This window comes from Aliivibrio fischeri, assembly GCF_009727955.1.
In the GTDB taxonomy this organism is placed as follows: domain Bacteria; phylum Pseudomonadota; class Gammaproteobacteria; order Enterobacterales; family Vibrionaceae; genus Aliivibrio; species Aliivibrio fischeri_A.
Genome location: NZ_WOBR01000002.1, coordinates 1 through 57,671, shown reverse-complemented (window position 1 = coordinate 57,671; position 57,671 = coordinate 1). Strand labels below are relative to the sequence as shown.

General features: G+C 39.4%; 48 protein-coding genes, 3 tRNA genes and 1 other RNA gene (1 of these 52 running past the window's edge). 33 read left to right on the top strand and 19 right to left on the bottom strand.

Annotated elements, in window-relative coordinates; translation table 11 throughout:
* From rsmI to lpxC, 16 genes are all read left to right on the top strand, one after another.
* Positions 1-257: the 3' portion of a 16S rRNA (cytidine(1402)-2'-O)-methyltransferase gene (rsmI, locus tag GNP81_RS00770; RefSeq protein ID WP_047863564.1), read on the top strand. 607 nt of this gene lie to the left of the window's left edge; the window shows 257 of its 864 coding nt (coding positions 608-864); its start codon lies beyond the left edge, outside the window; the stop codon is at positions 255-257.
* Positions 258-313: 56 nt separating this feature from the next.
* An RNA gene (gene rnpB / locus GNP81_RS00765) (RNase P RNA component class A) lies at positions 314-722 on the top strand.
* A gap of 165 nt (positions 723-887) precedes the next feature.
* On the top strand, positions 888-1,838 hold the full coding sequence (gene rsmH, locus GNP81_RS00760; RefSeq protein ID WP_005420935.1) for a 16S rRNA (cytosine(1402)-N(4))-methyltransferase RsmH: 951 nt from the start codon (positions 888-890) through the stop codon (positions 1,836-1,838).
* The gene (gene ftsL, locus GNP81_RS00755; protein ID WP_005420933.1) at positions 1,835-2,161 is read left to right on the top strand and encodes a cell division protein FtsL; all 327 of its coding nucleotides are present in this window, start codon (positions 1,835-1,837) and stop codon (positions 2,159-2,161) included. Before rsmH ends, ftsL begins: the two co-directional genes overlap by 4 nt.
* The gene (locus tag GNP81_RS00750) at positions 2,158-3,897 is read left to right on the top strand and encodes a peptidoglycan glycosyltransferase FtsI (RefSeq protein ID WP_012533967.1); all 1,740 of its coding nucleotides are present in this window, start codon (positions 2,158-2,160) and stop codon (positions 3,895-3,897) included. The genes ftsL and GNP81_RS00750 overlap by 4 nt, the downstream gene beginning before the upstream one ends.
* A gap of 7 nt (positions 3,898-3,904) precedes the next feature.
* On the top strand, positions 3,905-5,386 hold the full coding sequence (gene murE, locus GNP81_RS00745; RefSeq protein ID WP_155674283.1) for a UDP-N-acetylmuramoyl-L-alanyl-D-glutamate--2,6-diaminopimelate ligase: 1,482 nt from the start codon (positions 3,905-3,907) through the stop codon (positions 5,384-5,386).
* The gene (locus GNP81_RS00740; RefSeq protein WP_155674284.1) at positions 5,383-6,741 is read left to right on the top strand and encodes a UDP-N-acetylmuramoyl-tripeptide--D-alanyl-D-alanine ligase; all 1,359 of its coding nucleotides are present in this window, start codon (positions 5,383-5,385) and stop codon (positions 6,739-6,741) included. Before murE ends, GNP81_RS00740 begins: the two co-directional genes overlap by 4 nt.
* Complete coding sequence (gene mraY, locus GNP81_RS00735) at positions 6,741-7,823, top strand: phospho-N-acetylmuramoyl-pentapeptide-transferase (protein ID WP_005420923.1); 1,083 nt, start codon at positions 6,741-6,743, stop codon at positions 7,821-7,823. Before GNP81_RS00740 ends, mraY begins: the two co-directional genes overlap by 1 nt.
* Before the next feature lies 1 nt (position 7,824).
* Complete coding sequence (murD, locus tag GNP81_RS00730) at positions 7,825-9,147, top strand: UDP-N-acetylmuramoyl-L-alanine--D-glutamate ligase (RefSeq protein WP_155674285.1); 1,323 nt, start codon at positions 7,825-7,827, stop codon at positions 9,145-9,147.
* Between the two features lie 2 nt (positions 9,148-9,149).
* The gene (gene ftsW, locus GNP81_RS00725; RefSeq protein WP_005420920.1) at positions 9,150-10,352 is read left to right on the top strand and encodes a cell division protein FtsW; all 1,203 of its coding nucleotides are present in this window, start codon (positions 9,150-9,152) and stop codon (positions 10,350-10,352) included.
* Complete coding sequence (murG, locus tag GNP81_RS00720) at positions 10,336-11,400, top strand: undecaprenyldiphospho-muramoylpentapeptide beta-N-acetylglucosaminyltransferase (protein ID WP_155674286.1); 1,065 nt, start codon at positions 10,336-10,338, stop codon at positions 11,398-11,400. The genes ftsW and murG overlap by 17 nt, the downstream gene beginning before the upstream one ends.
* A 15-nt stretch (positions 11,401-11,415) precedes the next feature.
* Positions 11,416-12,879, top strand: a complete 1,464-nt coding sequence (gene murC, locus GNP81_RS00715) for a UDP-N-acetylmuramate--L-alanine ligase (RefSeq protein ID WP_063648933.1) — start codon at positions 11,416-11,418, stop codon at positions 12,877-12,879.
* Positions 12,880-13,085: 206 nt separating this feature from the next.
* Entirely contained in the window at positions 13,086-13,856 is a 771-nt protein-coding gene (locus GNP81_RS00710; RefSeq protein WP_005420915.1) for a cell division protein FtsQ/DivIB, read from the top strand.
* A 1-nt stretch (position 13,857) separates the two neighbouring features.
* Positions 13,858-15,120, top strand: coding sequence for a cell division protein FtsA (gene ftsA / locus GNP81_RS00705; protein ID WP_005420913.1), 1,263 nt, complete (start codon positions 13,858-13,860; stop codon positions 15,118-15,120).
* A 32-nt stretch (positions 15,121-15,152) separates the two neighbouring features.
* On the top strand, positions 15,153-16,403 hold the full coding sequence (ftsZ, locus tag GNP81_RS00700; RefSeq protein ID WP_005420911.1) for a cell division protein FtsZ: 1,251 nt from the start codon (positions 15,153-15,155) through the stop codon (positions 16,401-16,403).
* A 105-nt stretch (positions 16,404-16,508) separates the two neighbouring features.
* Positions 16,509-17,426, top strand: coding sequence for a UDP-3-O-acyl-N-acetylglucosamine deacetylase (gene lpxC, locus GNP81_RS00695; RefSeq protein WP_011262630.1), 918 nt, complete (start codon positions 16,509-16,511; stop codon positions 17,424-17,426).
* Positions 17,427-17,583: 157 nt separating this feature from the next.
* Here lpxC and GNP81_RS00690 read toward each other — a convergent pair whose 3' ends face one another.
* Positions 17,584-18,051, bottom strand: coding sequence for a DUF721 domain-containing protein (locus GNP81_RS00690; protein ID WP_146863068.1), 468 nt, complete (start codon positions 18,049-18,051; stop codon positions 17,584-17,586).
* 335 nt (positions 18,052-18,386) lie between these two features.
* Between GNP81_RS00690 and secA the strand changes: the two genes are divergently transcribed.
* Both secA and mutT read left to right on the top strand, forming a co-directional pair.
* Entirely contained in the window at positions 18,387-21,110 is a 2,724-nt protein-coding gene (gene secA, locus GNP81_RS00685) for a preprotein translocase subunit SecA (protein ID WP_155671074.1), read from the top strand.
* A gap of 89 nt (positions 21,111-21,199) precedes the next feature.
* Positions 21,200-21,601, top strand: coding sequence for an 8-oxo-dGTP diphosphatase MutT (gene mutT, locus GNP81_RS00680; RefSeq protein WP_155674287.1), 402 nt, complete (start codon positions 21,200-21,202; stop codon positions 21,599-21,601).
* Positions 21,602-21,670: 69 nt separating this feature from the next.
* Here the strand turns inward: mutT and yacG are convergent, their stop codons facing one another.
* The 8 genes from yacG to nadC form a co-directional block, all read right to left on the bottom strand.
* Positions 21,671-21,880 (bottom strand): DNA gyrase inhibitor YacG, encoded by a 210-nt coding sequence (yacG, locus tag GNP81_RS00675; RefSeq protein WP_155671078.1) that lies wholly within the window; start codon positions 21,878-21,880, stop codon positions 21,671-21,673.
* A 7-nt stretch (positions 21,881-21,887) separates the two neighbouring features.
* On the bottom strand, positions 21,888-22,634 hold the full coding sequence (gene zapD / locus GNP81_RS00670) for a cell division protein ZapD (protein ID WP_005420900.1): 747 nt from the start codon (positions 22,632-22,634) through the stop codon (positions 21,888-21,890).
* A gap of 5 nt (positions 22,635-22,639) precedes the next feature.
* Complete coding sequence (gene coaE, locus GNP81_RS00665; RefSeq protein WP_155671080.1) at positions 22,640-23,263, bottom strand: dephospho-CoA kinase; 624 nt, start codon at positions 23,261-23,263, stop codon at positions 22,640-22,642.
* On the bottom strand, positions 23,260-24,147 hold the full coding sequence (locus GNP81_RS00660; protein WP_155674288.1) for a prepilin peptidase: 888 nt from the start codon (positions 24,145-24,147) through the stop codon (positions 23,260-23,262). The genes coaE and GNP81_RS00660 overlap by 4 nt, the downstream gene beginning before the upstream one ends.
* A gap of 104 nt (positions 24,148-24,251) precedes the next feature.
* On the bottom strand, positions 24,252-25,490 hold the full coding sequence (locus tag GNP81_RS00655; RefSeq protein WP_155674289.1) for a type II secretion system F family protein: 1,239 nt from the start codon (positions 25,488-25,490) through the stop codon (positions 24,252-24,254).
* Positions 25,491-25,509: 19 nt separating this feature from the next.
* Positions 25,510-27,198, bottom strand: a complete 1,689-nt coding sequence (pilB, locus tag GNP81_RS00650) for a type IV-A pilus assembly ATPase PilB (RefSeq protein ID WP_155674290.1) — start codon at positions 27,196-27,198, stop codon at positions 25,510-25,512.
* A gap of 3 nt (positions 27,199-27,201) precedes the next feature.
* Positions 27,202-27,609 carry a pilin gene (locus GNP81_RS00645; RefSeq protein ID WP_155674291.1) on the bottom strand — a complete coding sequence of 136 codons (408 nt, stop codon included), beginning with the start codon at positions 27,607-27,609 and terminating at the stop codon, positions 27,202-27,204.
* 342 nt (positions 27,610-27,951) lie between these two features.
* A complete protein-coding gene (gene nadC, locus GNP81_RS00640) occupies positions 27,952-28,839 on the bottom strand; it encodes a carboxylating nicotinate-nucleotide diphosphorylase (RefSeq protein ID WP_155674292.1) in 888 nt (295 codons plus the stop codon).
* Between the two features lie 113 nt (positions 28,840-28,952).
* Between nadC and ampD the strand changes: the two genes are divergently transcribed.
* From ampD to lpdA, 5 genes are all read left to right on the top strand, one after another.
* On the top strand, positions 28,953-29,504 hold the full coding sequence (gene ampD / locus GNP81_RS00635; protein ID WP_155674293.1) for a 1,6-anhydro-N-acetylmuramyl-L-alanine amidase AmpD: 552 nt from the start codon (positions 28,953-28,955) through the stop codon (positions 29,502-29,504).
* 286 nt (positions 29,505-29,790) lie between these two features.
* On the top strand, positions 29,791-30,561 hold the full coding sequence (gene pdhR / locus GNP81_RS00630) for a pyruvate dehydrogenase complex transcriptional repressor PdhR (RefSeq protein ID WP_005420885.1): 771 nt from the start codon (positions 29,791-29,793) through the stop codon (positions 30,559-30,561).
* 55 nt (positions 30,562-30,616) lie between these two features.
* Positions 30,617-33,280, top strand: a complete 2,664-nt coding sequence (aceE, locus tag GNP81_RS00625; protein ID WP_065622774.1) for a pyruvate dehydrogenase (acetyl-transferring), homodimeric type — start codon at positions 30,617-30,619, stop codon at positions 33,278-33,280.
* Between the two features lie 27 nt (positions 33,281-33,307).
* Positions 33,308-35,191: a pyruvate dehydrogenase complex dihydrolipoyllysine-residue acetyltransferase gene (gene aceF, locus GNP81_RS00620; RefSeq protein WP_155674294.1), complete on the top strand. Its 1,884-nt coding sequence runs from the start codon at positions 33,308-33,310 to the stop codon at positions 35,189-35,191.
* Between the two features lie 275 nt (positions 35,192-35,466).
* Complete coding sequence (lpdA, locus tag GNP81_RS00615) at positions 35,467-36,894, top strand: dihydrolipoyl dehydrogenase (RefSeq protein WP_005420880.1); 1,428 nt, start codon at positions 35,467-35,469, stop codon at positions 36,892-36,894.
* 117 nt (positions 36,895-37,011) lie between these two features.
* On the opposite strand, the gene GNP81_RS00610 is transcribed toward lpdA, so the two are convergent.
* Complete coding sequence (locus GNP81_RS00610) at positions 37,012-37,617, bottom strand: TetR/AcrR family transcriptional regulator (protein ID WP_155675062.1); 606 nt, start codon at positions 37,615-37,617, stop codon at positions 37,012-37,014.
* 373 nt (positions 37,618-37,990) lie between these two features.
* Here GNP81_RS00610 and hpt point away from each other — a divergent pair, with 373 nt between their 5' ends.
* Entirely contained in the window at positions 37,991-38,521 is a 531-nt protein-coding gene (gene hpt, locus GNP81_RS00605) for a hypoxanthine phosphoribosyltransferase (protein WP_155671096.1), read from the top strand.
* A gap of 527 nt (positions 38,522-39,048) precedes the next feature.
* Positions 39,049-39,300, top strand: a complete 252-nt coding sequence (locus GNP81_RS00600; RefSeq protein ID WP_005420873.1) for a hypothetical protein — start codon at positions 39,049-39,051, stop codon at positions 39,298-39,300.
* Positions 39,301-39,419: 119 nt separating this feature from the next.
* Here GNP81_RS00600 and can read toward each other — a convergent pair whose 3' ends face one another.
* The gene (gene can, locus GNP81_RS00595) at positions 39,420-40,076 is read right to left on the bottom strand and encodes a carbonate dehydratase (protein WP_005420870.1); all 657 of its coding nucleotides are present in this window, start codon (positions 40,074-40,076) and stop codon (positions 39,420-39,422) included.
* 292 nt (positions 40,077-40,368) lie between these two features.
* Between can and GNP81_RS00590 the strand changes: the two genes are divergently transcribed.
* From GNP81_RS00590 to GNP81_RS00580, 3 genes are all read left to right on the top strand, one after another.
* Positions 40,369-42,024 (top strand): SulP family inorganic anion transporter, encoded by a 1,656-nt coding sequence (locus GNP81_RS00590; protein WP_336495407.1) that lies wholly within the window; start codon positions 40,369-40,371, stop codon positions 42,022-42,024.
* A 151-nt stretch (positions 42,025-42,175) separates the two neighbouring features.
* Positions 42,176-43,093, top strand: a complete 918-nt coding sequence (locus GNP81_RS00585; protein WP_155674295.1) for an ABC transporter ATP-binding protein — start codon at positions 42,176-42,178, stop codon at positions 43,091-43,093.
* Positions 43,093-43,863: an ABC transporter permease gene (locus GNP81_RS00580; protein ID WP_155671102.1), complete on the top strand. Its 771-nt coding sequence runs from the start codon at positions 43,093-43,095 to the stop codon at positions 43,861-43,863. The genes GNP81_RS00585 and GNP81_RS00580 overlap by 1 nt, the downstream gene beginning before the upstream one ends.
* 100 nt (positions 43,864-43,963) lie before the next feature.
* Here GNP81_RS00580 and panC read toward each other — a convergent pair whose 3' ends face one another.
* From panC to sfsA, 7 genes are all read right to left on the bottom strand, one after another.
* On the bottom strand, positions 43,964-44,839 hold the full coding sequence (gene panC / locus GNP81_RS00575) for a pantoate--beta-alanine ligase (protein ID WP_155671104.1): 876 nt from the start codon (positions 44,837-44,839) through the stop codon (positions 43,964-43,966).
* 9 nt (positions 44,840-44,848) lie between these two features.
* A complete protein-coding gene (panB, locus tag GNP81_RS00570) occupies positions 44,849-45,643 on the bottom strand; it encodes a 3-methyl-2-oxobutanoate hydroxymethyltransferase (protein ID WP_012533595.1) in 795 nt (264 codons plus the stop codon).
* A gap of 22 nt (positions 45,644-45,665) precedes the next feature.
* Positions 45,666-46,151 carry a 2-amino-4-hydroxy-6-hydroxymethyldihydropteridine diphosphokinase gene (folK, locus tag GNP81_RS00565; RefSeq protein WP_155671108.1) on the bottom strand — a complete coding sequence of 162 codons (486 nt, stop codon included), beginning with the start codon at positions 46,149-46,151 and terminating at the stop codon, positions 45,666-45,668.
* Positions 46,148-47,575 (bottom strand): polynucleotide adenylyltransferase PcnB, encoded by a 1,428-nt coding sequence (pcnB, locus tag GNP81_RS00560; RefSeq protein ID WP_011262610.1) that lies wholly within the window; start codon positions 47,573-47,575, stop codon positions 46,148-46,150. The genes folK and pcnB overlap by 4 nt, the downstream gene beginning before the upstream one ends.
* A 20-nt stretch (positions 47,576-47,595) precedes the next feature.
* Positions 47,596-48,489 (bottom strand): tRNA glutamyl-Q(34) synthetase GluQRS, encoded by an 894-nt coding sequence (gene gluQRS, locus GNP81_RS00555; protein ID WP_155674296.1) that lies wholly within the window; start codon positions 48,487-48,489, stop codon positions 47,596-47,598.
* Positions 48,490-48,553: 64 nt separating this feature from the next.
* Positions 48,554-49,003 (bottom strand): RNA polymerase-binding protein DksA, encoded by a 450-nt coding sequence (gene dksA / locus GNP81_RS00550; RefSeq protein ID WP_005420851.1) that lies wholly within the window; start codon positions 49,001-49,003, stop codon positions 48,554-48,556.
* A 165-nt stretch (positions 49,004-49,168) separates the two neighbouring features.
* On the bottom strand, positions 49,169-49,876 hold the full coding sequence (gene sfsA / locus GNP81_RS00545; protein ID WP_155674297.1) for a DNA/RNA nuclease SfsA: 708 nt from the start codon (positions 49,874-49,876) through the stop codon (positions 49,169-49,171).
* Positions 49,877-49,935: 59 nt separating this feature from the next.
* On the opposite strand from sfsA, the gene hrpB reads away from it, so the two are divergent.
* From hrpB to GNP81_RS00520, 5 genes are all read left to right on the top strand, one after another.
* Positions 49,936-52,401 (top strand): ATP-dependent helicase HrpB, encoded by a 2,466-nt coding sequence (hrpB, locus tag GNP81_RS00540; protein ID WP_155674298.1) that lies wholly within the window; start codon positions 49,936-49,938, stop codon positions 52,399-52,401.
* Between the two features lie 24 nt (positions 52,402-52,425).
* Positions 52,426-54,798 carry a penicillin-binding protein 1B gene (gene mrcB / locus GNP81_RS00535; protein WP_155674299.1) on the top strand — a complete coding sequence of 791 codons (2,373 nt, stop codon included), beginning with the start codon at positions 52,426-52,428 and terminating at the stop codon, positions 54,796-54,798.
* A gap of 235 nt (positions 54,799-55,033) precedes the next feature.
* A tRNA-Phe gene (locus tag GNP81_RS00530) sits at positions 55,034-55,109 on the top strand.
* 52 nt (positions 55,110-55,161) lie between these two features.
* Positions 55,162-55,237: transfer RNA gene (locus GNP81_RS00525), tRNA-Thr, on the top strand.
* Between the two features lie 28 nt (positions 55,238-55,265).
* Positions 55,266-55,341 (top strand) — tRNA-Asn (locus GNP81_RS00520).
* A gap of 139 nt (positions 55,342-55,480) precedes the next feature.
* Here GNP81_RS00520 and GNP81_RS00515 read toward each other — a convergent pair.
* A complete protein-coding gene (locus GNP81_RS00515) occupies positions 55,481-57,106 on the bottom strand; it encodes a methyl-accepting chemotaxis protein (protein ID WP_196584293.1) in 1,626 nt (541 codons plus the stop codon).
* Positions 57,107-57,671: the final 565 nt, after the last annotated feature.

Genomic DNA, 57,671 nt, shown 5'->3' with positions numbered 1-57,671 from the left:
AAACGATTCATGGTGCACCATTAGGTGAATTAATTGAATGGATAAAAGAAGACGATAATCGTAAACGTGGAGAGATGGTTTTACTTATCCATGGTTTTAGAAGCGAAGCAAAAGATGAACTGCCATTTGAAGCGACGCGTTCACTTTCTATTCTTGTAAAAGAACTTCCGCTTAAAAAAGCAGCGGCAATGGCGGCTGAAATACATGGTGTGAAGAAAAATGCGCTATATAAATGGGGTTTAGAGCATTTAGATTAAGAGAATTGAGAAAAAGGGGTGGTAAGTTATAACTGACTCTTATATCATTCACCCCATGAGCTGACTCGGTAATCGCTGCTTCATTGATGTCCTTAGGGAGACTGATGGAGGGGAGGAAAGTCCGGGCTCCATAGAGCAGGGTGCCAGGTAACGCCTGGGGGGCGCAAGCCTACGACAAGTGCAGCAGAGAGGAAACCGCCGATGGCTTAATCTTCTTTTATTCTTCGGAGTAGAGAAGTAAGCACAGGTAAGGGTGAAAGGGTGCGGTAAGAGCGCACCGGACGTCTAGTAATAGGTCGTTGCAAGGTAAACTCCACCCGGAGCAAGATCAAATAGGCCCTCGCATAGCACTGCTCGTGTTTGGGGGCGGGTAGATTGCTTGAGCCTGTGAGCGATTGCAGGCCTAGACGAATGGTTACCACCGCGCAAGCGGGACAGAACCCGGCTTATATGTCGGCTCTAACTTAGCCCACCATAGTACTATTTCGGTAGTGTTATGGTGGGCTTTGTGCTTTCTGCTACATTGGTTTAGAATTATCACTAATTTGACACACATTCCTGCATTTTTAGGTTAAGCTTTGGCTTAATTTTAACTGCTTATTCATATAATTACGGTAGTAAATACTCACTATGTCTGAACAATTCCAACACGTATCCGTTCTTCTTCATGAATCTATTGATGGTTTAGCTATTAAGCCTGATGGCATCTACATCGATGGTACGTTTGGTCGTGGTGGCCACAGCCGTCAGATCTTATCTCAGTTAGGTGAGAATGGTCGCTTGTATAGTATTGACCGTGATCCTCAAGCCATTGCAGAAGCAAAAACGATTACTGATCCTAAATTTACCATCATTCATGGCCCATTTTCAGGTCTGAAACAATATGTTGAAGAGCTTGATCTTGTTGGGAAAATTGATGGGGTTCTACTGGATTTAGGCGTGTCATCTCCACAACTTGATGATGCAGAACGTGGTTTTAGCTTTATGAAAGATGGCCCACTGGATATGCGTATGGATCCAACATCAGGCATTCCGGTATCTCAATGGTTACAAGAAGCTGATGTTGAAGATATCACTTGGGTGATCCGTGAGTTTGGTGAAGATAAACATGCGTGGCGTATTGCTAAAGGTATCGTTGCTTACCGTGAAAATGAAGAAAATGAACCTCTAACTCGTACTAGCCAGTTAGCTAAATTGATTTCTGAGGTTGCACCTAAGAGCTTTAAAGAGAAAAAACACCCAGCGACGCGTGCATTCCAAGCATTTCGAATCTACATCAACAGTGAGTTAGATGAGATTGATACCGCTTTAAAAGGAGCGTTGGATGTATTAGCTCCAGAAGGGCGTTTATCAGTGATCAGCTTCCATTCATTGGAAGATCGTATGGTTAAGCACTTTATTCGTAAAGAAAGTAAGGGACCACAAGTACCTCATGGTCTGCCGCTAACTGAAGAACAAATTAAAGCATTAGGCAGTGCAAAAATGAAACCTGTTGGTAAAGCGATTAAACCAACTAAGAATGAAGTGGATGTTAATGTGCGTTCACGCAGTTCTGTTTTACGTATTGCTGAGCGTTTATGAGTAAAAATACCGCTTCACAACCAAGTCTTACAAAACTTATCGGCCTAGACATTTTTGGTGTAGGCCGCCTTCATGCAATTCTATTAATTTGTATCTTTTTAAGTGCAATCGGTGTGGTATTAGCTACTCACAATACTCGTCAAATGACGGTTCAACGTGAAAACTTATTACTTGAAAAAGATATCTTAGATGGTGAATGGCGTAATTTAATTTTAGAAGAAAGTGCGCTTGCTGAGCATAGCCGAGTTCAATCTCGTTCTGTTCGTGAATTAGATATGGAACGTCCAGCGCCAGATAAAGAAGTAATCATAAAACTACGATGAAATTACCAAATAGAAAAAAAAACAATAAGCGTATAACTAAAGCGCCGCCAACTTTTATCCAGTGGCGCTTTGGCGTTATTGTTTTCTTTGTCTTTCTTGCCTTAGCTATTCTTATTGCGCGAGCCGCTTATATCCAAGTTATTGAACCAGATAACCTTGTTAAGCAAGGTGATATGCGTTCTATCCGTGTTAAATCTCTCCCTTCTGCCAGAGGTATTATCTCTGATCGTAATGATGAACAGCTTGCTGTAAGTGTGCCTGTTGATGCGGTTTGGGCTGATCCAGTGACGATCTATAAAGAAGGTGGCCTTGTTGAGATTGAACGTTGGTATGCACTTGCGGATGTATTAGGACTTAAGCGTAAAGAGTTAATTTCTAAAATTGAAAAAAACAAGAAACGTCGTTTTATTTATCTTCAGCGTCAAATATCCCCAGCGGTTGCTGCTTATATTAAAAAATTGAAATTAGCTGGTATTGGTTTAAAAGCTGAATCACGTCGTTATTATCCAACTGGTGAAATCAGTGCGCATGTTATTGGTGTAACAGGTATTGATAGTCATGGCCTCGAAGGAGTAGAGCGCAGCTATGATGGTTGGTTAACTGGTGAGCCGGGGCGTCGAACTGTACGTAAAGACCGTTATGGCCGAGTGGTTGAAAATATTTCTCTAAAAGAGAAACAAGAAGGGAAACCATTAACTCTAAGTATCGATCAGCGTTTACAGGCGATTGCTTACCGTGCAATTAAACAAGCCGTATCTGACTTTAGAGCGATGTCTGGCTCCGTTGTGATGATCGATATTAAGACGGGCGAAGTACTAGCAATGGTTAATGCGCCTTCTTATAACCCGAACAATCGTGAGCAGTTACAAAGCTTTAGAATGCGTAACCGTGTGATTACCGATACGTTAGAACCGGGCTCTACAGTAAAACCTTTTGTTGTATTAGCTGCTTTAGATGGTGGAACTGCGAACTTAGATACGATTATTGATACCGGTAATGGCATCATGCGTATTGGCGGTAGTCGTGTCCGTGATAGCTCGAAAGTTGGTAAAGCCGATCTCACTACTATCTTGAAGAAATCAAGTAACATCGGTGTTGCGCACTTAGCGTTGGGAATGCCTTTGCAAGAGTTGTTAGCCGAGTATGCTGCCGTTGGTCTTGCTGATCCATCAGGTTTAAATCTAATTGGTGAAGCAACAGGTATTTTCCCTGATCGTCGTCGTTGGTCTGATTTCGAGATCGCCACATTAGCCTTTGGATATGGTTTGTCGGTTACGCCAATCCAGTTAGCGCACGCTTATGCCACATTAGGGGCTTATGGTGAATATAGACCACTTTCAATTTTGAAAACTACTGGACCAACACCGGGTAAGCAAGTGGTTAATCGACAGCATGCAAAAGCGGTATTAGAAATGATGGAAACCGTAACTCAACCAGGCGGTACAGCAACAAGAGCAGCTGTACCTGGCTACCGAGTTGCGGCTAAAACCGGTACGTCACGGAAAGCGGTTCGTGGTGGTTACAGTGATGAATACATGACAGTGACAGCAGGTGTTGCACCAGTCAGTAACCCTCGAATTGCGTTAGTTACTATCGTGAACCAACCACAAGGTGATGAGTATTACGCAGGTCAAGTTGCGGCACCGATTTTTGGTCAGGTAATGAAAGATGCGTTGCAAATTCTAAATGTAGCGCCAGATGAAAGTACCGTAAAACATATCGATGTATTGAATTAGGAAAGTGATGATGCAGTTATCTGAATTACTGTTGCCTTGGTGCGATTTAAATCAATCTGTGGCAATTTCATCTATGACATTGGACAGTCGCCAAGTTTCTCCTGGCTGTTTATTTGTAGCGATTAAAGGCCATGCAGTGGATGGTCGCCAATTTATTTCATCAGCAATTGAACAAGGTGCTGTTGCGGTTATTGCTGACGCTGATGAAGAGAATACCGTAGGGACGGTAAAGGTTATCGATAAAGCGATTGTTGTTTATATTGATTCTCTTTATATGCAGTTAAGTGCGATTGCAGGCGCTTTTTATCAAGCGGATAAGAGATGCATGCAACTCGTCGGTATTACTGGTACTAATGGTAAAACGACGATTTCTCAGATCATTGCTCAATGGACGACATTATTAGACCAACCTGCTGCCGTAATGGGAACAACGGGCAATGGCTTACTGTCGGATCTTAAGCCAGCCTTGAATACAACTGGCAGTCCAATTGAAATCCAACAAACACTGACAGAGCTTGAGAATATTGGAGCTAAATTGACGGCATTAGAAGTGTCGTCTCATGGTTTGATTCAAGGGCGTGTTAATGCGTTATCTTTTGATGCAGCAGTATTTACGAATTTAAGCCGTGACCACCTTGATTATCATGGTGATATGGAAAACTATGCTGAAGCTAAAAAGTTACTTTTTACTTCTCATAATCCAAAACATTCAATCATCAATGCGGATGACCAAGTGGGCTGCCAATGGTTAAAAGAGATGCCTCATGCCGTCGCTGTTTCTTTAAATGAAGAAAACATCTCTTTTCATTCCGGTAAGAAGGTATTTGCGACATCGGTTGTTTATTCAACCGAAGGCATTCAACTTTCCGTTTCTTCAGATTGGGGAAATGTTGCTTTTTCAGTGCCTTTAATTGGAGCATTTAACGCGAGCAATATTCTCGTTGCTTTCGCGACACTTCTTTCTTTAGGTTATGACATCCAAGCTTTAGCTCAAACGGCATCTCAGCTGAATGCAGTTATTGGCAGAATGGAGTTGTTTACTGCAAATAATAAAGCCAAAGTAGTTGTCGATTATGCGCATACGCCTGATGCTTTAGATAAAGCGTTGCAAGCATTACGAGTTCATTGTGAAGGTAAGTTGTGGTGTATTTTCGGCTGTGGTGGCGATAGAGATACAGGGAAACGACCAATGATGGCAAGCATTGCTGAGCAACAAGCAGATGTGATTATCTTAAGTGATGATAACCCTCGTTCAGAAGAACCAAGCTTAATTACTAATGATATGCTGGCTGGATTAAAAAATTCTGAATCTGCACATGTTATTCATGATCGTTTTGAAGCTTGTCAGTTTGCATTATCTCAAGCAAATGAGAACGATATCATTTTACTTGCCGGTAAAGGGCATGAAGATTATCAAGTGTTAGCGGATAAGACCGTTCATTACTCTGATCGTGAAACCGCACAAACATTATTAGGGCTACAATCATGATAACTATGTTACTTAGCGAAATAGCAAAAGCGTGTGATGGGCGTTTGGTTGGGGCTGATTGTCAAATATCGTCAGTATCAACAGACAGTCGACACATTGATGAACAAGGGCTTTTTGTTGCTCTTATCGGTGAACGCTTTGATGCCCATGATTTTATACCAGCAGTACAAGAGCAAGGAGCTACCGCACTTCTTGTATCAAAAGAAGTCGATACAACACTTCCTCAAGTAATTGTTTCTGATACACAAAAGGCGTTAGGCTTAATAGCGAAACATGTACATCAAGTTTGTCATACTTTTACATTTGCCTTAACGGGTAGTTGTGGCAAAACCACAGTAAAAGAGATGCTCGCTTCTATTTTAACTCGTTCTGGCGAAGTGTTAGCAACCGCAGGTAACTTTAATAATGAGATCGGCGTTCCGTTAACGTTATTACGCTCTCAACCAAGTAATGATTTTGCCGTTATCGAATTGGGTGCAAACCACCAAAATGAAATCTCATACACCACTCAGTTAGCACAACCTAATGTCGCATTGGTCAATAATATTGCAGCGGCTCATTTAGAAGGTTTTGGTTCTATTGAGGGGGTAGCAAAAGCAAAAGGCGAGATTTTTGAAGGGCTACAAGAAAACGGTATTGCTATTTATAATCTAGATAGTAATGGTTTACCAAAATGGTCATCATTATTTGAAGGTAAACAAGTGTTTAGCTTTGCTATGGATGACTCTAGTGCTGACTTTTATGCATCAAATATTGAAGTAAATGAGATTGGTGAACCTAGTTTTCAATTAAATACGCCTAAAGGTAGCATTCAAGTTTCTTTAGGGATTATTGGTAAGCATAACGTAGCGAATGCCGTTGCTGCTGCTGCTTTAGCTATTCAAGCGAATTCATCATTAAATGATATTCAACAAGGGCTACAAGAGTTAGGTTCTGTGAAAGGGCGTGTTGCAGTCGAAACATTAGCATCTGGATTGAAGGTTATCGATGACACTTATAATGCCAGTGTTCCTGCTATGAAAGCTGCAGTGGAGTTACTTGGTGGATTTCAAGGTCAGCGTTGGCTTGTTTTAGGGAATATGGCTGAGCTAGGTGAAGAAAGCCTTGCACTTCATCGTGAAGTTGGGGAATATGCTGCCCCATATCAATTTGAGCAAGTAGTGACATTTGGTGATGACACAAAAGTGATCAGCGAGCTATGTAATGGCCGTCATTTTGAAACACGTTCTGATTTGAATGCTTACTTACTTAAAGAATTACAATTAATTAAACATAATGAGGTTACCGTGTTAGTTAAAGGTGCCAACAGTTCACGAATGAGCGAAGTGGTTTCAGCTCTTAAGGAGTGTCAGTAATGATTATTTGGTTATCCAATTTTCTAGAGCAATATTTTCCATTTTTTCGCTTATTTGAATATTTAAGTTTTAGAGCCATCTTAAGCATTATTACGGCATTAACGATCTCATTATGGATGGGACCAAAACTGATTGCTTGGTTGCAAAACCTTCAAATTGGTCAAGTGGTACGTGATGACGGTCCTGAATCACATTTTAGTAAGCGTGGTACGCCAACGATGGGCGGCATCATGATTTTAACTGCAATTACAGTGACTGTGTTCTTGTGGGCAGATTTAACTAACCCTTATGTTTGGGCCGTTATGTTTGTATTGCTAGGCTATGGTGCTGTTGGCTTTGTGGATGACTACCGTAAAGTCGTTCGTAAAAATACAGATGGTTTAATCGCTCGTTGGAAGTATTTTTGGCAATCTTCTATCGCGCTAGTTGTCGCTTTTGCTCTTTATGCTTATGGAAAAGATACGGCAGCAACGCAGTTAGTTGTTCCTTTCTTTAAAGAAGTGATGCCTCAACTTGGCCTTGCTTATATTCTTCTTACCTACTTTGTTATCGTAGGAACCAGTAATGCTGTGAACTTAACCGATGGTCTTGATGGTCTTGCAATCATGCCTACGGTATTTGTTGCTGCAGGTTTTGCCTTTATTGCTTGGGCAACAGGTAACGTGCAATTCGCAAACTACTTACATATTCCGCATATTCCGTTAGCGAGTGAGTTAGTGGTTGTGTGTGCTGCGATTGTTGGTGCTGGTTTTGGTTTCTTATGGTTCAACACGTATCCAGCACAAGTATTTATGGGTGATGTAGGCTCACTGGCTCTTGGTGGAGCACTAGGTACGATTGCAGTGTTAGTTCGTCAAGAGTTCCTATTGGTTATCATGGGTGGTGTATTCGTTGTTGAAACGTTATCGGTAATCTTACAAGTGGGGTCATACAAACTACGTGGTCAACGTATTTTCCGTATGGCACCAATTCATCACCATTACGAATTAAAAGGTTGGCCAGAGCCTCGCGTTATTGTGCGTTTCTGGATTATTTCTATGTTATTGGTTCTTATTGCATTAGCGACATTGAAGGTACGTTAATATGAGTGGTTTTGGTGGTGTAAAAAATGTTGTCGTAGTTGGCTTAGGTATGACAGGTTTATCTGTTGTTAAGCATTTACTAAGACAACCAGAAGCGTTAACAATTAAAGTGATTGATACTCGTGATACACCGCCAGGCCATGACCAATTGCCTGAAAATGTAGAACTGCATTCTGGAGGGTGGCAACAAGATTGGTTGATTAAGGCTGATTTGATTGTAACGAACCCTGGAATCGCTTTAGCGTCACCTCAACTTAAGCCTGCGATTGATAAAGGAATTCAAATTGTTGGTGACATCGAGTTATTTGCTTGGGCAGTGAATGCACCTGTTATTGCGATCACCGGTTCTAATGGCAAAAGTACGGTGACTGATCTAACAGGGGAAATGGCAAAAGCGGCTGGTGTAAAAGCAGCTGTTGGTGGAAACATTGGTTTTGCGGCTCTTGATTTACTCGAGCAAGATGCGGAGCTTTATGTTCTTGAGCTTTCGAGCTTCCAACTGGAAACAACATCCACATTAAAGCTGAAAGCCGCTGCCTTTCTTAATCTGTCTGAAGACCATATGGACCGTTATCAAGGCATGGCGGATTATCGCCAAGCTAAGTTACGTATATTTGATCATGCAGAAGTATGCATTGTTAATCGTGACGATAAACAAACTTACCCTGACGTTGAAAAAACATTAAAAAGCTTTGGGTTTGACCAAGGCGATTATGGCTGTATTGAAAAAGATGGCATTGAGTATTTAGCTAAAAATACAGTGCCACTGCTTGCTGCAAATGAATTAGGCTTAGTCGGAAAGCACAATATTGCAAACAGCCTAGTAGCAATTGCATTACTTGATGCCGCTGGTATCAATTTAGATGCCACACTAGATACATTAAGAACTTACAATGGATTGACACATAGATGCCAAGTTGTCGCAGATAATAATGGTATTCGCTGGGTCAATGATTCAAAGGCGACAAACGTAGCAAGTACATTGGCAGCTTTATCTGGTTTACAACTTGAAGGTAAATTACACCTACTTGTTGGTGGTGTAGGTAAAGGTGCTGATTTTTCAGAATTATCACCAGCGCTGCATGATTTAAATTTAATGATGTATTGCTTTGGTGAAGATGGCGACCAATTTGTATCACTTGATCCTCGTTCACTCTTATGTGAAACCATGGATGAAGCCATCGCTACTCTATACCCGACTTTAAATAAAGGCGATATGGTGATGCTATCTCCAGCATGTGCAAGCTTCGACCAATACGCAAATTTTATGGCTAGAGGGGATGCATTCACCCAGTTAGCAAAACAGTATTCAATTGAGAGTTAATTTTGGCATTTGAGCGAATTAAACAAGGGATCTTTTCCATTCAAGATTGGTGTTTAACACCGTCACCTAAAGTCATGTTCGATCGTCAGTTGATATGGATTTCTTTAGGTTTAATGCTTACTGGATTGATCATGGTAGGTTCTGCGTCGTTTCCTATTAGTACACGCTTAACTGATCAGCCTTTTCACTTTATGCTTCGTCACATGCTATTTGTGTGTTTGGCTCTTGGTGCCTCATCCGTTGTATTGCGAATCCAATTAGATACTTGGTTAAAATACAGTGGCAAATTTTTATTTGTATCCATCTTATTATTAATCGCTGTGTTGCTGGTTGGTAAATCGGTAAATGGTGCTGCCCGTTGGCTACCTCTTGGTATCTTCAACTTGCAGCCAGCCGAAGTTGCAAAACTTTCTTTATTTATTTTTATTTCGGGATACTTAGTTCGCCGCCATGGTGAAGTGAGAGAGAGTTTCAAAGGTTTTGTTAAACCATTAATCGTACTTATCACCCTAGCATTTTTCTTATTATTGCAGCCCGATTTAGGTACCACGATCGTAATGTTTGTCACTACTATCGGTATGCTATTTATTGCGGGTGCAAAGCTTTGGCAATTTATTGCTTTAGTGATGAGTGGCATTTCATTAGTGATTGTTCTGATCATTGCTGAACCTTATCGTATGCGCCGTGTCACTTCTTTCTTAGACCCATGGCAAGACCCATTTGGTAGTGGTTACCAACTAACTCAATCTCTTATGGCATTTGGTCGTGGCAGTTGGTTTGGTGAAGGTTTAGGTAATTCGATTCAAAAGCTAGAGTACCTACCTGAGGCACATACTGACTTTGTATTTGCTGTGGTTGCTGAAGAGTTAGGTTTTGTTGGCGTCACTCTGATCTTAGTTTTAATTTTTGCTTTGGTATTAAAAGCATTACTTATTGGCCGAAAATGTCTTCAACATGATCAACGTTTTGGTGGATTTTTAGCATTTGGTATTGGTATTTGGTTTGCATTTCAAACTTTGGTCAATGTTGGTGCAGCAGCAGGTATTGTTCCGACAAAAGGCTTAACACTACCACTTATCAGTTATGGTGGTTCCAGTTTGATTATCATGTCAGTTGCCGTATCGTTATTAATCCGCATTGATCATGAATGTCGTCTCTATTTAGAAAATGAGCCTCCTCGGAGTGAAAATGAAGAACAAAAATAAACGTTTATTAGTGATGGCTGGTGGTACTGGCGGTCATGTTTTCCCTGGCCTTGCTGTTGCAAAGCAATTACAAAGTGAAGGATGGGAGATCCGTTGGTTGGGTACAGCTGATCGAATGGAAGCAGATTTAGTTCCTAAACATGGTATTGAAATTGATTTTATTAAAGTCAAAGGTCTTCGTGGGCAAGGACTTAAAAAGTTAATTGCTGCACCATTTCAAATCTTAGGGGCAATCTCTCAAGCGAAAAAACACATTAAAGCATGGCAACCAGATGTAGTACTAGGAATGGGGGGCTATGTAAGTGGTCCTGGTGGTATCGCTGCTTGGTTATCAGGTATTCCTGTTGTATTGCATGAACAAAATGCGGTTGCTGGTTTAACTAATCAATGGTTATCTAAAATAGCAAAACGTGTGTTCCAAGCATTTCCTGGCGCTTTTCCTAATGCTGAAGTTGTAGGGAACCCAGTTCGTGAGGATGTGTGTCAATTACCTCATCCAAAAGAAAGATTTGCAGAGCGAACTGGCCCTATACGTTTATTAGTGATGGGAGGGAGTCAAGGTGCTCGTATTTTAAATACGACATTACCAGAAGCATTACCTCAATTAAGCCATGAGATTGAAATCTGGCATCAAGCAGGTAAAGGCTCACAAGAAACAGTAGAACAAGCGTATCGTGATAACGGTATTGCTGATGCGAAAGTAACTGAGTTTATCGATAATGTTGCAGAAGCTTATGCGTGGGCTGATTTATTGGTTTGTCGTTCTGGTGCATTAACGGTTTCGGAAGTATCTGCAGCTGGTGTTGGTTCTATATTTATTCCATTTATGCATAAAGATCGCCAGCAAGCATTGAATGCTGATCACCTAGTACAATGTGGCGCAGCGCAAATGATTGAACAACAAGATTTAACAGTTCAGGGATTGGTTGATACACTGAACGGTTTAGAGCAAAAACAATTACTCGAAATGGCATGTAATGCTCGAGACGCAGCAATTATCGATGCTGATGTGCGTGTTGCTAATGCAATAAAAAGCCTCGCTAAATAAGAATTGAGATTAAGAATGACAAAAGAACAGAAACTGCAATTAGCTGAAATAAGAACCATGATCCCTGAAATGCGTCGTGTTGAGTGTATTCACTTCGTCGGTATTGGTGGCGCGGGAATGAGTGGTATTGCGGAAGTACTTTTAAATGAAGGTTATCACATTAGTGGTTCCGATATGGCTGAGAACACAGTCACTGTTCGTTTAGCACAAAAAGGTGCTGAGATCTTCTTTGGACACCAAGCAAGTAATGTTGCAAAAGCGAGTGTGGTTGTTGTATCTACCGCTATTGATCCAAGCAACCCTGAAATTGTAGCGGCGAAAGAAAATCGTATTCCTGTTATTCGTCGTGCAGAAATGTTAGCAGAATTAATGCGTTACCGTCATGGTATTGCTGTTGCTGGTACGCATGGTAAAACCACAACAACCGCGTTAACAACTCAAATTTATTCAGAAGCAGGGTTAGATCCAACATTTGTAAATGGTGGATTAGTTAAAAACGCAGGTACAAATGCACGCTTAGGCTCAAGTCGATTCTTAATTGCTGAAGCGGACGAAAGTGATGCGTCATTCTTACACTTACAACCAATGGTAAGCATTGTTACGAATATCGAAGCGGACCATATGGACACGTATGGTGGCGATTTTGAAACGTTAAAACAAACGTTTATCGATTTTTTACATAACCTTCCATTTTATGGTCAAGCGGTAATGTGTGTTGATGATCCGGTTGTTCGTGAATTATTACCACAAGTCAGTCGTCAAGTTATCACTTATGGTTTCTCGGATGATGCAGATGTACGTCTAATTAACTATCGTCAAGTTGGTCAACAAAGCTTCTTTACGGTTCAAAGAAAAGATCGTACTGATTTAGATATTGTATTGAATATCCCAGGTAAACATAACGCATTGAATGCTACTGCTGCAATTGCTGTAGCGACAGAAGAAGATGTTGAAGACGAAGCAATTCTTACTGCGCTATTAAACTTTGAAGGTGCTGGTCGTCGTTTCGATCAACTTGGCGAATTTGAAACTGGCAATGGCTCAGCAATGTTAGTAGACGATTATGGTCATCACCCAACAGAAGTTGATGTAACGATTAAAGCGGCACGTGCTGGTTGGGCTGAAAAGCGCTTGGTTATGATTTTCCAACCACACCGTTATAGCCGAACTCGTGATTTATATGATGACTTTGCCAATGTATTGGATAATGTTGATGTATTAATCATGCTCGATGTTTACTCTGCGGGTGAAACGCCAATTGCAGGTGCTGATGGGCGAGCGTTATGTCGTACTATCCGTGGTCGTGGAAAAATAGATCCAGTATTTGTACCGACAATTGATGCATTACCACCTGTTTTAGCGAATATAATTCAAGAAGGTGACTTAATCCTGACGCAAGGCGCTGGAGATGTTGGTAAATTAGCTAAGCAATTGGCTTCAATGAAATTAAATATTGAAACAATGAAAAAGTTAGGATAATTATTGTTTAATTAGTTAGAACTTCTAATAAAAAAACGAATAATGGGATAGAATCCTCATTGTATTAATAATATGCTATCAGAGTTTGGATAGAGGGTTTTTGCACCCTATAATTATTATATAAATTAATTGAAATGTTATATCTCTATTTTTATTGGTTAAATTGATTGATATGACATTATTTTTGGCATTGTTGTGACGTTAATATGATTAAAGCTGTCAAAATGAATACTTCATTTGATAAAGAAAAAGTAAGAAAACATCTACCAGGTGCTATTTTTCTTTCTTTAGTCGTGATTACTTCGCTTTGGTTGGTTATTTCGACGATAAGTTGGATGACAGATGAAGACCGATTGCCATTATCACATATGATTATTCAAGGGCAGTTGAAGCACATTACGGCTGATGACATTCGTGAAGCAATAGATTCTATGGATTCCATCGGCACTTTTATGACGCAAGATGTGAATAAACTGCAAGATGCTTTATTATCTTTGCCTTGGATAGCCCAAGTATCAGTACGTAAACAGTGGCCTGAAACTATTAAGGTTTTTGTTGTTGAGCATCAGCCAGAAGCGACATGGAATAATCGAGTTATCGTTAATCCAGAAGGTGTTGTTTTTAATGCGCCTATGAGTGATTTACGCGAGCCTAAACCTGCGTTATTTGGCCCTGAAACCAGTAGTAAAGATGTACTTGATTTTTGGCACCAATTACAAAAGCAATTTGAACCAATACATGTAACCGTTCATAGCGTAGCATTGACTGAACGATTATCTTGGCAGGTCGTTCTTGATAACGGTATCCGTTTAGAATTAGGGCGTGACTCAAGAGAAGAACGAGTTGAGCGTTTTATTGCTTTATATAAACAATTAGAAAGTAAAAAAGATTCGATAGATTATATAGATCTTCGTTATGACACTGGTGCTGCCGTTGGATGGAAATCCGATGATGTAGAAAATAAAGAAGAGAATTGACATGAGTAAAACGCCAGAAGGCAGTATTATTGTTGGTTTAGACATTGGTACAAACAAAGTTTCAGCGTTAGTTGGCGAAGTTTTACCTGATGGCCAAGTGAGTGTTATCGGCTCTGGTTCATGTCCATCTCGTGGTATGGATAAAGGTGGTGTAAACGACCTAGAATCGGTTGTAAAATCGGTTCAAAGAGCGATTGATCAAGCTGAATTGATGGCTGAATGTACCATTACATCAGTGTTTATCTCTCTTTCTGGCAAACATATTGCTAGCCAAATCGAGAAAGGTATGGGGTCAATTTCTGAAGAAGAAGTGACTCAAGATGACATGGATAGCGTTATTCATACTGCAAAATCTGTTAAGATAGGTGATGAACAGCGTACTTTGCATGTAATTCCACAAGAATTCTCTATTGATGTTCAAAAAGGGATTAGAAACCCTATTGGGTTATCAGGAATGAGAATGGAAGTTAGCGTTCATCTTATTACCTGCCATAATGATATGGCACGTAATATAGTGAAAGCAGTAGAACGTTGTGGTTTAAAAGTTGAACATATTATTTTTTCTGGTTTAGCTTCAAGTAATGCCGTTATTACAGAAGACGAGCGTGATTTAGGTGTTTGTGTTGTTGATATCGGTGCAGGCACAATGGATATCGCAATTTGGACTGACGGTTCATTACGCCATGCTGAAGTATTACCTTATGCCGGAAATGCAGTAACAAGTGATATAGCTTATGCTTTTGGTACGCCATTTAACGATGCTGAAAAATTAAAAGTAAAATATGGTTGTGCGATTAGTGAACATATTAATCGAGATGAAACGGTCAATGTTCCAAGTGTTGGCGGACGTCCATCTCGAAGTTTACAGCGAAGAATGCTAGCAGAAGTTATCGAACCAAGGTATTCTGAACTGCTTGGTCTTGTAAATCAGCGAATTGTCTCAATTCAAGACCAATTACGCGCTGAAGGTACAAAACATCATCTTGCTGCTGGTATTGTATTGACTGGTGGTGGGTCACAGATTGAAGGTTTGGTTGACTGCGCTGAGCGTGTGTTCCAAACTCAAGTTAGAATTGGTCAACCTTTAGAGGTGACAGGCCTAACAGATTACGTAAAAGAACCTTATCAAGCGACAGCTGTGGGACTTTTACATTACGGTAAAGAAAGTCAGCTACATGACGATGAAGATTATGTGCCAAGTAAGAGCCAATCTTTTACTACCGTAATAAAGAAATTTAAAAATTGGATACTAAAAGAGTTTTAACCTGAGCGAACAGGAAGAAACGGAGAGAACAAATGTTTGAGCCGATGATGGAAATGTCCGACGACGCAGTAATTAAAGTTGTTGGTGTAGGTGGCGGTGGTGGTAATGCTATCGAGCACATGGTACGAGAATCAATTGAAGGTGTTGAATTCATCAGTGTAAATACTGATGCACAAGCGCTTCGTAAAACGAGCGTAAATACCGTTATTCAAATTGGTGGCGACATCACTAAAGGATTAGGTGCTGGTGCAAACCCGCAAGTAGGCCGTGATGCAGCTCTAGAAGACCGTGAAGCACTGAAAGAAGTGTTAGCGGGCGCTGATATGGTATTTATCGCAGCTGGTATGGGCGGCGGTACAGGTACTGGTGCAGCTCCTATTATTGCTGAAGTTGCTAAAGAATTAAATATTCTAACAGTTGCTGTGGTTACAAAACCATTTAGCTTTGAAGGTCGTAAGCGTCTTGCTTTTGCTGAGCAGGGTATCGAAGAGTTATCAAAACATGTTGACTCATTAATTACGATTCCAAACGAAAAATTATTAAAAGTTCTTGGCCGTGGTATTACGTTATTAGAAGCATTTGCAAAAGCGAATGATGTTCTTCGTAATGCTGTTCAAGGTATCGCAGAACTTATTACTCGTCCAGGTATGATCAACGTCGATTTCGCCGATGTTCGTACAGTTATGTCTGAAATGGGACATGCAATGATGGGTAGCGGTATCGCAGTAGGCGAAGATCGTGCAGAACAAGCAGCAGAAGAAGCGATTTCAAGTCCGTTACTTGAAGATATCGATCTTGCTGGTGCTCGTGGTGTTCTTGTTAACATCACTGCAGGCTTAGATATGCGTCTTGATGAATTTGAAACTGTTGGTAATACAGTGAAAGCATTTGCATCAGATAACGCAACGGTTGTTATTGGTACTTCTCTTGATCCTGATATGAGTGACGAAATTCGCGTAACGGTTGTTGCTACAGGTATCGGTACTGAAAAAAAGCCTGAAATCACGTTAGTGACGAATAAAGCAGCGGCTCCTGCTCAATCGGCTCCAGCAGCTCAACCTGCGGTTCAAGCACAAGTAAAACCAAAAGTTGAAGCTCCAGTTGAACCTGTGGTTGAAAAAGCGGCACAAAACGTGCAAGTAACTAAACCAGCAGCACAACCATCTGCGCCATCTACATCACCAGCGGCTGGTGTTCAGAATGCGGGTGCGGCACAAGCTAAGCCAGATCAGAAAGAAGATTACTTAGATATCCCAGCGTTTTTACGACGCCAAGCTGACTAATTAATCATCAAACGATTTGGTTTTATGAAAAATTGTGTGCTAGAATGTCAGACCAGTTCTTAGAATTGGTTTGAAATTAAGCATATTTATAGTTGAGATGAGCATATGATCAGACAACGTACACTGAAAAGTATCGTACAAATGACAGGCGTGGGTTTACACTCAGGCCGTAAAGTTACGCTTACTCTTCGTCCAGCAGCTGCGAACACAGGTGTGATTTATCGTCGTACAGACCTTAATCCGCCAGTTGATTTCCCTGCGGATCCAGAGTCAGTTCGTGACACGATGCTATGTACAGCGTTAGTTAATGATGAAGGCGTACGTATCTCAACGGTTGAGCACTTGAATGCTGCTTTAGCTGGCATGGGCATTGATAACGTTGTTATCGAAGTTGATGCTCCTGAAATTCCAATTATGGATGGCAGTGCAAGTCCTTTTGTATATCTTTTACAATCTGCAGGTATTGAAGAACTTAATACAGCGAAGAAATTCATTCGTATTAAGAAACCTGTTCGCATAGAAGATGGTGATAAGTGGGCCGAAATTCGTCCTTACAACGGTTTCCGTTTAGATTTCACTATTGACTTTAATCACCCTGCGATTGAATCAGATGACCAAAAGCTAGTGTTTGATTTTTCAAGCCAATCGTTTATCAAAGATATTTCACGAGCTCGTACTTTTGGGTTTATGCGTGATATCGAGTACTTACAATCGCAAAACCTATGTTTAGGTGGTAGCTTTGATTGTGCAATCGTACTTGATGATTACCGAATCCTAAATGAAGACGGTTTACGCTTTGATAATGAATTTGTAACGCATAAAGTTCTAGATGCTGTGGGTGACCTATATATGTCAGGTCATAGTATTCTAGGTGAGCTTCGTGCATACAAATCAGGTCATGCTTTGAATAATCAGCTACTTCGTGCAGTTCTTGCAGATCAAGAAGCATGGGAGTGGACGACCATTGAGGATGAGCAAGAGTCTCCAGTTGCATTTATGCAACCAGGAATGGTACTTGCGTAAGTAACACATCATCAAATTAAAAAAGCCAAGCGAATGCTTGGCTTTTTTGTATCTAATATATTGTTATACCAATCTACATAAGTATTTGATCATTCTTGCTTGCTATAATCGATTTTTCCTACGCAATTATCTGAACAACTACTTATCCAGAATGGTATTACTTCTTATTTGCTAAAGCGGCTAAACTTTCTAAACGTTTTTTGAGTTTAGGTGAAGCCGTTTCTGCCACCATTTCTAATGCGCTTGCTGCTGCCGTAGATAATTCACGTCTTGCTTGTTTTTCTGATTTATAAACAGCGGGCTTTTCCCCAACAAAAGATCGAGCAAGATCTGGATTGATCTTTACTTCTAAGTTAGAAAGTCCAGGTAAGCCGTGTTTACGAAAAACAGACAATAAAGTTAATCTTTCGTAATTAATTCTTGTTGCCCAAACACTGCTTGATACCTCGATCACCAATGATCCTTGGCGATAATTTGCCACACGGCAATGATTTTCACAGCCTGTAGGTAGCGCATCTTCAAGTACATGAGATAGCTTTGACAAAATGATCGCTTTTTCTTGCAGATCTTTAAAACGAGTATTATTGAAAAAATCGTTTGCCGGTTGTGGTCTATGGTCTCGCATCACTAAAAACTCTTATAAATCGTGCGTTATTTGGTGGTGAGTACTAAAGAAAAAGTAATAAATGCCAATTAGATCTGAATTTTTCAGAATTGAAATCAAACTCTACAGATTTACCTTAGGATTGCTTCACGTTATCGCTTATACTTTCTTAATTATTACTTATGATGACAAGCAACACAACTATCTAATGTGGCCTTGAAAAATCAAAGTCTCATCCCCATAAGGTAAGTATATAAAAGAAGTATTTTTCTTAGAGTAAACTCTAGGCGATTGATTCACATTTCAGATTAAACCAGATCATTAATGATCAAGAGATAAAGAGAAGCAACGGAATCATGTTTTCTAAAATTCTAACTAAAGTTATTGGTAGCCGTAATGATCGTACATTACGTAAGCTACGTAAAATCGTAGACCAAATTAATAAACTTGAACCACAATTCGAATCACTACAAGATGAAGAATTAAAAGCGAAAACAATCGAGTTCCGTGCACGTTTAGAGCAAGGTGAAGATTTAGACAATTTACTTCCAGAAGCATTTGCTACAGTACGTGAAGCATCTAAGCGTTTATATGGTATGCGTCACTTTGATGTTCAAATGATTGGCGGTATGGTACTAAACGATAGCCAAATTGCAGAGATGCGTACCGGTGAAGGTAAAACACTAACGGCAACACTGCCATGTTACTTGAATGCGTTAACAGGTAAAGGCGTTCACGTTGTTACCGTGAATGATTACTTGGCTAAGCGTGATGCTGAAACAAACCGTGAGTTATTTGAATTCTTAGGTATGACCGTTGGCGTCAACGTTCCAAATATGCCACCTCAAGAGAAGAAACAAGCTTACTTATGTGACATTTTATATGGCACAAATAACGAATTTGGTTTTGATTATCTGCGTGACAATATGGCTTTCCGTGCGGAAGATCGTGTTCAACGTGAGCGTTATTTTGCGGTAGTCGATGAAGTGGATTCAATCTTAATCGATGAAGCTCGTACTCCTCTAATTATTTCTGGTCCTGCTGAAGATAGTTCTGAACTGTATATCCGTATCAACACTCTTATCCCTCAACTTGTTAAGCAAGACGAAGAAGACAGTGAAGAATACCGTGGTGAAGGTCACTACACACTAGATGAAAAAGGCAAACAAACGCACTTAACCGAAAACGGTCAAGAGTTTGTTGAGCAACTACTTAAAGATGCAGGCTTAATGGAAGAAGATGATACGCTATATTCTCCAGCAAATATTAGCCTACTTCATCATATTAATGCTGCTTTACGTGCACACGTATTATTTGAAAAAGACGTTGATTACATTGTAAAAGATGATGAAGTAATCATTGTTGATGAGCATACCGGTCGTACAATGCCTGGCCGTCGTTGGTCTGAAGGTTTACACCAAGCTGTTGAAGCAAAAGAAGGTGTTAAGATTCAAAACGAAAACCAAACATTGGCTTCAATCACGTTCCAAAACTTCTTCCGTTTATATGAAAAACTGTCAGGTATGACAGGTACTGCGGATACAGAAGCATTTGAATTCCAATCAATCTATGGTTTAGATACGGTTGTTATTCCAACTAACCGCCCAATGGCTCGTAATGACATGGGTGATTTAGTTTATATGACAGAAGCAGAAAAATTTGCGGCTATCATTGAAGATATTAAAGGCTGTTCTGAACGTGGCCAACCGGTTCTTGTCGGTACGGTTTCGATTGAAAAATCAGAATTGCTTTCAAATGCACTGAAAAAAGCAAAAATTAAACATAACGTACTTAATGCGAAATTCCACGAACAAGAAGCCGATATCGTTGCTAATGCAGGTACAGCAAGCGCTGTAACTATCGCAACTAACATGGCTGGTCGTGGTACAGATATCGTGTTAGGTGGTAGTTGGCAGGCAGATGTAGCTAAACTATCAGATCCAACAGAAGAGCAAATCCAAGCGATAAAAGCGAAATGGAAAGAAGCACATGATGCTGTTCTTGCTTCTGGTGGTTTACATATTATCGGTACTGAGCGCCATGAATCTCGCCGTATTGATAACCAATTACGTGGTCGTGCTGGTCGTCAAGGTGATGCTGGTTCTTCTCGTTTCTACCTATCAATGGAAGATGCACTAATGCGTATCTTTGCTTCGGATCGTGTGTCTGGCATGATGAAGAAGTTAGGTATGGAAGAAGGTGAAGCAATTGAACACCCATGGGTAACTAAAGCGATTGAAAATGCACAACGTAAAGTTGAAGGTCGTAACTTTGATATTCGTAAGCAACTGCTTGAATACGATGATGTAGCAAATGATCAGCGTAAAGTAGTTTATGAACTGCGTGATGAGTTAATGAACGTTGATGATATCAGCGAAATGATTGGTTACAACCGCCAAGAAGTTCTTGAAGGCCTATTTGGTCAATACATTCCACCTCAATCTTTAGAAGAAATGTGGGATGTTGAAGGGCTAACGACTCGTCTACGTGCTGATTTTGATTTGGATCTTCCGCTTCAAGAATGGCTAGATAACGATGATAAACTTCATGAAGATAACCTACGTGAAAAAATCATCGAAGCTGCAGTTCAAGTTTACAAAGAAAAAGAAGAGTCTGTTGGCGAATCAGTTCTACGTAACTTTGAAAAAGCGGTTATGTTGCAAACGCTTGATGGTCTATGGAAAGAGCACTTAGCTGCAATGGATCACTTACGTCAAGGTATTCATTTACGTGGTTACGCTCAGAAAAACCCGAAACAAGAGTATAAACGTGAGTCGTTTGAACTGTTTGAAGGTTTACTTGATACGCTAAAATTTGATGTTGTTTCGATCTTAAGTAAAGTTCGAGTTCAACAGCAAGAAGATGTTGAGCGTATGGAAGAGCAACGTCGCTTACAAGCTGAAGAAGCCGCTCGACGTCAACAGCTACAACATCAAAATGCTGAAAATCAGCTAGATGATGGTGAAGGTGCTGAAGACGCTCATTCTCCAATGGTTCGTGAAGAGCGTAAAGTGGGTCGTAATGAACCTTGTCCATGTGGTTCAGGTAAGAAATACAAACAATGTCACGGTAAGATCTAGTTGATACTTATTGTTATTAATTGAAAAATAAAAGCCGCTATCATTTAGCGGCTTTTTTATAAGCATGATATGGGTATATAAAGTAAAAAATGAAACGATTACATATAGTTACTGCAATCATTTTAAATGCAGAAAAGAACCAAGTCTTTATTACTAAACGTCCAGATAAAGCACATAAAGGAGGCTTCTGGGAGTTTCCTGGAGGTAAAGTTGAAGCGGGTGAAAGTGCAGAACAAGCTTTGATAAGAGAGTTGAATGAAGAGGTTGGCATTAATTCAACTGAGCTCGATATATTTGAATCTTTATCTCATGACTATCCTGATAAATCGCTTTATTTTGATTTTTTTACTGTAACCCAGTTTGACAATCAACCTTACGGTAAAGAAGGCCAAGAAGGTTTGTGGGTACCTATTTCCTCACTTAAAGAGTATGAGTTTCCAGAAGCGAATGTACCTGTATTAAATAAAGTTGTAGAGAAATTTAGTTCATAATTCTCTGACTTCATATAATAGACATAAAAAAAGCGATCATCATGATCGCTTTTTTATTGGGAATCGGTATCAGTATTGATCTTCAGACCAACCATCAGAGTCTGACATATCGGGAGCTCCTGGAATCGATTTTTCTTCATCTGCCCATTCACCAAAATCAATCATTTGGCATTTTTTACTACAAAATGGGCGAAATTGACTTTCTGAATTCCAAATTACAGCGGATTGGCATGTTGGACATTTAACGATAGTTGGCTGCTCTGTAGTTGATTTTGTCATAGTTTCCTCAGCAGACAGCAAGTGTAAACTCGATGTCTTTTTCGCAATTCTTATTGGTTTCAAAAGACATAAAGCGTAACGCAAAACGACTTTTATGCCCAGAGATCATTGGATAAACACCTTGATCAATTGGTATTTCAAGACGAAGTAAATTGGCATTTTCCATTTCACTTTGCATGAATCCATTACGAGCAATCTGAGGTTCAAAACGAGCTGTTTCTCTTGTTAATCTTAACCATAAAGATAAGGCATCAGAAAGAGAAAGCAGTTGTGCCATCCAATTATGCGTATTACGGCAGCGCACTTCTAATGGCAAGTGTAGCCAATGATGCAGAGCCGGTAAGTCAAAACAGCAATCTCCACCCGGAATAAAGAAGCGTTGTTTTAATGCAGAAAGAAAACGATCTTCTTTTAAAGAGTGGCCTGGACGTGTTGTTTGCATTAAGTTTTGATGTACTTGACTAATTTGCTCAAGTACAGAAAGTAGGGCTGATTGATCAACACCTTCAATATCCATCCACGCTCGGTACTGTAAGCGAAGTTTTTCTAGATCTTTACCTAGTTCTGCTTTGACTTGTACTTGTTCCAAAATATCAAGCATATTAAACAAAGAGCTGAAAAAAACTTGGTATTCAAATGGTTGTGTTAAATCCGCGGAATGCCCTAGTTTACGAAATAGCGATTCTATTCGTAAATAAATTCGAGTCCTTTCATTTAAAGGGTGTTCAAATTTTTGCATACCCAATCCATTCATAGTCGTTATTCATTCTCTTTATTTATAGATGCCAGAGACAATAGCAGATATTTCTCATGTAGCAGAGATATTTTCATATCTAAGTCATTATTTTGCTGATCATTATTAATTATATCATCAGCGATAGCTAAACGTTCTTCTCTTGATGCTTGTGAAGCAAGAATCGCTTTAACTTGTTGATGATTTACTTTATCACGATTTATGGTGCGATTAATTTGAGTTTGCTCCAAAACATCAACAACAAGCACACGATTTGCTAAATATTGTAACTTATTCTCAACTAAAAGAGGCACAACAAGTAATGTGTACTCTGAAGTGGATAATGCTATTTGACGTTGCATCTCTGAACGGATCAATGGGTGTAATAAATCATTGAGCCACTGTTTTTCACTTGGTTCAGAAAAAATACACTCACGCAATTTTGCTCTATTTAAATGACCATCGTCCAATAAAATCTGTGGTCCAAAATGCTGCTCTATCTGGATTAATCCTTCGGACCCGGGATTCACGACTTCACGAGCAATGATGTCTGCATCAACAATATTGATGTTATAGAGCGCTTGAAAGCGATCGGCAACGGTGGTTTTTCCACTACCAATCCCACCAGTAATAGCTACGACATAACTCATAGTGGCAAACCCAGGATGTGATTAAAATACCATTGGCTAATGTTTTGTCCCCATAATAAACAGACCCAACCGGCAATGGCTAAATAAGGACCAAAAGGAATCGCTTTATCAAACCCTTTCTTCTGGGCTGTTAGCATGATGACGCCAATGATTGCTCCGACAACAGAAGATAATAGAATGATTAATGGCAGCTGCTGCCAACCAAGCCATGCACCAAGTGCTGCGAGTAATTTGAAGTCACCGTAACCCATGCCTTCTTTACCTGTAAGCAGCTTAAAGCCCCAGTAAATAGACCATAAGATCAAATAGCCTGCCATTGCACCAACAACGGAATCAACTAAGCTTATTGGACCCCAACCCACTAGAGCTAAGTATAGACCACTCCATAGTAGAGGTAGAGTGATTTGATCTGGCAATAACATAGTATCGATATCGATAAAAGTTAATGCGATCAAAACTAGAGTAAATAGAACGGCAGCAATAGCAAAATACGAGAAAGGTAATAAGTACGAAACGGCAAAACACATTGCGCCTGACAGTAGTTCAATTGCAGGATATCGAAAACTGATAGGGTTACTGCATTTACGACACTTTCCTTTTAATAAAAGCCAACTAATGACAGGAATGTTGTCATAGAATTTAATTTGAGTTTGACACTTTGGACAGCGAGAGCGAGGAACACTTAAATTAAAGGTTTCTTCTTTTTCTTCATTGGTTTTTTCTGGGGCAAGATCTGGAAAGCAATCAATGCAGTCTTTTTTCCATTCCTTTTCCATCATGATGGGTAAACGATAAATTACGACATTTAAAAAACTACCAACAAGCAAACCAAATAGGGTGGCAAACAAAGGAAAAAGCCAAGGGTAATAATCAAAAACAGCCATGTAAAAGCGTCCAATATCAGTAATTAACGTATTTAGCTGATGGTATCAGAATTCATTAAAATGAAGTAGTTAAGAGTATAAACTTAACGCACTTATTACACGTTTTAGCCAATAACACTCATTAGGTTAAAGATTGGAAGATACATAGACACCACTAAACCACCAATCATGGTACCAAGAAAAACGATAATAAACGGCTCTAGAATTTTACCTAAGTTATCGACGGTGTTATCAACATCTTCTTCATAAACATGGGCTATTTTATTTAGCATATCATCTAGCTTTCCTGATTCTTCTCCAATCATAACCATTTGTAGTACCATTTCAGGAAAGGCTTCTGTGTGTCGCATGGCAATGTAAAGCGGCATACCTGCGGCGGTGTGCTGTTGTACAGATAAGATCGCTTCTTGATAGTAAAGATTACCAGCGGTTTTACTGGTGGTTTGTAAGCTATGTAAAATCGGTAAACCTGAGCTAAAACTGGTTGCTAAGGTACGGGAAAATTTAGCAATGGCCGCTTTAGACAGTACGGTACCAATGATGGGAATTTGCAAGCTATGACGACTCACTTTCATTCTAAAAAAGTAGGATTTCTTTTTTAATGCACTGAAAATTAAGATGGTGAGCATAATAAGTAAAAGAATGTGTAGACCATACTCTTGTAAGTTATGAGAGATATTAATTACCTGTTGAGTGAACCAAGGTAATTCAGCCCCAAAGCCTTTAAAAATATTCTCAAATTCTGGGATAACAAAAGTAAGCATTAAAATAGTCACAGTGATCGCAACTAAAAAAACCATGGTTGGATAAATCATGGCTTTGATTACTTTGGAACGCAAAGCATCACTTTTTTCTCTATACTCTGCCAAGCGAGCGAAGGCTTGAGCTAAGCTGCCAGTCTCTTCACCTGTAGCTATAAGATCGATGTAAAATGAATCAAAATGAGAACAACTACTAGAAAGCGCTTTAGATAATTGAGTGCCCGCTTCGATGGATAAGCAAACTTGGTGCAAGATGGATTTCATTTCCGCTTTGGTGTTGTTTTCTGCGATAAGCTGTAGCGATTGAACAACAGGAACACCAGAGGCAAGCATAGTAGAAAGTTGTCGAGTAAAAAGCGTGATGTCTTTGCGCTTAACTGCATGCTTCATTTTTTCAAAGCTAGAAATACTGCGTTTTTTGATTTTTTTAATCTGGATATTCTGCTCAGTTAATTTTGTTCTGACTTCAGCATCACTTAACGCGAGCTGTTTTCCAGACACCTTTTTTCCTGAACTGTTAATGCCACGCCATTGAAAGCTTTTTAGTACGACTGCTTTGGATTTCTTTTTTGTTTTAGGCATTTGAATTATCTACTTATCTTTAAAAATAGAGTACACGGTTTAGTTCTTGTAAGCTGGTGGTGCCATCTTCTAATCGTTTAATTCCTGAGGTTTTTAGGTTATCCATACCTTGTTGAATGGCAATTTGTTCTATTTGTCTAACGGTCGCACCTTTTAAAATGGCAACAGACAGCTCTCGGGTAAACGGCATCACTTCATAAATACCGATACGACCTGAATAGCCATGAGTGCATTCATTACACCCTTCTTTATTGGCTTGATAAATAATGGTTGAAGGTGCAATGTTATATTCTTCTCGTAACTCATCACTTAAATGATCTTCTTGTTTGCATAGATTACAGAGACGACGAGCCAATCGTTGAGCAATGATCAAACTAAGAGAGGAGGCTAAGTTGAAGTTTTCAATCCCCATGTTGCCTAGCCGAACGACGGTTTCTGCTGCGGAATTTGTATGTAGAGTAGAAAGAACTAAGTGCCCGGTTTGAGCTGCTTTGACCGCAATTTCAGCTGTTTCGAGATCTCGTATTTCACCTACCATTACGATATCTGGATCTTGACGTAAAAAAGATCGTAAAGCGTGAGCGAAAGTAAGGCCGATTTTAGGGTTAACTTGAACTTGGTTGATCCCATTCAAGTTGATCTCAACTGGATCTTCCGCCGTTGAAATATTTTGTTCTGTAGTGTTGAGAATATTAAGACCAGAATAAAGAGAGACGGTTTTCCCACTGCCTGTCGGACCTGTCATTAATATCATGCCCTGAGGGCGTTTTAAGGCTTCTAAATACAGTGCTTTTTGTTGATCGCTGTAGCCTAGTTTATCAATATTTAAATTAGCGGCACTGCTGTCTAATAAACGCAGTACGATTTTTTCACCCCATAAGGTTGGTAGTGAAGAAACACGCATATCAATTGAAGTGGTACTGTTTAATTTGAGCTTAATACGCCCATCTTGTGGTAGACGACGTTCTGCAATGTCTAATTTTGCCATGATTTTTAGGCGAGCAGATAAACGACGGCTTAAGTGAGCGGATGGACGGCTGTTTTCCACTAAGATCCCATCGCAGCGAAAACGCACACGATAATTATCTTCATAGGGTTCAAAGTGAATATCCGACACTCCTTTACGCACCGCTTCTAATAAAATTTGGTTAATAAAGCGAGTGACGGGAGCATCGTCTTGGCTGAGATCTTCTGTAGCGCTTATTTCATCAAGTGAAACATCAACCAGTGAGGCTAACTCATCTTGGGTTATTTCTTTGTGTTGATTGTCATTTACAGATAATCCTGCACCGTAGGCTCGTCGAATAGCTGCTTGGATTTGTCCTTGATCCGCAAGCACTAATTCAATTTGTTTTCCGCTAGTAAAACGAAAATCATCTTCTATTTGAGCAATACTTGGATCAGCCACGGCAAGACGAATCGTGCAACTGTCGTGACTTACAGGGAGGGCTTGATAGCGGGTGATGAGATCGCGTAGTCCCAGCTTTTGACAAGTAGCAGCATAATCAAATTGAGTCACGTTGATCACCTCAAGTCCAAAGATTTGAGCAAGGTGACTCACTAGTTCATCGGGGGTAAATATCCCTTGAGCTAAAAGAGCAGAAGGCACGGTGTGCGTTTCTGCTTGAACTGACTCTATGATACTGCTTTCTTGCGTCGCACTGATTAGCTCAGCTTGACGCAAGATAGAGGCGAGGTTGGTGTGCATTTATTATGAACAGCCTTCAATATCGATTGCGCTAAGCTTTGTACCACTTTTAACACAGCTCCAACCGGTATTACTATCACGTTTCATTGTCATTGAATCTGAGTTTAGGTTTCCGCCTACAAATTCGAATTTAATCTCTTTATTATCCACGATACTTAAGGTACCTAAAGTATTTGAGCCTGCGGAAATACCAAGCGAACTTATTGCACTACTAAGAGTTCCTTCTTCTTGAATAATCAATTCTGCAGGAGTAACTAATGATTTTAATGTAGCTAAAGCCGAAGCTGCTTGGCTTTTTGATACATAGTCTTTATATGCAGGAATTGCGATTGCTGACAATACACCAATAATTGCAACTACAATCATTAATTCAATTAGGGTAAAACCTTTCTGTCCTTGACGCTTTTTCATTTTTCTCTCCAAGATGAATCGGGGTGATTCATGTTTTATTTGATGCGTAAAATAATAAAACGAATAGAGAGATATGGTAGGGAGAAAAGAGAGCCTTTCGAGTGAGTAATAAATTTATGCTGTGATAAATGTAAGCAGCAAAATCAAATACGATTCACTTCAAGAAGTCATAAATTAAACCTTGTTGCTGATCGCAAGTCTTAATTTAGATACGGCTGTTTAACTTGTTAGGTGAGTTGTTGATTATGTGAATAGTATCAAAGATATAAGAGAGTAGTTGTGTACTAAAAATAAAAAAGCCAGCAAATTTACTGGCTTTTTGTTTATCGATAATTCTGCAATTTATTTAAAACGCATCGATAAATCCATGGCTTTAAGGTGCTTGGTTAATGCACCAACAGAGATGTAATCAACGCCTGTTTCAGCATATTCAGCAATCGTATCTAAAGTCACGTTACCTGAGTTTTCTAGTGCGGCACGACCTGCGTTAATTCTTACTGCTTCACGCATCATGTCTGTGGTGAAGTTATCTAGCATAATAATGTCAGCACCAGCATCAATCGCTTGCTGTAGCTCTTCTAGACTTTCAGTTTCAACTTCTACTGGTTTACCAGGGTTCAGCTCTTTTGCTGTTGAGATGGCTTTTTCAATTCCGCCACACGCAATGATATGGTTTTCTTTAATTAGGTAAGCATCGAACACGCCAATACGGTGATTGAAGCCACCGCCACAGGCTACGGCATATTTTAATGCACTGCGCAAACCTGGAATGGTTTTACGAGTATCAAGAAGACGACAATTTGTGTGTGCAATTTTTTCAGCATAGGTTGCAGTTACTGTTGAGCAACCAGATAGCGTTTGAATAAAGTTCATTGCATTTCGCTCACCAGTTAATAGTGTGCGAGCAGGCCCCGTTAAGGTACACAGTGTTTGGTTTGGTTCAACTTTATCGCCATCTTTAACATGCCATTCAATGCTTACTGTGCCGCCCAGTTGTTTGAACACTTCATCAGCCCACATTTGGCCACAGAAAACACCATGCTCACGAGTAATAATCGTTGCAACAGATTGCGTGTCTTCTGCAATTAGGCTAGCTGTGATGTCTGTACTTACATCTAATGTACCGCCTAAATCTTCACGTAGGGTATCTGCAACGGCACGAGTAATTTCAGTCGGAAGTTGCTGTTGTAAATATTCAAGACGAGATGCGCTGTCGTGAGTTTTGATCATGATGAAGTCCATTGAATTATTTGAAATACGTTTATGACAATAATAATACTCGCGCTAGAGTAGAATTTCATCATAAGATACTCAAAGTTACTTCAATTTACGCAGGAATGAACATGAAATTTACTTTATCAGCAGATCACTGGCTAAACGAAGCAAAACATGTTGCCTCTCCTTTTTATGACGAACGTTCTGATGAAGATGATATTTCATTGCTCGTTGTACACAATATTAGCTTACCACCGGGGCAGTTTGGTGGACCTTATATCGAGCAATTATTTACCGGTAAGCTTGATCCAAATGAACACCCTTTCTTTAAAGTCATTCATCAATTCAGAGTGTCTGCCCACTGCCTAATTCGCCGTGATGGAAGCGTTATTCAATTTGTTCCATTTAATGCGCGGGCATGGCATGCAGGAGTTTCTTCGTTTGCAGGGCGTGAGCGATGTAACGATTACAGTATTGGAATTGAGTTAGAAGGAACGGATTTTGTTGCTTATACCCAAAAACAATATGAAGTGCTTGCGGTTGTAACAAACGTGCTACAAGCCGCTTACCCACAAATAGTTAATGAGAGGATTACGGGACATCAATATATTGCACCATTGCGAAAGACAGATCCTGGCCTTTCATTTGATTGGGAAAAATACCATAAGTTAAGGAAATAAAAGGATTTACTTTAAAGTAGAGAATTTTGTTTTTCTTAATTATGACACGACACATTACCTCAAACCTTCAAATTGGTCTTACCAATTATTATTAGCGCGTACAGTGAATGTTAATTAAATGTATGCGCTAAACCCTTTCTATGATTCAAATCAATTTTTATCTAGACAGTATCCCTTTTTTCATGATAACTTTTGCATCAAATAAAATTGGTAATACCAATTATTAAAGTGACGAATGACTCACGGAAATGTGGGAAGTAATCAACTTAAATTAGGTTGAGCTACGATGACATATCAAAGGATACGCCAGCCAAAATTGTCCGATGTAATCGAACAAGAGTTAGAAAGGCTGATATTAGAAGGAATCCTTTCTCCTGGTCAGAAGTTACCGGCAGAAAGAGAGTTAGCAAAACAGTTTGATGTTTCTCGGCCGTCAGTTCGAGAGGCGATACAACGTTTAGAAGCGAAGCATTTATTGACTCGGCGTCAAGGGGGCGGAACCTTTGTAAATAAAGGGTTATGGCAAAGTTTTTCTGAGCCTTTGTTGGATTTATTAGCTACTCACCCTGAAACGCAATTTGATTTACTTGAGTCACGCCACGCATTAGAAGGTATTTCAGCCTACTATGCCGCTTTACGTGGTAACGAAGAAGATTTTAAACGGATCAAAGAGTCACATCGTTTGATCCAACAAGCACAAAAAAATGGTGATCTTGAAGCGGAAGCTTCTGCGGTTATGCACTATCTTATAACAGTAACCGAATCAGCGCATAATGTGGTGCTGCTCCATATGGTTCGTAGTCTGGAACCTTTGCTTGAACAAAACGTATTACAAAATTTTACCTTATTAAATCGTCGAGAATCGGTGGTGGAGAAGGTAAGAGAGCACAGAGCTGAAATTGTAGAAGCTATCGTGTCAGGTAAGCCTGAAGAAGCACGTTTAGCCTCACACTCTCATCTCGCTTATATTGAAGAAACGTTGCTGGAATTGACCAAAGAGGAATCACGACGTGAATGTTCACTTCGTCGAATTCAGCAAAATAACGATATGAATTAAGTAAAAGAATATCGTTGATACCCTATTTGAACCAACAAATAAAAGGATAGCTCGCATGTCTGACATGAAGCATGACGTTGATGCACTAGAAACTCAGGATTGGTTAGAAGCTCTTGAGTCTGTTGTACGTGAAGAAGGTGTTGAACGCGCCCAGTATCTATTAGAGCAAGTTCTTGATAAAGCTCGTTTAGATGGCGTTGATATGCCAACAGGTATTAATACCAACTACATCAATACCATCCCTGCAGCACAAGAGCCTGCTTACCCAGGTGATGTTACTCTTGAACGTCGTATCCGTTCAATTATTCGTTGGAACGCAATCATGATCGTTCTACGTGCTTCGAAGAAAGATTTGGATCTAGGTGGCCACATGGCTTCTTACCAATCTGCAGCTGCATTCTACGAAGTATGTTTCAACCATTTCTTCCGTGCTCCTAATGAGACAGATGGCGGTGATTTAGTTTACTACCAAGGTCATATCTCTCCAGGTATCTACTCTCGTGCATTCGTTGAAGGCCGTCTAACTGAAGAGCAGCTAGATAACTTCCGTCAAGAAGTTGATGGCAAAGGTATTCCTTCATACCCACACCCTAAACTAATGCCTGAATTCTGGCAGTTCCCTACAGTATCTATGGGCCTTGGTCCAATTTCTGCTATCTACCAAGCACGTTTCCTTAAGTACCTTGAAGGTCGTGGTCTTAAAGATACTTCTGCTCAACGTGTATACGCTTTCCTAGGCGACGGTGAGATGGATGAGCCAGAATCACGCGGTGCAATTTCTTTCGCTGCACGCGAAAAACTGGACAACCTATGTTTCCTAATCAACTGTAACCTACAGCGTCTAGATGGTCCTGTTATGGGTAACGGTAAGATCATTCAAGAACTTGAAGGTCTATTCAAAGGTGCTGGTTGGAACGTTGTTAAGGTTATCTGGGGCAACAACTGGGATGCTCTATTAGCTAAAGATACAACAGGTAAGCTTCTTCAGCTTATGAATGAAACTATCGATGGCGATTACCAAACATTTAAATCTAAAGATGGCGCATACGTACGTGAGCACTTCTTTGGTAAGTACCCAGAAACAGCTGCATTAGTTGCAGATATGACTGATGACCAAATCTTCGAATTGAAGCGTGGTGGTCACGATTCTTCTAAACTGTTTGCTGCATTTAACAATGCAAAAGAAACAGGTGGTAAACCAACAGTAATCCTAGCTAAAACAGTTAAAGGTTACGGCATGGGTGATGCTGCAGAAGGTAAAAACATCGCACACGGTGTTAAGAAAATGGACATGACTCACGTACAATACTTACGTGATCGTCTAGGTCTACAAGACATTCTTTCTGACGAGAAAGTAGCTGAGCTTCCTTACTTGAAACTAGAAGAAGGTTCTGCTGAATACGAATACCTACACGCTCGTCGTAAAGCACTACAAGGTTACACGCCTAAGCGTCTACCTAAATTCACTCAAGAATTTAAAGTTCCTGAGCTTGAAGAATTTGCTCCTCTACTAGGTGAGCAAAAGCGTGATATCTCTACAACGATGGCTTACGTTCGTACGTTAAACATCCTACTTAAAAATAAGAACATCGGTAAAAACATTGTTCCTATTATCTGTGATGAAGCTCGTACATTCGGTATGGAAGGTCTGTTCCGTCAGATTGGTATCTATAACCCACACGGTCAAGAATATACTCCTGAAGATAAAGGCATTGTTTCTTACTACAAAGAAGCTACTTCAGGTCAAGTTCTTCAAGAAGGTATCAACGAATTAGGCTCAATGGCATCTTGGGTTGCTGCTGCAACTTCTTACAGCACAAACGATCTACCAATGATCCCATTCTACATCTACTACTCAATGTTCGGTTTCCAACGTATTGGTGACATGGCATGGTTAGCAGGTGACCAACAAGCTCGTGGTTTCCTATTAGGTGCAACGGCTGGTCGTACAACGCTAAATGGTGAAGGTCTACAACACGAAGACGGTCATTCACACATCATGGCAAACACAGTTCCTAACTGTATCTCTTACGACCCAACGTTTGCTTACGAGCTAGCGGTAATCATGCAAGACGGTATCCGTCGTATGTATGGTGAGAACCAAGAGAACATTTACTACTACCTAACAGTAATGAATGAAAACTACGCAATGCCAGCAATGCCAGAAGGCGCTGAAGAAGGCATCCGTAAAGGTATCTACAAGCTTGAATCTCACGCTGGTGCTAAAGGTAAAGTTCAGCTAATGAGCTCTGGTACTATCATGAATGAAGTGCGTAAAGCAGCACAAATTCTAAGTGAAGAGTACGGCGTAGCATCTGATATCTTCTCTGTAACGTCTTTCAACGAGCTAACTCGTGATGGTCAAGATGCAGAGCGTTACAACATGCTACACCCAGAAGCAGAAGCGAAAGTACCGTACATCACAACCGTTCTTGGTAACGAACCAGCAATCGCTGCGACTGATTACATGAAGAACTACGCTGAACAAGTGCGTGCGTACATGCCAACTGAATCTTATAAAGTACTTGGTACTGATGGTTTTGGTCGTTCAGACAGCCGTGAGAACCTACGTCGTCACTTCGAAGTTAACGCAGGCTACGTAGTTGTTGCTGCTCTAACTGAATTGGTGAAACGTGGTGATATTGAGAAATCTGTTGTTACAGAAGCAATTGCTAAATTCAATATCGATACAGAAAAAACTAACCCGCAATACGCATAAGACTTCCATTAATTAAGGAAACAAACAATGACAATCGAAATTAATGTACCTGACATCGGTGCAGATGAGGTTGAAGTAACTGAGATTCTAGTTAAGGTCGGTGACCGAGTTGAAGAAGAGCAGTCACTGATCACTGTTGAAGGCGATAAAGCTTCTATGGAAGTTCCTGCGTCTCAAGCGGGTATCGTTAAAGAGATCAAAATTGCTGAAGGTGATTCAGTAACAACAGGTTCTCTTATTATGATCTTTGAAGCAGAGGGTGCTGCAGAAGCACCTGCTGCTCCAGCAGTTGAAGCGGCACCAGTTGCTGCTCCTGCTGCATCAGTTGCAGAGCTTAAAGAAGTTCACGTTCCTGATATCGGTGGTGATGAAGTTGAAGTAACTGAAATCATGGTTGCTGTTGGCGATACAGTAGAAGAAGAGCAATCTCTTTTAACTGTTGAAGGCGACAAAGCATCGATGGAAGTTCCAGCTCCATTTGCAGGTACGGTAAAAGAAATCAAAATTGCTTCTGGTGACTCAGTATCAACTGGTTCTCTAGTGATGATCTTTGAAGTTGCAGGTTCAGCACCAGCGGCTCCAGCAGTTGAAGCGGCTGCGCCAGTTGCAGCGGCTCCTGCGGCATCTGCAGAGAAAGAAGTGAACGTTCCAGATATCGGCGGTGATGAAGTTGAAGTAACTGAAATCATGGTTGCAGTTGGTGATACAGTAGAAGAAGAGCAATCTCTAATTACTGTTGAAGGCGACAAAGCATCAATGGAAGTTCCTGCACCATTTGCTGGTACAGTAAAAGAAATCAAGATTGCAGCAGGCGATAAAGTATCGACTGGCTCTCTAATCATGACATTTGTTGTTGAAGGCGCGGCACCAGCGGCTCCTCAAGCGGCAGCAGCTCCAGTTGCACAAGCAGCTCCTGCTGCGGCACCAGTTGCAGCCGCTTCTGCTCCTGCATCAACAGGTGAATTTGAAGCGAACAACGATTACGCTCATGCGTCTCCAGTTGTACGTCGTCTTGCTCGTGAATTTGGTGTAAACCTAGCGAAAGTTAAAGGTACTGGCCGTAAGAACCGTATCCTTAAAGAAGATGTTCAAGGTTTCGTTAAAGATGCACTTAAGCGTCTTGAATCTGGTGCAGCGGCATCTGGTAAAGGTGGTGACGGTTCAGCTCTTGGTTTACTTCCTTGGCCAAAAGTTGATTTCAGCAAGTTTGGTGAAACAGAAGTTCAGAAACTTTCTAAGATCAAGAAGATTTCTGGTGCAAACCTACACCGTAACTGGGTAATGATCCCTCACGTTACACAGTGGGATAACGCAGATATCACTGAGCTAGAAGCATTCCGTAAAGAGCAAAATGCAATCGAAGCGAAAAATGATACAGGCATGAAGATCACGCCACTTGTATTCATCATGAAAGCGGTTGCTAAAGCACTTGAAGCGTTCCCAGCGTTTAACTCTTCTCTATCTGAAGATGGCGAAAGCATCATTCTTAAGAAGTACGTAAACGTAGGTATCGCAGTTGATACGCCAAATGGCCTAGTTGTTCCAGTATTTAAAGACGTGAACAAAAAAGGTATTTACGAGCTATCTGAAGAGCTAATGGCTGTTTCTAAGAAAGCACGTGCTGGTAAACTAACAGCTTCTGATATGCAAGGCGGTTGTTTCACAATCTCAAGCCTTGGTGGTATCGGTGGTACTGCATTTACACCAATCGTAAATGCACCAGAAGTTGGTATCCTAGGTGTTTCTAAGTCTGAGATTAAACCTGTATGGAATGGCAAAGAGTTCGCTCCGCGTCTACAACTTCCACTGTCGCTGTCTTATGACCACCGTGTTATTGATGGTGCAGAAGGTGCTCGTTTCATTACTTTCTTAAACAGTGCATTATCAGACATTCGTCGTCTAGTACTGTAATTAGCGGTTATTGAAACAAACAATAAGGTGGCTAATAGGTCACCTTATTGCTTAATAAGCTTAAGGATTTATTCCTTACATTATATTTATTAAAGCAATTTGCAGTTTTTTTTAATGTTCCAAGAGGAGCATGCTGAATGTGAATTGTTGTCTAGCTCACAGGCTAACCCCAACTTGCTTTCACACTGTTAACATATATGTAAAATGAATGCGGTTTGAAAACAATAATAGAACATCTGTCAGCCTGTTAGGGAAATGACTATAACGAGGTCAAAATGAGCAAACAAGTTAAAGCCCAAGTAGTTGTACTTGGTTCAGGTCCTGCTGGTTACTCTGCTGCTTTCCGTTGCGCAGATTTAGGTCTAGAAACAGTATTAATCGAGCGTTACAGCACTCTTGGTGGTGTATGTCTAAACGTAGGTTGTATTCCATCGAAAGCTCTTCTTCACGTATCTAAAGTAATCGAAGAAGCAAAAGCAATGGCTGAACACGGTGTTGTTTTTGGTGAACCACAAACTGATATTAATAAGATCCGTATCTGGAAAGATAAAGTTGTAACTCAACTGACTGGCGGTCTTGGTGGTATGGCTAAGATGCGTAATGTTACTGTAGTAAATGGCTACGGTAAATTTACAGGCCCTAACACAATCGAAGTTGAAGGCGAAGAAAACACAACAGTTACTTTTGATAACGCTATCATTGCAGCTGGTTCTCGTCCGATTAAACTTCCGTTCATTCCGCATGAAGACCCACGTATTTGGGATTCAACTGATGCGCTAGAACTAAAAGAAGTACCAGAAAAATTACTGATCATGGGCGGTGGTATCATCGGCCTTGAAATGGGTACGGTTTACCACTCTTTAGGTTCTAAAGTTGAAGTGGTTGAGATGTTTGATCAAGTTATCCCAGCAGCGGATAAAGACATCGTTAAAGTATACACAAAACGCATTAAAGACAAATTCAAGCTAATGCTTGAGACAAAAGTAACAGCTGTTGAAGCAAAAGAAGACGGTATCTACGTTTCAATGGAAGGCAAAAAAGCACCAGCTGAAGCTGAGCGTTACGATGCAGTTCTTGTTGCTATCGGTCGTGTACCAAACGGTAAACTTATCGATGCTGAAAAAGCAGGTATCGAAGTTGATGAGCGTGGTTTCATCAATGTTGATAAGCAAATGCGTACTAACGTTGCTCATATTCATGCGATCGGTGATGTTGTTGGTCAACCAATGCTTGCTCACAAAGGTGTGCATGAAGGTCACGTAGCTGCAGAAGTTATTTCTGGTAAGAAGCATTACTTCGATCCTAAAGTAATTCCTTCAATTGCTTACACTGAGCCAGAAGTTGCTTGGGTTGGTAAAACAGAGAAAGAAGCAAAAGAAGAAGGTCTAAACTTTGAAGTTGCTACTTTCCCATGGGCTGCATCAGGTCGTGCAATCGCATCTGATTGTGCTGATGGTATGACTAAGCTTATCTTTGATAAAGAAACTCACCGTGTAATTGGTGGTGCTATCGTTGGTACAAACGGTGGTGAACTACTTGGTGAAATCGGCCTAGCAATCGAAATGGGTTGTGACGCAGAAGATATCGCTCTTACTATCCACGCTCACCCAACTCTACATGAGTCTGTAGGCCTAGCAGCGGAAGTATTTGAAGGTTCAATCACTGACCTTCCAAACAAAAAAGCTGTTAAAAAGAAGAAGTAATTTTTACTCACTTCTTTATTTAAACATAAAAAAACCGCTGAGAAATCAGCGGTTTTTTATTATCATTTCCTGAATCCTGAATCCTGAATCCTGAATCCTGAATCCTGAATCCTGAATCTATTTATAAATACACAGCATATTTAAGAAGCAATTTGCCGTTTCTTCCATTTCTTCAGGTGAACTATTACGGTTAGCCTGAATGAAAACAGAGTAACAAATACCATGAAGCATTTTTGTTAGGTTTTCAGGGGTATGGTCGTTACATACTTCGTTACGTTCAATACCTTCTTCAAACATAGTTTTGATAACTTGATTTGTATTTGAGTGAGTACTTAAGAAAAGAGGCCATACTTCATCACGAGTCGAGGTACTCCATTCAAACCATACTTTGATCCACTTATTACCAGTTTGAACACTGTCAATGATATTCAGAAGAAGAGTGTTAAGGTTAGAACGAACATCAAGATCAAGAGAAATTGAATTATTGATGAATTGGTGAAATTCGTTTTCAACTTTATTTAATACGTCATCAACAAGATCTTCTCTTGTTGGGAAGTAATTAAACACGGTAGCGACAGAGACCTGAGCGATTTCTGCAATATCAGCATGACCATCGCGACCAATGCCACGTTGTGAAAACACTTCAATTGCGATATCAAGTAATTGTTCTTTGCGCTTTTCTGGAGATAGCCTTGTTCTAGGCCTTTTTTGGATTGTATCCATTATATTTATATCCTTGCCAACAAATTATTATTTTATATAGGGTTTTATTATTATTATTCTCAATAACTTTACATAAGGCTGCTTATATATTCAACAGTTATTCAGCTGATCAATGAAATTTATGACGAACTTAAAGAATTTTTTTTAATATTGCATATATTTACGCAATAAATAGAAAGTGAAGTTTACATTTTGAATGTGGTTATTGCCAAGTGTTGATTATCTCTTTACATCATAATAAACGCGTTAACAGCCATTTCTTAATCTCAGTTCAAAAAACTTTTATAATTACTCACGTTTCATTTTCTATTTTGCTGTAAACTGTGTCGGTCTAATCCTACTCTTAGTAGGTTCAACGAATAAGTGAGATAGTATGAAACATACAGTAGAGGTTATGATCTCGGAGCAAGAGGTCAACCAACGTGTAAAAGAACTAGGTCAACACATTTCAGAACACTATAAAGATTCTGAAGGGTTAGTAATGGTTGGTTTATTACGAGGTTCATTCGTATTCATGGCTGATTTAGCTCGAGCTATTGATGTACCAATGACTGTAGACTTTATGACGGCATCAAGCTACGGCAACAGTATGGAAAGTACTCGTGATGTACGAATCTTAAAAGATTTAGATGACGACATTAAAGGTAAAGATGTTCTTCTAGTTGAAGATATTATTGATACAGGTAATACATTAAGTAAGGTTTGTGAGATCTTATCTATCCGTGAACCAAATTCAATTACGATTTGTACATTACTGGATAAACCTTCTCGTCGTGAAGTAGAAGTAAATGTTGATTGGATTGGTTTCTCTATTCCTGATGAATTTGTGGTTGGTGTGGGTATTGATTATGCTCAGAAGTACCGCAACTTATCGTACATCGGTAAAGTGGTACCACAAGAATAATTTTTGAATGAATGCTGAAGCGTTGTTTATTCAGATAGATATTTGATTCAGTATTAACTATAAATAAAGCCAAAGAAAATATAACTTCTTTGGCTTTTTTATTGATATAACTATTATCTATTTTATATAGCGAAAAGTATGGAACTTAACTGTTTTTTATTCTTTTTTTAGAATGAATTATAATCAGATAAAGTATTTCAATGTGTTTATTTTGTTTTTTAAATGTTTCAAATTTGTGGTTGAAAAATAATCAGTGGTGGTTACAATTTAACCGTAAATAAAATTTACATCTTACCATTTAAAGAATTAATTTTACGTTTTAGGAGGTCAACATGATGATTATTCATATGTACAAACAATGTTGTACCATCAATACCTCGTTTGCACCTGTAAGCGATCGAAACGATTAATTAATTCGTAACCTTCTAAGGCTGCGAATATTGCGGCTATCTTTAGAGGGGACTCTTTGTATATTCTTCTGGCATTAGTCGCAATATCTCTCACATATAAATATTTGGAGAAATATTATGCGTCATTCAATATACCTACGTTTAGCGACTTTACTTATTAAAGCGGATTTAGCTCGTGAGGAGAGAGAGTGGAAACGTGCCGTACGTAAAGTACAATATGAAATTCCATGGGGAAATGAGTATTTACTAAAAGATATAGGCTTACATCTTGATGGTCGAACTATCAGCGATCTTGAACAACCTGTATTTAAAGCCGAGCGCCAAGTACGTCATCTCCGTCGACTCATACGCTTGAGAATAGCAACGTAATAAATAGCCAGAGAAAGTAAGTGATGAATGCTTTCTCTGGCAACTTATATTAGCCGTACTATTAATAGTGCGGCCTGTATATCTATCCTGATAAAGGGGTAAAAGTAATTTCTCTTTTATTATTCATCACCAACATTGGTAATGTTAGACATTGCGGCTTGATATGAGATCTCTAATGATTCGCGACTGTGCCCTTTAACACCAAGATCATTTAACACGCCATCCCCCATGCCATAAACAACACCATGAATTTGAACGTCTTGTCCACGTTCCCACGCATTTTGCATAACGGTTGAGTTACCTACGTTATATACCTGTTCTGCGACATTAATTTCACACAGTTTATCACCCCATTTTTCACGAGGTAACTTACCAAATACCGTTCTATGTTTTAGGAATAGATCTCTAATATGCAGTAGCCAGTTATTGATTAAGCCTAAAGGTGGATTATCGATAGCCGCATTAACCCCACCACAACCATAGTGACCACAAACAATAATATGCCTGATCTTTAAAACATCTACAGCGTATTGAAGTACTGATAAACAGTTTAAATCGGTATGGATAACTTGGTTTGCAACGTTTCGATGAACAAACAGCTCACCTGAATATAATCCAGTTAAACGTTCCGCTGGTACTCGGCTATCAGAGCAACCTATCCATAAAAAACCTGGATGTTGGCCTTCTTCTAATTTTGCAAAATATTCAGGGCGTTCAGCTTTGATTGATTTAGCCCATTTAGAATTGTTTTCAAAAAGCTCTTTAATTTCTGGCATTTTAAATTTTTCATCCCTTAAATACATAAGAAGGAAGAGTATTACCTAAACTTCTTTCTGTTAAAAACCTCAACAGGTTTATTTACTATACACAATGTTACAATTTCAATCTGCTAAAAAATGGTTTTAAAAGTACTCATCTGACGAGTTCATGCTTATAAAAAACGCTTTTTAGCATTTATTAATGATTAGGACATAAGTAGTAGTGATTGGTTCTAATTAACTATTATGAGAGATGAATAACATTTGTTAAATTAATGAGGTTAACGTGTTTATAAACAAGGAGCTAACGGTGTTTGGTCAACGGTTTGACAATATTAATTTAAAAGGCGATCTCTTTGGTGGGGTTACCACGGCCATCATATCGCTTCCACTTGCTCTGGCTTTTGGTGTGGCATCTGGAGCGGGAGCTGAGGCTGGTTTATGGGGAGCGATCATGGTGGGGCTTTTTGCTTCATTGTTTGGTGGGTCTTCGACGTTGATATCTGAACCAACAGGACCAATGACGGTAATTATGACCGCCGTTTTAACAAGCATGGTTGCAAAATACCCTGAAACGGGTATGGCAATGACGTTTACTGTTGTCATGATGGCCGGTGCTTTCCAAATTTTACTCGGTACATTAAAACTGGGTAAATACATTACCTTAATGCCTTATAGTGTTATCTCTGGCTTCATGTCTGGTATAGGTATTATTCTTATCATTCTTCAACTCTCTCCTTTATTAGGGCATGCAGCACCTGCAGGCGGAGTAATAGGAACTTTATCAGCATTACCTGACACATTAGCTAACTTGGACATTAAAGAATTATTTCTTGGGTTATTAACTCTTGGGGTTTTATTTTTATTTCCTGATAAATATCGTAAATATGTTCCAGCTCAATTGGTTGCACTTGTTGCTGTCACTCTACTATCTATGCTTTTTTTTGATATGGAATCTATTCGTCGTATTGGTGAGATACCTGCTGGCCTTCCTTCTTTAGTTATTCCAACGATTAATTTTGAAATGTTTACCACCATGGTTATTGATGCTTTGGTTCTTGGTACATTAGGTTGCATTGATACTTTATTGACTGCCGTTATTGGGGATTCATTAACACGTAAAGAACATGACTCAGATAAAGAGCTACGAGGCCAAGGTTTGGCTAATATGATCTCTGGATTATTTGGTGCTTTACCTGGCGCAGGTGCCACAATGGGTACGGTAACCAATATCCAAGTTGGTGCTCGCTCACCGCTATCTGGAGTGTTTAGGGCGGCAGTACTCGCTTTAGTCGTATTGGTTGCTGGTGGATTAACAGAACCTATTCCGATGGCAGTATTAGCCGGTATCGCTGTGTATGTTGGCTTTAATATATTGGATTGGAGTTTCATTCAACGCGCTCATAAGGTTAGCTTTGCAGGCATGGCCATTATGTACGGTGTTATGTTATTAACCGTATTTGTTGATTTAATTGTGGCGGTTGGTCTTGGTGTTTTTATTTCTAACATTATTATTATTGAGCGCTTAAGCCGAGAGCAAGCAAGGCAAGTAAAAGCGATCAGTGATGCGGATGAAGATGATGTTCCTTTAACGGACAGTGAAAAAGCACTATTAGATAAAGCTAATGGTAAGGTGCTTTTCTTTTACTTATCGGGCCCAATGATATTCAGTGTATCTAAAGCCATTTCAAGACAGCACAGCAGTATTTCTGATTATGAAGTCATGATACTTGATTTAACTGATGTACCTATGATTGATGTGACCGTTGGTTTAGCGTTGGAGAATGCGATTAATGATGCATTAGATGCAAATTGTAAGGTGTATCTATTATGCCCAAATGAGCAAACTAAAGAACAGTTAGAGAAGTTTCATGTTACGGATTTAATTCCGAGTGAAAACACCTATAAGTTTCGTTATGAAGCGCTTAAGTCCGCAATTAAATATGTTTCACCGAATGAAGAGTAACGTATTAACTTAATTGAAATAGATCAGACCGCAGGGTGAATCACTCTGCGGTTTTTTATTATCCATTGAGGACGCTAATTTGCATTCATCGTAATTTAACGATAGTCTAGCCCAATTATTAGATATTTGCTTCCAGATAACAGGTAAACAAATGTACGCATTAGAAATTGAACAATTAAGAAAAACCTATGCAGGTGGTTTCGAGGCGCTTAAAGGAGTGAGCTTGACCGTTGAAAAAGGAGATTTTTATGCCTTACTTGGTCCTAATGGGGCAGGTAAATCGACGACAATAGGCGTGATTAGCTCTTTGGTAAACAAAACATCAGGTAAAGTACAAGTATTTGGCTATGACATTGATACCCAACTAGTACAAGCAAAGCAGCAAATAGGTTTGGTTCCACAAGAGTTTAATTTCAATCCATTTGAAACCGTATTGCAAATTGTAATTCAGCAAGCTGGCTATTATGGAGTTTCTCGCACATTAGCAAAAGAGAGAGCCCAAAAATATTTAACTCAGTTGGATCTGTGGGAAAAAAGAAATGATCGTGCGCGTAACTTATCTGGAGGTATGAAACGTCGCTTAATGATCGCTCGTGCTTTAATGCATGAACCTAAATTATTAATTCTTGATGAACCGACAGCTGGTGTAGATATTGAGCTTCGTCGTTCTATGTGGGAGTTTTTAAAGCAAATTAATGAGCAAGGTGTGACGATCATATTAACTACACACTATCTTGAAGAAGCTGAGATGCTTTGTCGAAATATAGGAATTATTAATAAAGGTGAGGTAATAGAGAATACCTCAATGAAGTCATTATTGAATAAACTTCAAGTTGAAACCTTTATTTTGGATCTTGCTGAAAATAGCCCTACACCTGTTTTAGACGGTGCAAAAATAACCAGTTGTAAAGATGGCTCTATCGAAGTTGAAATTGATAAATCTCAGGGGCTTAATTACCTTTTTGAACAGTTAAATCATCAAGGTATTAATGTGCTATCTATGAGGAATAAAGCAAATCGATTAGAAGAATTGTTTGTCAGTATTGTTCGTTCAGGAGAAGCAAAATAATGATGAATTTATATTGGACAGCATTTAAAAGCCTTATCTCGAAAGAAATAAACCGTTTTGTTCGTATTTGGGTTCAAACATTAGTTCCACCTGCGATAACCATGACGCTCTATTTTATTATTTTTGGTAATTTAATTGGGTCACGTATTGGTGAGATGAGTGGTTTTAGCTATATGGAATATATTGTTCCTGGTTTGATTATGATGTCGGTTATTACCAACTCATATTCAAATGTAGCTTCTTCTTTCTTTAGCTCTAAGTTTCAAAAGAACATAGAAGAGTTACTTGTAGCTCCTGTACCTAACTATATTATTATCGCAGGATTTGTTGGTGGTGGTGTTGTTCGAGGTTTATTGGTTGGAGCACTAGTTACTTGTGTTTCTTTATTCTTCGTTGATATTCAAATTGCTCATCTTGGCGTGATTATGCTGACGGTATTAATGACATCCATTGTATTTTCATTAGGTGGGTTGATAAATGCCGTTTTTGCTAGAACATTCGATGACATCAGTATTATTCCAACATTTGTGTTAACACCATTAACGTATTTAGGTGGTGTCTTTTACTCGATAAGTCTATTGCCTGAATTCTGGCAAGGAGTATCTAAGTTAAACCCGATAGTTTATATGGTAAATGCGTTTCGTTACGGTTTTTTAGGTGTATCTGATGTTGGTATCGGTACGGCATTTACTGTGTTGTCAGTATTTATTGTTGTTTTATATGGTATTGCTTGGCACTTAGTCTCTAAGGGAATTGGCTTAAGAAGTTAATTGCTACATTACTATCATATGTTACATATAAAATCATAGATAAAAAAAGGGCTGAAGATAGTGATTATCTTCAGCCCTTTTATTTTTCTTTTAGAAAATATTACTCTTCTTCGTCGCTCGATGTCGCCGATAATTCAACAACTAAGTTATCAATTAAACGAACTTGACCAAGGAACGCCGCCATTAGAATTACGGCTTGAGTTGTTTCTTCTGTTGGCTCTTGTAGCGTTCTTGCGTCACGAATGAAGATCTCATCCGGTTGCAGATCCGCTGCGCGTAGTTGATCACTAGCATCTTCAATTAGAGATAGGTAATCATTACGACCGCCACGCATTTGGCTGCTTATCCAACGCATAGTGCGAGCTAAAACGGGTGCACGTTGACGCTCATTAAGCGTTAATAGGTTATTGCGTGAGCTCATTGCCAATCCATCCATTTCACGAACGGTTGGTACGCCAACGATTTCAACATCTAACGCCATATCAATAACCATTTGACGAATAAGCGCAAGCTGTTGGAAGTCTTTTTCACCAAAGCAAGCAACATCAGGTTGAACAATATTGAATAGCTTATTAACAACCGTCGAGACACCTTTAAAGTGACCAGGGCGAGAAGCGCCTTCTAAAATGGTAGAGATAACAGGAACGTCAACGGTTGTTTGTTTCTCTAACCCTTCTGGATACATGATCTCAGGGGTTGGAGTGAAGACAAGATCAACGTTTTCAGAAGTCAGTTTTTCAACATCTTCGTCCATTGTTCTTGGGTAGTTAGTTAGGTCATCAACATTGTTAAATTGCATCGGGTTAACAAAAATACTAGCAACAACAATATCAGCATGTTCGCGAGCTGTGCGAATTAGGGTTAAATGACCTTCGTGCAGATTTCCCATTGTTGGTACGAAAGCTATGCGTTTACCTTCGCGTTTCCAAGCTTTGATCTGCTCGCGTAATGGTAAAATTTCAGAAAAAATGTCCATTACGTTTCCTTAGTTAAATGTATGTTCAGCAGCAGGGAATGTACCTTGCTCAACATCTTGAATATATTTAGTGACGGCTTTACGCATATCACCAGTTTCTGCCAAAAAGTTTTTAGAGAATTTAGGCATGTAGTTAGCTGAAATACCAAACATATCGTGCATTACAAGGATTTGGCCATCCGTTGCATTACCTGCACCAATACCAATAACAGGAACGGTACAGGCTTTTGTGATGCGTTCAGCAAGAGAAGCAGGAACACACTCTAATAGGATAATTTGAGCACCAGCCGCTTCAAGTGTTAGTGCGTCTTTTACCATTTGTTCAGCTTTAGCTTCATCACGACCTTGAATGCGGAATCCACCAAAAATATTAACTGATTGAGGTGTTAAACCAAGGTGTGCACAAACTGGTACAGCGCGCTCAGCAAGGATGCGAACGGTCTCAGCTATCCATTCTCCGCCTTCAATTTTTACCATGTTAGCGCCCGCTTGCATTAGCTTGCCTGCATTTTCACACGCTTGCTCTGGAGTAGCATAGCTCATGAATGGCATATCAGCCATAACTAAACTATTTGGGCTACCAGCACGTACACAACGAGTATGGTAAGCGATCTCTTCAGTGGTTACAGGTAGTGTATCGCTCTTACCTTGTAAAACCATACCCAATGAATCACCGACTAATAGAACAGGGACTTCTTGCTGTTCAAATAGTTGTGCGAAGCTAGCATCATATGCTGTAACAGTGGCAAATTTTTTGCCTTCTTGCTTCCACTTCATTAAGTCATGAATAGAGATTTTTTTCATAAAACATCCTTACTAGAAGCGATTAATCTTCCCAAATAGACAAACCATTTCTATCTACAGTTTTTAATAACTGAGAGAGGGTTGTGCCATCAGGTAAAGTTAAATCATTATAAATTTCAGCGAGCGGATAAAGAACAAATTCACGTTCTTTCATGCCGTAATGAGGCACAGTTAATCGCTCATTGTCGATCGTTTGATCGCCAAATAAAATAATATCGAGATCTAAAGTTCTTGGTCCCCAGCGTTCTTCTTTACGCACGCGGCCTTGCTCAAGCTCAATCTTTTGAGTGAGATTCAGTAATTCCATTGGAGCAAGGTTGGTTTCAATTTCAACAACAGCATTAATATAATCAGGTTGATCTTGAGGGCCCATAGGTGAACTGCTGTAAAGCGATGATACCGCTGTTACTTTGGAGTCCGGAAGCTGATGCAAGGCATTGATAGCCACTTTTGCTTGAGCTACGGGATCTCCAAGGTTACTCCCAATCGCAATAATTACTTTGATCATGAGTCGTTATTTGCTCTTTTTTTCTTACGATATGGGCTGCGACGCTTACGAGGACCACCAGAACGGCGACCACCGTTTAAATTTTGAACCATATTATTACGATGTGGTGCTGGTGCATCTTGGAACTCAGTCCACCAGTCACATAAATCTTTGGTTTCGCCGCCTTCAACTTTGCCACGCATTTCTAAGAAATCATAAGCGGCACGGAATTTTTGTTGCTCAATAAGTACAAAAGCTCGTTTACCTGTACGACGAGGCAGACGTAACTGAAGTTGCCAAATATCACGAATCGTTGCAGTTAAACGACGTGGGATCGCAGTACTTCTTACTTGAGTATCCAAAATTAGATTAGATGCTTCCATTATTGATTCGTAGTGATCAAATTTTGGATTGTCATCTTGGATTTCTTGCGCTTTTGCGGTTAATGGATACCAAAGCATCGCTGCAAACATAAATGCAGGGTTTACACGCTTACCGCTGTTGATTCGCTTATCGGTAGAGCGTAATACAAGCTCAATCATTTGTTCTGCTGGACTATTTCCCTCTTCCGTTAAGAAAGGAGTTAGCACAGGGAACAATTGTTGGAAAAGATTAAAATCTCGTAGCATCCAGTAAGTATTTAATCCATTACCGGTTTGCAGTAGCTTTAATGACTCTTCAAATAAACGTGCAGCAGGAATATCTCTTAGTAGGGGTGAAAGTTCAGCAATTGGTGCAGCTGTTTTATCGCAAATGGTCATATCCAACTTTGCAGCAAAACGAACAGCACGAAGCATACGAACGGGATCTTCGCGATAACGAGTTTCAGGATCACCAATTAAACGGATAATGCCATTTTTTAAATCTTCAATACCGTTAGCGTAATCGTGTATCGAGTAGTCTGCGATATTGTAGTACATCGCATTAACCGTAAAATCACGACGCTCAGCATCTTCCTCTACTGTGCCATATACGTTATCGCGTAGTAGCATCCCTTCGTCAGATTGAGCTGAGATATTCTTTTTCTCATTATCTTCTTTGTGGTGACCGCGGAAGGTAGCAACTTCAATGACATCTCGACCAAAAAGAATATGCGCTAGACGGAATCGTCGACCGATTAAGCGACAATTTCTGAATAGTTTTTTGATTTGCTCTGGAGTTGCATTGGTTGCAATATCAAAGTCTTTAGGTTCTTGACCTAATAGAATATCGCGCACACCTCCGCCTACCAGATAAGCGTCATATCCAGCATTACTTAGACGGTAAAGAACTTTAAGTGCATTATCACTTAAATCTTTACGTGAAATATTATGTTCTTGGCGTGTGATAACGTTCAGTTTCAAATCCTCTGTTGAGCAAATATCACTGTTGTTTTTGAGTAAATTACGACAAAAACGGGCAACTTGATTAAAGATAATAACCTCGATATTCAAGTGAGCAGTCAAAAATAGGCGCACATCATAGCTTAAATTGAGGGTTTTGAGAATGGGGTAGTGATCTCGAGCCCAGTTGGAAGCTGATTTAATTGCCAATGTTGGATTGCCCATTGAAGAATTTCATTCAATGTAGCTTGTTTTACTTCTAATGGAATTATAAACCCTAAAAATGCTAATGCAGCTAATAGTGTTGGTTTAGGGTTACTATTATCAATAGCGGGTGCATAGTTTTGTTTAGAAAGTTTATTGCCTTTTTCATCAACAGCAAGGGGTAAATGAAGGTAGCTAACTTCATTCGCACCCAATTGACGGTAAAGTGATATTTGACGTCCTGTCGGTTCAATGAGATCGGCACCACGAACCACCTCGGTAACCCCTTGGTCTATATCATCAAGAACCACGGCGAGATTATAAGCAAATAGTCCATCTCGACGTTTAATAATAAAGTCTTCTTGTGCAAGTTGGTTTGGGATTGAAATGGTACCATGTTTAATATCATTAAATGATTCAACAGGATGCTGCATAACCAAACGAACAGCGGAATTTTTTTCTGAATGGTGCTTATCTCTGCAGTGACCTAAATAGAAACCACCGTCTTCTTTTATTTGTTTACGTGTGCACTGGCAATAATAAGCGTTATTTTCTTTAAGCCATTGATCGATTTGAGATTGATATAAATCGTGTCGTTGACTTTGGTATACAATTTCTTCGTCCCATTCTAGACCGTAATTCTCTATGGTTTGAATGATTAACGAAGCGGCGCCTGGTACTTCTCTTGGAGGGTCAATATCTTCAATACGAAGGAGCCATTTTCCTCGATGAGATTTAGCTTGTAAGTAGCTTCCTAGCGCGGCAATAAGAGAGCCAAAGTGCAATGGGCCAGAGGGCGATGGTGCAAAGCGACCAATGTATTGAGTTGTCATAAACATTCACTATTTAAACGTAAAAAAGGGAGCGAATGCTCCCTTTTTTATGATTTGATAGGTATTAACCTGCCATTTGCTTTTCTTTGATTTCTGCAAGAGTTTTACAGTCAATACAAAGATCAGCGGTTGGACGTGCTTCTAATCGACGAATACCGATTTCAACACCACAAGAATCACAGAAGCCGAATTCTTCTTCTTCGATTTTTGTTAGTGTTTTCTCAATTTTCTTAATTAAACGGCGCTCACGGTCACGATTACGCAGTTCTAAACTAAATTCTTCTTCTTGAGCCGCGCGATCAACTGGATCTGGAAAGTTCGCTGCTTCATCTTTCATGTGGTTCACAGTGCGTGCAACTTCTTCCCTAAGTTGGTTACGCCAAGCTTCTAGAATCTTTGTAAAGTGTTCAACTTGGGCTGGGCCCATGTATTCCTCACCGGCTTTTTCCTGATAAGGTTCAACACCAGCGATAGCTAGAATTCCTAGCGTTCTTTTTGTATTGCTCTCTGGCATTACAGCTTCTCCTAAAACGTCTTTGACTCTCACTAGCCAAATGAGGGCGCTATCTATAGCAGAAAGAAAAGAGGCAATCAAATATTGATTTCATCAATTGAGATCCAGTAGCAAGAACGTAGCACTTTTCTTAAAAAGAATGTATTTATTACACTAGTGAAGTGACTAAATACTAAAAGGTAGCTTGCGTACGATCTTCATCTCTTTTGATGACATCTCTGCTTGGTAGCAGAGAATATTGACCCCATTTTCAATCGCATCAATTAATAAAGAATGATATTGCTGGTCTATATGGTGTGCGATTGAGACTTTTTCAATACCTGAATGTAAAACAGCGAAAAATAATACGGCTTTATGGCCAAGTTGTGCCATTTCGCTTAATTCCCTTAAGTGTTTTTGGCCTCGAGTTGTAACGGCATCTGGAAAGAAACCTTGACCCGATTCACTTAGTAATGTGACGCTCTTCACTTCAATATAGCAGTCAGGTAACGATTTACCAGTAAGTAAAATATCAATTCGACTGTTCTCTGAGCCGTATTTTACTTCGGTTTTTAGCTCGTTATATTCAGTCAGTTCTTTTATGTTCTGATCTTGAATCGCCTCGACAACTAATTGATTAGCTCGAAGGGTATTAACGCATATTGTGTGATTGTTTTCTGTGACGCTGAGCTCCCAACTGTTAGGGTATTTGCGCTTGAGGTTACTGGATGTTGAAAAAAACACCGTACTGTCCGGTTCTGCACAGCCAGTCATTGCTCCAGTGTTAGCGCAATGAATTGTGCGCTCACTATTATCGTCAAGTTTAATATCAGCTAAAAAGCGTTTATAGCGTTTTATTAGCTTCCCAGATTCTAATTCAGGTTCAAATTTCATTTAACTACTGTTTTTTTGTACAATGGTTTAATTCGAGATAATGCCATAAGGCGAACCCATTGTCACAGTTACCTATTGAAACAGTGATCCCATCACTGATTGAGGAATTAAAGCATCACTCTCAGCTTATATTAAAAGCGTCGACAGGTGCTGGTAAGTCTACTTTTTTGCCGCTTACTTTATTAAGAGAGAATCTGATTAACGGCAAAATTATTATGTTAGAGCCAAGGCGCTTAGCTGCCCGTAATATTGCGAATTACTTAGCATCTCAATTAGGTGAAAAGGTGGGGGAGCAAGTTGGTTTTAGAGTGCGTGGTGAAACAAAAGTCAGCTCTAAAACTCGTTTGGAGATTGTAACAGAAGGGATCATGACTCGTATGATTCAATCTGATCCTGAATTATCAGACGTAGGGTTACTTATTTTTGATGAATACCATGAAAGAAGCATTCACGCAGATACTTCTTTAGCTTTTGCTCTGGAAGTTCAAGATGCTCTGAGGGAAGATCTAAAACTATTGGTGATGTCAGCAACATTAGATCAAGCAGCGTTGCAAAAATTATTACCTAATGCGGCCTATTTAGAGTCAGACGGGCGCTTATTTCCAGTCGAAACACGTTATCAGCCATTAAAGGCGAATCAAAAATTACTTGATGCAACAGAGAATGCTATTCGACAAACCTTGATTAATGAAACTGGCTCAATTTTGGTTTTTCTTTCTGGAGTCGGAGAGATTAAACAACTGGAAGAGAGGTTAAGTGACCTTTCATCAGAGGTGATTCTTGCTCCTTTGTATGGTCAACTGGAAATAAGAAAGCAACAACAAGCATTAATGCCTGCACCTATAGAACAAAGAAAAGTTGTACTTGCAACGAATATCGCTGAAACCAGTTTAACGATTGAAGGTGTTCGAGTCGTTATCGATAGTGGGTATGAAAATAAGGCGAGCTTTGATGCGAAAACAGGAATTACAAAATTAGAAAAAAAGCGTATAGCACAATCAGCATCAGAGCAAAGAAAAGGGCGAGCAGGACGTTTAGAATCAGGTATCTGCATTCGACTGTACAGTGAGTCGCAATTCAAACTACAAGCATTAGTTCCTACTCCTGAAATCGAATCGTCAGATCTTAGTTCTTTGATTTTAGAGTTAGCTAAATGGGGAGTAACACAACCATCGGATTTACAATGGTTAACATTGCCACCCAAGTCTAATGTTCAACAAGCAAAAGAATTATTAAAGCAATTGGGGCAAGTAGATACCCAAGGGCAATTGACAGTTTTTGGTGAACAATCACAACACTTAGGTATGGATCCTCGACTTTCTATGATATTGCTTCGTGCAAAGGAAATGTCATTGGCTCATCTAAATACGGCATTATTTCTTTTGCCGATTATTGAAGAACCTGCTAAATCGATAAAGTCAAAAGACGTAAGTTACCATCTTTCTTTGCTACTGGATGGGAAGTATCCAAAATCAAATTATTACCATCAAAGAGCTCATCGATTAGCTAAATTACTCTTAGTTAATGAAGATAAAGAATTGGCATCTCCTAATTATGTAGAAGAAGTATTAGTTAATGGTTTCCCTGATAGACTTGCAATGGCCAAAGGTGAGTCCGGTCAATTTCAATTATCTAATGGGCACGGGGTTCAAGTTGATGAACTAGAAAACCTTGCTCAAAGTGATTATTTGGTGGTGGTTGATTTATTAAAAGGCGTAAATAACCGCAGTCAGGTTTTACTTGGTGCTTCTTTAACACTGTCATCACTTTTAGATTCCTGTTCTGATTTACTATCTGAAGTAGAGTATGTTGATTGGGATGAAAAAAATGGTCGCATGCTTGCCGAACAACGGACTCAGTTAGGACAGTTGGTGATTAAGCGCCAACCAATAAAATCGCCAGATGAAAGTAAAATATCAGAAGCATTGTTACGCATGGTTCAGAGACAAGGATTATCTAGCTTAAATTGGAGTGACACAGTCGAAGCATTTCACTCTCGCTTGTTATGTGCATCAATATGGTTGCCTGAATTGGGTTTACCTTTGTTAGATGAAACCCATTTATTAAATGATATCAATAAGTGGCTACAACCTTTTATGAATCACATAAAAAGTGATAAACAACTAAAAGCACTGAATATTATGGAAGCATTAGAGGCTTATGTTGGTTGGAATAATATGCAGTTAATTAATGAATATTTACCTAACCATTACGTATTGCCGACAGGAACAAAAGCAAAGATACAGTATCAATTACAATCAGAACCTAAGATCTCGGTTCGAATGCAAGAAGTATATGGTGAGGCTGAAACACCATTATTAGCAAAAGGAACAAAAAAACTAATGATGGAGCTACTGTCACCAGCGCAGAGACCATTACAAACAACAAGCGATCTTGCGGGTTTTTGGCAAGGTTCTTATAAAGAAGTACAAAAAGAGATGAAAGGACGTTATCCAAAGCATATTTGGCCAGATGATCCTGCTACGCATCAAGCAACCAAAAAAACAAAACGTCACTTTAACTAATATTCATAATTTAAAAGATTTCTCATGGCTGAAAAGAAAAAAACACCAACAAAAGCTGCCTCTAAAAAAACGACAGCAAAGAAGAAAGCACCAGCGAAAAGAAAAACATCGCCTAAGAAAAAAGCGCAATCGTCTCGTCCTTTTTGGAAGAGTCTGATGATTTTAGGCTTTAAATTAAGCTTGGTTGTTTTAGCTATTCTTGTTATCGCCGGTATTTATCTTGATACCGTAGTTAAGAAACGTTTTGATGGTCAATTATTTAGTTTGCCGACGGTTGTTTATAGCCGAGTGCTAACGTTATCTCCTGGGCAAAATATCAGTTTAAAAACGGTTCAAAATGAGTTGGATTTACTTAAATATCAAAAAGTACGTCAACCTCAACGCCCTGGTGAATATTCATCATCATTAACAAAAATTGAATTAATTCGTCGTCCTTTTGAATTTCAACAAGGACCAGAGCCAGATCGTCACGTCATGCTTTATTTTAATTCTGAAGGACTTCAGAAAATTGAAAACAGAACCGTCATGAAGCAGATGGGCTTTTTACAAATAGAACCTCAGTTTTTGGGCATGCTTGATGCCGATGATGATCAACAACGTTTATTTTTACGTAGAGAGCAATTCCCTGAGGTGATGGTTGATGCTTTATTAGCGACGGAAGACCGTGATTTTTATCAGCATGATGGTGTTTCTCCTCTTGCTATTGCTCGAGCTATGGTGGTGAATGCGAAGGCAGGACGAACAGTTCAAGGTGGTAGTACGCTGACTCAACAATTAGCGAAGAACTTATTTCTTTCTCGTGAACGTACATTATGGCGAAAAGTTCGAGAAGCGTATCTTGCATTAATTTTAGATTATCGTTATAGCAAAGACCGTATTTTAGAAGCGTATTTAAATGAGGTGTATTTAGGGCAAACTGGTGGAGAGGCCATTCATGGTTTTGGCTTGGCTGCACAGGTGTATTTTGGTCGACCAATAGAAGAGTTGCGTATTGATCAACTAGCGATGTTAGTTGGTATGGTGAAAGGCCCGTCTTATTACAACCCGATGCGTTTCCCTGAACGAGTAAAAGAGCGCCGTGATTTAGTTCTTCGATTAATGATGCAAGAAGAGATCTTGTCGCCACATCAATATGAAATGGCTGCTAGCCGTCCACTTGATGTAAAAAAACGAGCAACTATAGCGACAAGACAACCGGCTTATTTCCAACAATTAAAATGGGAACTAAAAGAGAAAGCAGGTAAGGCATATCAGAAAGGGGAAGGGTTACGAGTATTCACTACTCTGGATCCTCTGTCTCAGCAAAAAGCAGAGCAAGCTGTTGAAAGAACAGTACCTCAGTTAGAAAAAAGAGCTGGGAAAGGCTTGGAAGCTGCAATGGTGATTGTTGATCGTCAAAGTGGTGAAATTCGAGCAATGATTGGTGGTAGCCGAACTGGATTTGATGGATTTAACCGAGCGATTAATGCTAAACGACCAATTGGGTCACTAGTTAAACCTGCTATCTATTTGAGTGCATTAGAAACACCAGATAAATTTTCATTAGCAACCACGTTAGATGATAAACCGATTGCACTAAAAGGAAGTAAAGGTACAACTTGGACGCCAAGGAACTTTGACCGTAAATTCAGAGGAGAGGTTCCTCTTTATTATGCCCTTTCTCGTTCTTTAAATGTACCGACAGTAAATCTTGGTTTAATGGTTGGTTTAAGCAAAGTGACTGACACTTTAGTTAAATTAGGGGTTGATGCAAATGAGATTAATCAAGTGCCATCAATGCTATTAGGTTCCATCAATTTATCACCATATCAAGTAGCTCAAATGTATCAAACAATTGGTAACGGTGGGAGAAAAGCCGCTTTAACAGCACTTAAGGCAGTTGTAGATAATGATGGAAACTTACTTTATGAAAATTTCCCTAAATCAGCTGCAGTCGTTCCTGAACAAGCAACGTGGTTAACTGTGTATGGAATGAAAAGAACGGTGAGTGAAGGAACGGCTCGGTTCTTAAATAGTAAATATAGTTGGGCGGCCTTAGCGGGTAAAACGGGAACAAGTAACGATTCAAGAGACAGTTGGTATGCTGGTATTGATGGCCGAGAGGTTGCCATTACTTGGTTAGGTCGTGATGATAACAAACCAATGAAATTGACAGGTTCAAGTGGTGCGTTACGAGTTTATGCTGATTATCTAAGTATGCGCTCTCCTGAGGTTCTTCAATTACCGTGGCCAAATGAAGTAACAACCGCTGGATTTGATTTACAAAGTAATAAAACATTAGAGCCAGACTGTTCGGGCAGAGTGAAGTTACCAATTTGGGATCAAAAAGGGCAGTATAAAGCCGAGTGTGAAAAGAATAAACCAGCAGCTTGGTTAACTGATATTTTTGGTTTTTAACGGTTAACAAAGAGATCCTCTCTTAATTATCAATTCATACTAGATAAGTAAGAGAGGCATACAGCTTTACTAATTATTGAATGAGAGTTTAAAGGGGATATATTGAATAAAGTCGATTATCTTTTGATGAAAATGTTATAAAATCGACCGTTGCGAGTATATTTTCACCAAACAATCCTTTTTTTGTAATTAGTTGTTGACCCTGAAACTAAAAAGCATTCTAATACACCTCGTTGCCCGGATAGCTCAGTCGGTAGAGCAGAGGATTGAAAATCCTCGTGTCGGTGGTTCGATTCCGCCTCCGGGCACCATATTAATTTGTTGGTGTCTAACGTGATTAGCACGAGCAATGAAATTAAGTGTGCCGACTTAGCTCAGTAGGTAGAGCAACTGACTTGTAATCAGTAGGTCACCAGTTCGACTCCGGTAGTCGGCACCATCTCTTCTCTTTGAGAATAAAAATCTGTTCCCTTTTAGTTCAGTCGGTAGAACGGCGGACTGTTAATCCGTATGTCGCTGGTTCAAGTCCAGCAAAGGGAGCCACTTTTTAAAGCCTCGTCAGAAATGACGAGGCTTTTTTTATACTTGAAATTTGTACTCCTATCTCGTCTTAATCAAATTGATAGCACAAAAAAAGCATGCTGTAGTAGCATGCTTTCAAAGAGTAGTGGTGGGGTTAAATCTAATGTTTAACTTGGAATTTATTTAACCAAGTCTCAAGATCATCTGCAAGTTCTGTTAATGTTTGAGTGCTGTTTTGGCTATCAGCGACAACTTTCGCTAATTGTTGACCACTTTCTTCAATGATATTCACTCGTTGTGTAATATCTTCACTAACGTATTTCTGCTCTTCAGATGCACTTGCTATCTGGTGGCTCATGCTAGAGATTGTTTCAAGAGCCGTTACAATTTGTTGTAAAGCATCAGAGGCATTTTTGGACTCGGATACTGTGCTCTTACTTGTCTCAGCACACACTTCCATCGTAGAAATAGCATTATGTGAACCTTCTTGGAGATTAGAAATCATTTGTTGAATTTCTTTAGTGCTACCTTGAGTTCGGCCTGCAAGATTACGAACTTCATCAGCAACAACGGCAAATCCACGTCCTTGCTCTCCTGCTCGTGCTGCTTCAATAGCTGCATTTAATGCTAATAAGTTTGTTTGCTCTGCAATATCTCCAATTACATCTAGCACTTTAACAATACTATTTACTTCATTATCTAGCTCAGCTACGGCTGTACTTGCAGTACTCAATTGCTCAGCTAAACCTTCAATGTTTGATACGGTGGCATTAATTAACTCTTGTGTACGTACACTTTGTTTGTCTGCATTATCTGTATTGATAGCCGTTTGCTGTGCTGATTCTGCTACGTTGTTTGCAGAAGATGCCATTTCAGTTATAGCTGTAGCAATCATTTCTGTTGATTGGTGCTGATCTTCAGTCAGTTGACTTACGGTACCTGAACGAGAATGTACATCAGATAACTCGTCTTTCAATGCAATCATTGATTGGGTTAAATGCTCAACAAGTTCAGCTAAAGAAAGGTTCATTGTTTGAACTGCTTGATAAATACTACCTTCAGGAGCTTTAGTCTCAAATTGAGTGACGATTTGCCCAGCTGCAACTGTTTGAATTGCAGATCGTACATCGTGTGGTTCGCCACCAAGCAGTGCAAGCATACGCTTAATTGCAATCATTAAAATACTAAGTATTAAGCTAGCAATGATAAAAGCCAATCCGAATTGCCATTGTGCTGTTGCCCAAAAGCGTTCATTTACTTCTGTTTCGCCAATACCAGTACCGACAATCCAATTCCATTTATTTGTTTTTTCAGCAATAGATAGCTTTTTATCAATACTGCCATCTGGCATTTTTAAGGACCAAGTATATTCAGCCATACCATTTGGATTTTGATTAATGGCATTTTCTAAAATTTGTCCTACGCTACGCCCTTCACTATCTCTAAATTCATGAAAACTTGTGTCGTGTAACTGAGGATCTAAAGGTGCAGCAAGAAAAGTTAAATTTTCATCAGCAACATAAACGTATTCATTATCTTTATAAATGTTATTACGTAATATAGTAATAGTGAGTTCTTTCGCTTTTGATTCTTCAATCTTTCCTTCTTCTACCATATTTTCCATATTGGTAATTAAGTTATAGGTAGTTTGAAAAATCTCAGTTACTCGAGATTTGTTGTCTATTGTACTAGCAACTCGTAAAGTCCATAATCCTGTTGCTGTCATTAATATAAGAGAACAAAAAATGATGGTAGCCAGAACGTAAGATTGGTTTTTTAGCTTCATGCCTTGTGATCCTTGATTATTAGTCTGATGTATATGTATCGGCAGAATGATTTATAAGTTTAATAAATACCACTTTGGAGTGGGATTTTCGCGCTTTATATAATAAGAAGGGAATAAATAACAAGAACTAGTTCACTATTTATTAAATATCACTGGTATTTATAATAGGAAAGCTTAGGTTTTAATCAGCTAAAGGCTATTTTAATAAGTTTCATGGCTTCATATTGAACATTTTGTTTATATTCTATTCATTTGAATTAAATCTTAAATAAAATGCTTGCCAATATGAATTAGGTCTCTATAATGCGACCTCACTGACACGGAGGCTTATCCAGTAAGGGTTTGCAATCGGATTAGACTGGATGGAAATTTAAAATTAGTTTCAAATAAGTGCTTGACACTGAAGCTTAAATGAATAAAATGACCATCCTCTTCGAAAGAAAGTCTTAATGGCTTAAAAGTAGAAGAAAAGCTCTTTAACAATTTAACCAAATCAATCTGTGTGGGCACTTGTGAATTGATAATCAAACCAGTTTGTTTTCATTTTTTTAAAATGAAAGTAAAC

What these genes read in the sequence shown, in the direction of transcription:
- rsmH (WP_005420935.1), top strand. Translation starts at nt 888, where the DNA reads ATGTCTGAACAATTCCAACACGTATCCGTTCTTCTTCATGAATCTATT.
- ftsL (WP_005420933.1), top strand. Translation starts at nt 1,835, where the DNA reads ATGAGTAAAAATACCGCTTCACAACCAAGTCTTACAAAACTTATCGGC.
- GNP81_RS00750 (WP_012533967.1), top strand. Translation starts at nt 2,158, where the DNA reads ATGAAATTACCAAATAGAAAAAAAAACAATAAGCGTATAACTAAAGCG.
- murE (WP_155674283.1), top strand. Translation starts at nt 3,905, where the DNA reads ATGATGCAGTTATCTGAATTACTGTTGCCTTGGTGCGATTTAAATCAA.
- GNP81_RS00740 (WP_155674284.1), top strand. Translation starts at nt 5,383, where the DNA reads ATGATAACTATGTTACTTAGCGAAATAGCAAAAGCGTGTGATGGGCGT.
- mraY (WP_005420923.1), top strand. Translation starts at nt 6,741, where the DNA reads ATGATTATTTGGTTATCCAATTTTCTAGAGCAATATTTTCCATTTTTT.
- murD (WP_155674285.1), top strand. Translation starts at nt 7,825, where the DNA reads ATGAGTGGTTTTGGTGGTGTAAAAAATGTTGTCGTAGTTGGCTTAGGT.
- murG (WP_155674286.1), top strand. Translation starts at nt 10,336, where the DNA reads ATGAAGAACAAAAATAAACGTTTATTAGTGATGGCTGGTGGTACTGGC.
- murC (WP_063648933.1), top strand. Translation starts at nt 11,416, where the DNA reads ATGACAAAAGAACAGAAACTGCAATTAGCTGAAATAAGAACCATGATC.
- GNP81_RS00710 (WP_005420915.1), top strand. Translation starts at nt 13,086, where the DNA reads ATGATTAAAGCTGTCAAAATGAATACTTCATTTGATAAAGAAAAAGTA.
- ftsA (WP_005420913.1), top strand. Translation starts at nt 13,858, where the DNA reads ATGAGTAAAACGCCAGAAGGCAGTATTATTGTTGGTTTAGACATTGGT.
- ftsZ (WP_005420911.1), top strand. Translation starts at nt 15,153, where the DNA reads ATGTTTGAGCCGATGATGGAAATGTCCGACGACGCAGTAATTAAAGTT.
- lpxC (WP_011262630.1), top strand. Translation starts at nt 16,509, where the DNA reads ATGATCAGACAACGTACACTGAAAAGTATCGTACAAATGACAGGCGTG.
- GNP81_RS00690 (WP_146863068.1), bottom strand. Translation starts at nt 18,051, where the DNA reads ATGCGAGACCATAGACCACAACCGGCAAACGATTTTTTCAATAATACT.
- secA (WP_155671074.1), top strand. Translation starts at nt 18,387, where the DNA reads ATGTTTTCTAAAATTCTAACTAAAGTTATTGGTAGCCGTAATGATCGT.
- mutT (WP_155674287.1), top strand. Translation starts at nt 21,200, where the DNA reads ATGAAACGATTACATATAGTTACTGCAATCATTTTAAATGCAGAAAAG.
- yacG (WP_155671078.1), bottom strand. Translation starts at nt 21,880, where the DNA reads ATGACAAAATCAACTACAGAGCAGCCAACTATCGTTAAATGTCCAACA.
- zapD (WP_005420900.1), bottom strand. Translation starts at nt 22,634, where the DNA reads ATGAATGGATTGGGTATGCAAAAATTTGAACACCCTTTAAATGAAAGG.
- coaE (WP_155671080.1), bottom strand. Translation starts at nt 23,263, where the DNA reads ATGAGTTATGTCGTAGCTATTACTGGTGGGATTGGTAGTGGAAAAACC.
- GNP81_RS00660 (WP_155674288.1), bottom strand. Translation starts at nt 24,147, where the DNA reads ATGGCTGTTTTTGATTATTACCCTTGGCTTTTTCCTTTGTTTGCCACC.
- GNP81_RS00655 (WP_155674289.1), bottom strand. Translation starts at nt 25,490, where the DNA reads ATGCCTAAAACAAAAAAGAAATCCAAAGCAGTCGTACTAAAAAGCTTT.
- pilB (WP_155674290.1), bottom strand. Translation starts at nt 27,198, where the DNA reads ATGCACACCAACCTCGCCTCTATCTTGCGTCAAGCTGAGCTAATCAGT.
- GNP81_RS00645 (WP_155674291.1), bottom strand. Translation starts at nt 27,609, where the DNA reads ATGAAAAAGCGTCAAGGACAGAAAGGTTTTACCCTAATTGAATTAATG.
- nadC (WP_155674292.1), bottom strand. Translation starts at nt 28,839, where the DNA reads ATGATCAAAACTCACGACAGCGCATCTCGTCTTGAATATTTACAACAG.
- ampD (WP_155674293.1), top strand. Translation starts at nt 28,953, where the DNA reads ATGAAATTTACTTTATCAGCAGATCACTGGCTAAACGAAGCAAAACAT.
- pdhR (WP_005420885.1), top strand. Translation starts at nt 29,791, where the DNA reads ATGACATATCAAAGGATACGCCAGCCAAAATTGTCCGATGTAATCGAA.
- aceE (WP_065622774.1), top strand. Translation starts at nt 30,617, where the DNA reads ATGTCTGACATGAAGCATGACGTTGATGCACTAGAAACTCAGGATTGG.
- aceF (WP_155674294.1), top strand. Translation starts at nt 33,308, where the DNA reads ATGACAATCGAAATTAATGTACCTGACATCGGTGCAGATGAGGTTGAA.
- lpdA (WP_005420880.1), top strand. Translation starts at nt 35,467, where the DNA reads ATGAGCAAACAAGTTAAAGCCCAAGTAGTTGTACTTGGTTCAGGTCCT.
- GNP81_RS00610 (WP_155675062.1), bottom strand. Translation starts at nt 37,617, where the DNA reads ATGGATACAATCCAAAAAAGGCCTAGAACAAGGCTATCTCCAGAAAAG.
- hpt (WP_155671096.1), top strand. Translation starts at nt 37,991, where the DNA reads ATGAAACATACAGTAGAGGTTATGATCTCGGAGCAAGAGGTCAACCAA.
- GNP81_RS00600 (WP_005420873.1), top strand. Translation starts at nt 39,049, where the DNA reads ATGCGTCATTCAATATACCTACGTTTAGCGACTTTACTTATTAAAGCG.
- can (WP_005420870.1), bottom strand. Translation starts at nt 40,076, where the DNA reads ATGCCAGAAATTAAAGAGCTTTTTGAAAACAATTCTAAATGGGCTAAA.
- GNP81_RS00585 (WP_155674295.1), top strand. Translation starts at nt 42,176, where the DNA reads ATGTACGCATTAGAAATTGAACAATTAAGAAAAACCTATGCAGGTGGT.
- GNP81_RS00580 (WP_155671102.1), top strand. Translation starts at nt 43,093, where the DNA reads ATGATGAATTTATATTGGACAGCATTTAAAAGCCTTATCTCGAAAGAA.
- panC (WP_155671104.1), bottom strand. Translation starts at nt 44,839, where the DNA reads ATGGACATTTTTTCTGAAATTTTACCATTACGCGAGCAGATCAAAGCT.
- panB (WP_012533595.1), bottom strand. Translation starts at nt 45,643, where the DNA reads ATGAAAAAAATCTCTATTCATGACTTAATGAAGTGGAAGCAAGAAGGC.
- folK (WP_155671108.1), bottom strand. Translation starts at nt 46,151, where the DNA reads ATGATCAAAGTAATTATTGCGATTGGGAGTAACCTTGGAGATCCCGTA.
- gluQRS (WP_155674296.1), bottom strand. Translation starts at nt 48,489, where the DNA reads ATGACAACTCAATACATTGGTCGCTTTGCACCATCGCCCTCTGGCCCA.
- dksA (WP_005420851.1), bottom strand. Translation starts at nt 49,003, where the DNA reads ATGCCAGAGAGCAATACAAAAAGAACGCTAGGAATTCTAGCTATCGCT.
- sfsA (WP_155674297.1), bottom strand. Translation starts at nt 49,876, where the DNA reads ATGAAATTTGAACCTGAATTAGAATCTGGGAAGCTAATAAAACGCTAT.
- mrcB (WP_155674299.1), top strand. Translation starts at nt 52,426, where the DNA reads ATGGCTGAAAAGAAAAAAACACCAACAAAAGCTGCCTCTAAAAAAACG.
- GNP81_RS00515 (WP_196584293.1), bottom strand. Translation starts at nt 57,106, where the DNA reads ATGAAGCTAAAAAACCAATCTTACGTTCTGGCTACCATCATTTTTTGT.